Below are 57,671 nucleotides of genomic sequence, written 5' to 3'. Positions count from 1 at the left end.
CCCGTTCCAGGCCGACGACATCCAGCTCGCCTTCGACACCGGAAACAAGCCCGAGGACCTGCTCGCCGGCGACCGGCACTACGAGAAGTGCCTCACCTCGCTGTCCCACCTGTATGTAGCCACGCTGGCCAGCAGGACTTCCGACCACGCCGCCGCGGACTCGTTCCCCCAGCTGCACCGCCAGTGCGCGCCGGGCACCAACTACCAGACGTACTACCCCACCAACGCCGCCCTGCCGACCCCGCTCGGCCCGATGGACGCCTCTCCCACGGCCGGCACCGAGGGCCGGGTGCAGATCACCCGGGACGCGGTGGCCAAGACGACCATCTATGAGGTGGCCATCGCCTGGAGCCAACTGCCGGAGATCGCGGCCGAACTGCCGACCGCCGCCGGTCAGACCGCCACGATGACCTTCGCGTTCGCGGTGGGCGACGCGGGAACCAACGGGCACGGCCAGACCTTCTCGACCACCCAGTCCGAGGCTCCGCAGTCCGCCTGCTACAACTTCGCACCGTTCTGGGGCACCGGCTCCCAGGCCACCGGCGGGCGCGTCGACACCCTCTGGGGTCTCGGCCGCTGACGACCGATCTGAATCGTCGCGCGGCTTCAGACGCGCCGAGCCAGACGGTTCGAAAGACCCAGGGCGCCCGGCCGCACCGCCACCCCGGCCCGGCCGGGCGCCCCGCTCAACGCCACCCGCCAAAGCCCCACCCGCCCAGCCCCACCCGCCCAGCCCCACCCCGTCGAGGCAGACACCCTTCAAGGCAGACACACCGACCAAGGCAGACACACCTCTCAAGGCGAGGATTGCATTCCGTGGACACCGATGCCGGTACCGCATCCGCACCGCCGTGGGCCGGCTCCCCGGCCATCCGGATCACCGGCGTGCGGGCGGTGCTGACCGCCCCCGCCGACACCACCCTCGTGGTGGTGCGGGTGGACACCAGCGAGCCCGGCCTCTACGGCCTGGGCTGCGCGACCTTCACCCAGCGCGCGGCGGCGGTGGCCACCGTGGTGGACGAGTACCTGGCACCACAGCTGATCGGGCGGGATCCGGCGGACATCACCGATGTCGCCGGAGCCCTGCACGTCAGCGGGTACTGGCGCAGCGGGCCGGTGCTGAACAACGCACTGTCCGGAGTGGACATGGCGCTGTGGGACATCAAGGGCAAGCAGGCCGGCCTACCGGTCTGGCAGCTGCTGGGCGGCCGGTGCCGCACCGCCGTCCCGCTGTACGCGCACGCCTCCGGCCGCGACCCGGGGGAGACCGCCGACGAGGCGCGGCAGCTGATGGCCGACGGGTACCGGTACGTGCGGTGCCAGGTCGCCGTGCCGGGTGCCGGCACCTACGGCGCACCCAGCGCGGCGGCGGCCCCGGGCGCCCGCCCACCGCTGACCCCCGACGCGTGGGACCCGGCGGCGTACCGGCGCACGGTCCGGTCGCTGTTCACGCACCTGCGCGCCGAACTCGGCGACGAGGTCGAACTCATCCACGACGTGCACGAGCGGGTACACCCGACCGACGCCGTGGCGCTCGCCAAGGAGCTCGAACCGTTCGGCCTGTTCTACCTGGAGGACCCGGTGGCGCCGGAGGACCTCGACTGGCTCCGACGGCTGCGCGCCCAGTGCACCACCCCGATCGCCATCGGTGAACTGTTCACCAATCCCGCCGAGTACCGGCCGCTGCTGGCCGACGGCCTCGCCGACTTCATCCGCGTACACGTCTCGGCGATCGGCGGCATCACCCCAGCCTGGCGGCTGGCGAACGCCTGCGAGCTGTTCGGCATCCGGACCGCCTGGCACGGGCCCGGCGACGTCTCCCCCATCGGGCACGCGGCCAACCTGGCCCTGGACCTCGCGTGCCCCAACTTCGGCATCCAGGAGCAGCACCTGTTCGCACCGCGGCTGCGCGAGGTGTTTCCCGGCTGCCCCGAGATCCGCGACGGCCACCTGTGGCCGAGCGACCGACCCGGCCTCGGCGTCGACTTCGACGAAGGGCTGGCGCTGCGGTTCCCGCCGCGGCGTCTCGGCCACGCCTGGGCTCCGCCACGCCGGGCCGATGGCGCCCTGCAACGCCCCTAGCCACCTCTGCACCCCCAACTCAAAGGAGTACAACCGATGGATACCAGCACCAGCGCTCCACCGCCACGACGGCGGCGCAACGCGGTCAGGTCGGTGACGGCAATCGCCATCGCCGGCGCCTGCCTCGCCACCGGCCTGACCGCCTGCTCCAGCGACGGATCGGGCTCCGGCTCGAAGGTCACCCTCACCATCGGCGAGTGGACGAACCCGGGGGCCATCCAGTTCACCGAGAAGTTGAACGCCGCGTTCGAGAAGGCGCACCCCGGGGTGACCGTCAAGCTTCAGCAAGCCCCAACCGCCAACAACGCGTGGCAGCAGCTGACCAGCACCATGCTGCAGTCCAAGACGGTCGACGTGCTGGCGCAGTTCGCGCCCACCCAGCAGGGCTTCGCCCCGTCCTACACGAGCCTGCAGCCGGGCGGCATCGCCGCGCTGATCGCCGCCAACAAGGTGGTCGATCTCAAGGACCAGCCGTTCATGAAGAACTACGACACCACGGCGCAGCAGGCGGCCATCGGGTACAACGGCGGCATCTACGGTGTGATGGCGGCGGAGTATGTGTCGTCCGGCGCCATCTGGTACAAGAAGGACCTGCTGGCCAAGTACAACCTGCAGGTCCCCAGCACCTTCCAGGAGTTCCTGAACGACTGCGCGACGCTGAAGTCCAAGGGGATCACGCCCATCTTCGCCGCCGGCAAGGACGGCTTCCAGGGCGGCATCTGGCAGGGCATCATGAACCAGACCCTGATGGCGGACCACCCGGCGGCGGACTCGGTGAAGGTGTCCACCGACCGGGCCACCGCGTTCTGGCAGAAGACGCAGTCCTGGAACGACCCGGTCTACAAGACCATCTCGCAGGAGTACCAGCAGGCGGCGAAGTACCTGGAGCAGGGCGCGGCGGGTGTCGCGCAGGCAACGGCGCCGGGCGTCTGGGCCAGCCAGGCGGACAACTACCCGTTCCTGCTCGACGGCTCGTGGGACAGCGCGACCATCCAGCAGGCGAACCCGAAGCTGAACCTCGGCTTCTTCCAGATGCCCGGCACCAACAACGCGTCGGACAACCGGATGGTCGTCAAGCCCGACCTGAGCTGGGTGGTGCCGACCACGTCGGCCCACCAGGATCTGGCCATGCAGTGGCTGGCCTTCTTCTCGCAGCCGGACAACTACAAGCAGTGGCTACAGGCCACCGGATCGGTCTCCACCCAGCCTGCGCTGACGAGCACCGGACTGTCCTGGATGGACTGGCTGAACACCCATTCGAAGGACGCCTTCGAGCAGCTGACCGCTCCCTGGGTGCCGGCGGGCGCCTCTACCGATGCCGGCGGCCCCGACCTCTACAAGATGACGCCGATGGGCAAGGACAGCATCGACACCGTGCTCAAGCGCTCCGCCGACGCCTACCAGAAGGCCGTCAAGTAACCGGTCGCGGATCAGTCTGGCTCGGCGCGTCTGGCGCCGGGCCACGACCCGGACCAGTCGAATAGAAGGGAGGGCGGCGTGCCCCGCTGTTTGTTCGGGACACCCCGGACCCGACGGTTCATCCCCTGGGCGAGCATCGCGATTCCCGGGCTCGGGTGGCTGTTGTTCGGCCTGTACCCATCGCTCGCGACCATCGTCTACTCGTTCACGCAGTACTCCGGGCTGCCGGGCACGCCGCTCAACTTCTGCGGTCTGTGCAACTACACGAACGCGTTCACCGCACTGTCCTCCGAGGTGTGGAGCGCGATCCGGGTCTCCATCATCTACGTGGTGGGCGTGACCATCTTCCAGAACGCGATAGGCATCGGCCTGGCCCTGCTGCTCAACCGGCGGGGCCGCTCCTACGCGGTGTACCGGGCGCTGATCTTCATGCCACAGATCTTCTCGGTCGCCGTCGTGGGGGCCATCTTCTCGCTCATCTTCGACCCGTTCACCGGCCCGCTCGACAAGCTGCTGCACGGTGCCTTCGGGGTCACCAGCACGTTCCTGGGCTCCAACCAGCTGGCGCTGCCGCTGGTCATGCTCGTCAACGTGTGGATGTTCTCCGGGTACTCGATGCTCATCTACATCGCCGGGCTGCGCAACATTCCATCGGAGGTCTACGAGGCGGCCTCGCTGGACGGCGCCGGGCGCTTCCGGCTGTTCCGGAACATGACTTTCCCCCTGCTGGCGCCCGCGTTCACGGTGAACATGTTCCTGACCGTGGTGGGTTCGCTCGGCGAGTACGCACTGATCCTCGTGCTCAGCGGTGGCCAGCACGGCACCCAGACGTTGGGCATCTACATGTTCGCCTCCGCGTTCAACTCCGGCAGCGCCGAACTCGGGTACGGGTCGATGCTGGCGATGCTGCAGTTCTTCCTCACCCTCATCGTCGGCGGCGGCGTGCTGTGGACCCTGCGGCGACGGGAGGTGGCGCTGTGAGCAGCACGACCACCGGAACCCAGCCGGGGCCGTCCCTCGGCGGAGGCGAGCATCGATCCTCCGCATCCGCTGTGACCGATCGCGCCCGGGCCGAACCGGTTGTCCGGCGCCGGCCCACCGTCGCGCAACGGCTACGCGGCCTGCGCACCAACGTGGTGTGCCTGCTCATCTCGGTCGTGCTGTTCGCGCTGCCGCTGCTCTACCTGCTGTTGCAGGCGTTCAAGTCCTACCCGGACTTCCTGCAGCACCCGACCGGCCTGCCGCACGGGTGGACCTTCCAGAACTTCACCGACGCGTGGCAGCAGGGCAACTTCGGCCACGAGATGATCAACAGCCTGGTCTACGCGATCATCCCGGACGCCATCACCCTCGTGCTCGGCGTGTTCCTCGCCTTTCCCATCTCCCGCGGCTACTTCAAGCACTCCAACGCGCTCTACACGTTCTTCATCTTCTCCGGCTTCCTGCCCGGCGGCCTGATCCCGCTGTTCATCGAGGCCCGCTCGCTGCATCTGTACGACAGCATGCCCGGATATCTCGTGCTGACCAGCCTGTCGGGCGCCGGGTTCTTCTTCTTCGTCGGCTACATCAAGGGAATTCCCCGTGAGATCGACGAGGCAGCGGTGCTCGACGGATGCGGCTACATCCGGTTCATCTTCACCATCATCATTCCGCAGATGAAGCCGGCGCTGGCCACCTTCGGCATTTTCGGCTTCGTCTACTCGTGGAACAACCTCATCCTGCCGCTGGTGATGCTCACCAACGACGCGCTGTGGCCGGTCACCCGCGGCCTCTACTCGTTCTTCGGCGAGCACACCTCGAACTGGCCGCTGGTCGCCGCCGGCACGTTCATCGTGGCCGCGCCGATCCTGCTGCTGTTCATCCTGTTGCAGCGCTACCTCGTGCAGGGCGTCGCGGGCGGGGCCAGCTTCGGCACCCAGGGCATCGGCCCCCAGGACGCGGCGGGACCGGGCGCCGAACCTTCCCGCGCCGGCGAATGACGCAACGGGAACAGCGCGCCGGCCGGGCCACCGTATGGGAGCCCGGCCGGCTCGGCGTGACATTCCGGCTGGACGAACACCTCGGGCATCCCGAGTTCGCCTGGCCGCGCACGCTGCTGCACTGGCCGGTCCGGTGGCCGGTGCCGTGCGCGCCCGCGCGGCGCTTGCGCCTGGTCGACTGCGGCGGAGCCCCGGTGCCGTTCCAGCTGTCCCGGGTCCGCCTCGACGCCGACGGGCTGGTGCGCCGGGCGGTGGTGGCGTTCTTCGCCGGCCTCGCCCCCGGGCAGCACCACGAGTTCACCCTGAGCGACGACGAGTCGATCCCGTTCGCGCCCGTCGAGCGGCCGGTGACGGTGCTGCGGCGGGAGGACTCCACGGTGCTGGACGCCGGGCCGATCCGGGTGGCGCTGCCCGCCGCCCACCGGCCCGGCGGGCGGCCGGTGCCGGGCCCGATCCTCGCGCTGGACCGCGGCCGCGGCTGGGTGGGCGGCTCCGAGCTGTCGGGCCGGCACGCCCGGGTGGAGCGGGTCGACGTGCGCGAGGTGGAAGCCGGGCCCCTGGAGGCGGCGTACGAGGTCCGGTACCTGTTCGCCGGCGGCGGCCGGTACAGCGCGACCGTGCGCTGCGTGCAGGGGTACGACTTCGTCGAGCTGACCGAGTCCGTGAGCGGCGTCGGCGATCCCACGCTCTCCTGGGAGCTGCGCTGGGACGGGTTTCACCCCACCCACCGGTTCTCCTCGACCTGGCCGTACTCGCAGGATGCCGCCGACTACGCCGACCCCGGCTCGCCGGAGACCTACCGGTGGCCGGGCATCACCCAACCGCTGCTGGTCGCCGACAGCGGTGAGGACCCGGCCTTCTCCGGCCCCGGCCGGCCCGAGCGGCCCGAGGAGGAGTTCGCCTTCACCGTCGGGCCGTACGCACCCGCCTACGCCTGGGATGTGCGTCCGCACGCAACCTTCTGGGACGTGCGCTCCGGCGACGCCGCCGGGGTGTTCATCCGCGACCCGGCGCGCTGGGACGACCACCGGTACGCCTCCTGGGCCTCCGCCCGCGACCTGCAACTGCGGTTCCGGTACGCGGACGGGGTGCTGCATTGGCGGTGGCCGCTGCCGGGCGGCACCCGGCGCACCGGCATCGCCTGCTACGACCACGAACGCGACCGGGAGGTATTGCGGGCACACGAGCGGCACGCGCGGGAGCTTTCCGACCGGTACGGCATCGACCCCGACGCGGCCCGCCGCGCCACCCACTACCAGTCCACCCACGTGCGGTACCTGTACCAGTGGCACAGCACCCTGAACCTCGACCGGGTCAAGCACTGGGTGCTGAGCTACTGCGGGCGGCGCCCGGCCGGGCTGACCACGACCGGTCAGCTCCGCACCGGACGGCAACTGCTCATCGCGCTGTTCGCCGGCGAGGACGGTCCACGGCTGTCCGCGCACGGCGTGAACGAAGTCGCGGGCTACCTCAACATCGGCCAGCGGCCCCTGTACGACCGGCTGCTCGACGGCTACGACCGGCTGTGCGGCGAACTCGACACCGAGTCCGCCGCCCGAATCGACGCTCTGCTGCTGTTGACCGGGTACGTCTCCGCCGGCGAGGAGATCGGCCCGATGCGCCGGATGTTCGGCGGCCACCCCAACTTCATGTCCGACGGCAAGGCGGCACTGGCCTGCCTGGCCTGGCTGTACCCCGAGCACCCCGCCGCCGGCGACTGGCTCGACCAGTTCGAGACGTTCCTGCGACTGGTCGGTGTGCTCCACGCCCGCCCGGCGCTGCCCGACCGGCAGGCCCGGCCGGGCCGGTGGACCGAGAGCCTCGCCACCTACGTGTGGGCGTTCCTGCGCCCGGCCGCCCTCGGCAACGCGCTCGGCATGCGCACCGACGGCCACAACCGGGTCTGCACACCGCAGCTCGCGGCCGTCGGCGCCTGGCTGGTCGACGCGCTGACCGCGCCGGTCATGACCGGCCCGGTGCCGGACGACGATCCGGCTGGGTCCCCGCGTGGCGCGGCCCCCGGCGCGGCCACGGCCCCCGGCGCCCTGCGCATGCACCCGCCGCAGGGCGCGCACGCCAGCTGGCCGCGCCGCCCACCGATCGAGATGCGGCTGCTCGGGGACCAGTTGCGCCGCTACCGGCCGCTGGTCGCCGAGCACCTGCTGTGGGCCTGCGACGCCGCGGGGCACCGGCTCGACCAGCCGCGCGGCGCCGCCGACCCGTGGCGGGTCCTGCACCCGCCGGCCGGTGACCGGGGCACGAACCCCCGGCTGCGCAGCACCAAATACACCGGGTACGGCATCACGCTGCGCGCCGACGTCGACCGGCCGAGCGAGGTCTCGGTGCATCTCCAGCAGACCGACCCCGGCCCCAACTACCGGTGGGGCATCGCGGACGACAACGGCAGCGGGCACCTCTACTACTACGCCGGCGGCCGCGCCTACAGCGGCCACGGCCGGGAAGACGCCGGGGACCGGCGCGCGCCGAACGCCACCTTCGTCAGCTCGTGCGGTATCTGGCGGGACGGGGCGATCCGGTCGCTGGGCCCAGGCACGCTCGACCGTCCGCACTACGACCTGGACACCGCCCAGTACGCCGAGATCACGCCCGCGCCCGACAGCCCGGTCGCCGGCCACTACCTCGGCCGCAGCGTGATCCTGGTCGGCGGCGACTACCTCGTCGTCTACGACGCGGTGGCCGCCGGCCAGCGAATGGTCTGGACGTGGTGCACGCTGACCGAACCCACCGGCCACGACGCGAACAGCATCGACACGCTCACCGACCGGATGCCGTTCATCCACGTGGTGCGGGGCGTCCGCACCGACGGGACCGTGCTCGCCCCGCCACGGATCGACGGCGACTTCCGCACTCCGGTCTCGCGGGCCGTACGCCTGGAGGGTCCGCCCGAGTCTCCCACCGGCGGCACGCTCGCGATCGTCAGCCACCGTGACGACCTCACCGTCGCCCCGGCGGGCCAGACCCCCTGGGGCGCCCGGATCGCCACCCCGCACGGGGTGGACTACGTGTTCCGGCACGAGCCCGCCGGCTACCACGAGCCGGCCACCCTGGACGTCGCCGAGGACGGGTTACGCTTCCGCGGCACCGCCGGGGTGATCCGGCGCTGCCGGGACGGGCAGTGGCAGCTGGTGCTCTTCCACGGCACCGAGATCGGCACCAGCGATGTGTGCCTGCGCACGGATGACGAGGACCTGGGCATCAGCCTGCGGTACCGGGGCGGGGCGCACGAGTGCCACGGCGACTACCGCGCCCCGGCAGCCACCACGCTGACCCTCCGGGTGCGCGACGGCCTGCGCGGCGCGGCCTTCCATCTCGACGGCGCGCCCGTGCGGCCACTGCGGCACGCGCCCGAGGAGGTGACCGTGGCACTACCGGCGGGGCGGCACCGGTGGGAGCTGACCGCCGGCGCCCCGCGCCCGATCGCCGCCGAGGTGCTGCGCACCGCCAACGCCAGCGGCGCCGCCGAGGTGCATTTCACCACCGTACCGGCGGCCGAACGGTACCTGGTGCAGCTGTCCGAGGACGGCGGGGACACCTGGCGCACCGCCGCGACGGCACACACCAGCCCGTGCCGCCTCGACGGGCTGGCCAACGGCCGCAAGCTGCACGTGCGGGTGGTGGCCGCGAACGCCCGGCACCACGCGCCGCCCGGGGCGGACTATCCGCTGTACGTCGACGACCGGCCGCCCGCCCCACCCGACGGGCTGGCGCTGCGGCTGAGCCCGGACACCGTCGAGCTGACCTGGGGCGAGGTCCTGGGGGCGAGCGGGTACCGGGTGCTGCGCCGCCGCCGAGGCGAGACCGGGTACCGGACGCTGTTCTCCGGGCTGGCCTTCTCGTACGCCGACCGCGAGGCGCACGGCGTCATCGCCGCGCTCGACGACCCCGACCGCGAGGACTCTGACTGTGCGGATTCTGACTGTGCGGACTCCGACCGCGACGGCCCCGACCGCGGCGATGCCGAGGGGCCGGCGGTCACCGTCTACGAGTACGCGGTGGCGGCCGAGAACGGCAACGGAGTCGGCGCGCCCGGCGCACCGGTGCCGACCGACCCGCGCGGCTGGCGGCACTGGCGCCCGCCGATCCCGCTGGAGTTCCGCCGGCGGCACAGCTACCACGAGCCGCCCTACCTGCCCGGCCCGGCGCATCCCGACCGCTACGACGGCCAGCAGGCGCCGCCCGAACTTCCGCCGCTCGCCGAGTTCCTTTAGCCACCCCGAGGTGAGACGCCATGTCCGATCTCTCCCCCATCGAGGGGCCGCCAGGACGCGACCAGCGGATCCTGCTCACCGGCGCGGCCGGGCGCATCGGCACGGTGCTGCGCCGGGGGCTGGCCCGGCCGGGTCGGGTGCTGCGGCTGCTGGACATCGCGCCGCTGGCCGGCGCGGAACCGGGCGAGCGGGTCGAGTTCGCGCCCGCGTCCTTCACCGACCCCGAGGCCGTACGCGCCGCCTGTCGGGACGTCGACGCCGTGGTTCACTTCGGAGGGCGCAGCGGCGAGGCGCCGTGGGAGACCATCCGAGCCGTGAACATCGACGGTACGCAACGGGTCCTGCGGGCCGCGGTCGAGGCCGGCGTCGGGCGGGTGGTACTGGCCGGAAGCATCCACGCGGCCGGTTTCCGTACCCGCGACGAGGCCGTGGACGCGGCGCTGCCGGCGGACGGCTCGGCCCGCCCCGACACCTTCTACGGAGTGAGCAAGGCGGCCATCGAGGCACTGGGCAGCCTCTACCACTCCCGGTTCGGCATCGACGTGACCTGCCTGCGCCTCGGGGCGTTCCGGCCCCGTCCGGTGGTACCCGAGGATCTGGCGGCCTGGCTGTCGCCGGGCGACACGGTACGGCTGGTCGAGGCGTGCCTGCGGGTACGGCCGGCGGGCTTCCGCATCCTGTGGGGCATCTCCGCGAACACCCGCCGGTGGTGGTCGCTGGCCGAGTCGGAGGCGATCGGCTACCACCCCGAGGACGACGCCGAGCGGTACGCCGCCGAGATCCTGGCCGGGGCCGCGTTCGATTCCACCGAGCCCCGCAACCACCTGGCCGGCGGCCGGTTCTGCACCATGCCGCTCGGCTGACCTGCGCTGGGCCGAAGCGGCAGCTCGGACGGCTCGACCCGGGCGACTCGGGTCAGGCGGCGATGACGTCGTTTGGCGCCACCTCGCCGGCGCGGGCCGCGAGCTGGGTCAGGCGCTCCGCCGAGCCGGTGCCCGGCACCGGGGCGAGGACGACCAGACGCTGGCCGGGGTCGTCTGGCAGCAGGGTCATCTCGCTGATCAGGCTCAGCCGGCCGGCGGTGGGATGGTCGTACTCGCGCCGGCGCCACCCTCCCCGGGTGGCTCCGGCATCGGCCCACAGCCGGGCGAAGTCCGGACTGGTGGCGGTGAGCTCGGCGACGAGGGCGCGCAGGGTCGCGTCGTACGGCCGTTGGACGGCCTGCCTGCGCAGGTCGTCGACCACATCGCGGGCGCTGTTCTCCCAGTCGACGAGAGTCCGGCGCAGGTACCGGCTGGTGATGACGTGCCGCGCCCAGTTCAGCGGCGACCGCGACCCTTCGCCGGCGGCGTCGGGGTCGCTGAAAAGCCGCCAGGCCACGGCATTCCAGGCGAGCACGTCGTTCCACCGCCCCAGCACGAAGGCCGGGATGTGTCCGAGGGCATCGAGCAGCACCCGGATCTCCGACCGTACCCGTTCGCGGAAGGAATCGGCCGGGCCGCCGGTATCCCCGTCCGGGCCGGCATCCCCGTGCGGCTCGGCATCCCCGGGCGGCTCGGCATCCCCGGGCGGGCCGGCCACCTCGCCGGGCGGGTATGGCGGGTTGGACGGCTCCTGGCGCTCCGGTGCCGGTCTCGGCTCGGCCGTGCCGCCGAACACCACCTGGTTGACGCTGAACCAGACGGTCTCGATCGCCGACTGCACCTTCGCCACCAGCTTCGGGTCGTCGGCGAGGATCGCCTGCTGAAGCTCACGCAGCTCCGGACCGGGCTCCAGACCCAGCTCGTCGACCAGCACCTGCCGGGCGCGGCGGAACGCCTGCAACGCCTCGGCGCGCCGCCCGCACCGGTACAGCGCCAACATGTGCAGCGCGCGCAGACGTTCCCGCAGCGGCTGCTCCTCCACCAGCCGGTCGAGTTCGTCGATCACCACACCGGGATACCCGATCCGCAGCCGCGCCTCCAGGCTCTCCTCAAGCGCCGCGAGGCGCCACTGCGCCAGGCGGCCCGCCTCCGCGGCAACTCCGGGCGTTGCCGGAACGTCGCCGAACGCCGGCCCACGCCACAGCCGCAGCCCATCGCGGTAGTAACCGACCGCCCGGTCCGGGCGGCCGGCGGCCAGCGCCTGGCGCCCGGACCAGACGAGCTGCTCGAACACCCGCGCATCCAGGTCGGCGTCGCCGACCGTCAGTTCATACCCTCGCCCTCGGGTCGCCAGCGCTCCCGGCGCGCCGGTGTGCAACAGGCGGCGCAACCGGCCCACGTAGACCTGTACCGTCCCCACGGCCCCGGGCGGCGGCGCCGCGCCCCACAGCTCGTCCACCAGCCATTCGGTGGTGATTACGCGATCCGCCTCCGCCAGCAGGAGCGCCAGCAGGACCCGCTGCCGCGACGCGGGCACCGTCGACCAGTTCTGCCCATTCCACAGCTGCAACGGGCCGAGTACCCGGAATCGCATACCGCTCCTCACCCAGCCCCGGCGCCGGTCACGCCCGCCCGCACCGCCCGACCTGTGCGTGCGTCAGCCAGGAACCGATCGATTCGCCCGAATCCGCGACCCCCATCGCGCGGCTGTCCGCCAATCGCCTGCTCCTCGTCCGGATGGTCGCCAGCGAACGGCCAATAAGCGACAACCCATCGCTGGCATAATACAACCATTGTCGTTTCCACGAGACCGTCCTGCCGAGAAGGTCCGATAAGGCCCCTTTTCAAGGAATGCGGGTGCGGCCGATCACGGATCGATCGCCCGGCAACCTCGGACCACGACGCCGGAACCGCGCGGGAGGGTTACGGAACCGGCTCCAGACGGGCCACATCCCGCCGTTTCCGCAGCTCCAGAGGAGCGAATCGGCCGGCCACCTGATCCAGACCCGTAAATGTGAGGAAGCCGCGTCTGCCCAGTTCACGGGGCACGGCCGGCCCCGACACGCCCCAACGGTGCAGGAATATGAGCGCGGCGACGCCGTCCTGTACCGCTTTGCCGCTCGTCCGACGCGCGATCGCCGCCTCCCGGACGGTCGCGCGCCATTGTGGCCACGACGGATGGTCTTTCAACTTCGCTATGGCAAGCGCCCGCCAATCCCGACATATGTTCGCCGGCCATACCCGAAAAACGATGCGACCCACCTGTTCAGCTATTGACAACCGACATTCTTCTGCGGAAAGCAGGGCGGTGAAACGGTGCGGAATCTGATCGGTGCCGCTCATCCCCATAAGGCTCATCATGTACTCATTTATGGATCCCCGACCCGCGGCCATCTCAGTCATCAGCTCGGTGAGCACCGCGTCGTGCACGTCGGGATAGCCGTCGTCATAGAGCCGCGCGGCATGCAGCACGTCCACGTCGGAGATCCAGTCGCCGGATTCGTCCTGCTCGGCCGAGCCCCAGTAGGTCACCCAGTCTCGCAAATAGTTGGTGCGCCACCGCGGCGGGTCGTGCCGGCCGTCGCCGGTCGGCCCGCCGTCCGGCCGCACCGCCGGCGCCACGGCCCGGGGTGCGGCCGGCGCCACGGCCCGGGACGCAGCCGGCGCCACGGCCCGGGACGCGGCCGGCTCCGCGGCCCCGGGTGCGGTCCCCCGGGATCCGGCCCGTAGCCGCGTGGCCCGCTCGATCGCCAGGACGGCGTCCTGCGCCTTGAGGTCGCATGCCCGCCGGCCGCAGTACTCCGCCAGCGCCGGGATCTCGGCCAGATCCTCGGCGCAGCACCGTCCGGTGACGGCGGCCGTCAGTCGCGGCCACGTCCGCTCGAAGAACACCAGCTCCCGGGCCGCCGACACCAGCGCCGCCACGGTCGACGCGCGGGCCACTCCGTCGCTGACCGCCAGCCCGCCGCCGTGGCGCAGGTTCACCAGGGCGAGAGAGTCGGCCCGGTAGCCACGCTCGGCCGGGCTGTGCTTCACCGCGACCTCGTCGTCGCCGACGATCTCGCCGTCCTTGTACATCTGGTAGACCCGGCCCACCCCGATCATCCCGTGGTCGGAGAGCTCCGCGGCCCGCAGCGCACCCATGCTGGCGGCGCCCACCACCACCACGCCGGCCTGGATGAGGGTCATGATCTCCTTGTGCCGGACGGCGAGCCGGTCCCGGTAGTAGCCATCGATCAGGACGATGACATCGCCGGGCCGCGGCCTCGCCTGTACCAGCATGCCGTTCTCCACCGGCGGCCGGATCTCGGCGTCGGGTGCGATCCGCAGCACCTCGTCGGCTCCCAGCGTGGGTCCGATGTAGACCAACAGTCGACTCGTCATGCCAGACCCTCATTCAGGCGAGCGCCGGGCACGATCACCCGGGCGACCGAAAGACCGATCTCCGGCTGCCCCAGGTCGAGGATCAAGGGCGGCGCGGGGTAGGCGGCGACACACCGCCGGTTGACCTCCACCAGGTCCTCCAGCAGGCTCTCGTGGGAGGTGGACGCGCGCAGCGACGCGGGCAACGGCTGGCACTGGTGCTGCCGGTCGGCGAGCCGGGGCGCCTGCGTCATCTCCGAGACGGGGTCGTAGTCGCGGCGCACCATGTCGTCTCGCGCCCCGGAGATGAGGGTGAGCCTCGACTGCGCCGCCTCGGTCAGCGCGCGGGTCGTCGCGATCTCCGTCTTGAGATGGCAGCCGTAGCCTCCGGCGATGATCTGATAATCCCCGGATACCACCCGGACCAGCACGCATGGCATCCCGGTCGGACTCGGTACCCAGTGCGCGTCGACCGCCACCTCCGCCGCCTCGAAGCGGTCGAGCAATTCGTTGACCGGGTCCGAGTCGAGCTCGCGCGGGTCGAAACGCGGGCACCTGTCCAGCGGCTGCGGCCCACGAGCCAACGCGTCCCGCTCGACGACCTCGTACAGCGCGTGCAATACCGCCTCGACAAAGGTGTTCCCGCTCGCGAGTCCGTTCGACGTCTCCTGGAAGATCCTCGGCCGCCACCCCATCGGATCGGTGAAGTCGAGGTTCACCAGCCGGTACGGGACCGGGACCGGGCGGCCGTCCGGAAGCTGGGTTGCCGTCACCCACTCCAACGGCAACCCGTCGTGCAGCAGGTGGTTCTCCTCCAGCGGGAGGTCCGTGTAGGGGTCGTAGGTCAGCGCGGGCCGGAGCTTGGCGATGGTCTCGACGAAGCGGTCGAGCACGGCATTCTCCGCATGCCAGAGTTCGGTCGACTCCATCAGCGCCGACACGCTGGCCAGCGCGTCGGAAAGGCCCTTTCCCTGGGACACGGTCAGCGTCCGCGACGTGGGTCTGATCGCCTGATAGGTGGGGATGCCGACGGTGTCCAGGTGGGTCACGTCGGCCAGCCGGGTGACCCCGACCAGCTTCGCGCACCGCAGGGCGTTGGCAAGGCTCACCTCGACCGGCCGTGCCCGGTCGGTCCCGGGCATGACGACCTTCGCCCGGTCCTCGGCGGTGACCCGGCCGGCGACACCGCCGAGGGGCATCCCCGCCGGCGCCTGCGGCGACGGGGCGATCGAGTGCGTCATGGCGTCTCCCGGATTGGGTGTGGTCCGTTGGCGGGGAGTGCTCGGTGCTACATCCCGCTCGCGCGGCGGAGCAGTGCCGTGCTGGCCGCGAAGTAGCTGACCGGAGCGAGAACCACGAGCACGAGAAGCGAGGGCCAGGCCGTACCGAGGCCGAAGGCGACCGAATCCCGCATGGCCGTCACCCCGTAGGTGACCGGATTGATCGTCGAGAGCCAGCGGAGCACGAGCGGCATGTCGTCCCTGGAGTAGAGCGACGGGCTGCTGAACAGGAGGACGGGCAGGGAGGTGTTGGTGATGATGTTGAACAGCTGAAAGTCCCGGATGGCCAGTGCGACGACGAGGTACATCGCGTTGAAGGCCGCGGCGGTGACCACCAGCGTCAGGGCGAGCGCCGCCCAGTTCGCCAGCCCGAGATCCACCCGCAGCACGAGCGCGGCGACCACCAGGGCGACGACCGTCTGCAGCAGCACGACGCCGATCCCGACGGTTATCTTTCCGATGAGGTACCGCGAGCGGCGCAGCGGGTACGACCACAGCTCGGTGGCGATGCCGCTCAGCTCCTCCTGGAACAGCGCCAATCCGGACACCAGCGCGGCGCTCAACGTCGCCGACATCAGCACCATGGGCAACAGGAACACGTCGTACGACAGCCGGGTGCCCCGGTAGTCGATGTTGTGCACGAGGTTGCTCAGTGACGTGTTCATGAGCAGGAGGTACACCAGGGTCGGCATCAGCGAGAGCACGAAGTTCACCCGATTGCGGGTGAGCAGCGTGAACTCCCGCAGGATCGTCGCGCGCAGGTCCGTGCCCGGGTCGACCTCCCGGGCCGCGCCCGGCGGGTGCGCGAAGCTAAGCCTGGACACTCATCCGCTCCTCATTCTGCGTGAGTCTCATGAAGACATCCTCGAGCGAGTCGGTCTCCACCGAGATGCGACTCAGGTCGATCCCCGCGTCGCGGCAGTACTCGGTCAGGCCCGGGACGAGGGCGTACGCGTCGCCATCCGGTCCGGGGCGCACGCTGACGTCCAGCCCGTCCCGCTCCGCCACCCGCCCGACCGACCCGGACCAGGTCACGAGCTGGGCGGCCTGCGACTCCTCCCGCGCGGTGACCACAACGTGCGCGGAACCGAACTCGTCCACCAGTTCCCGGGGCCGGCCAAACCTGATCACCCGGCCCTGGTTGAGCACCAGCACCCGGTCGCAGTTGCGTTCCAGCTCGTCGATGTCGTGGCTGGCCCACAGCACCGTGACTCGATACTTCTCCCGCAGCCACTCGACGAGGTCCCAGATCATGTGCCGGCCCGCCACGTCCAGCGCGGCGGACGGCTCGTCCAGAATCAGCAACTGCGGCACGGCCAGCAGCGTGCGGGCCAGTTGGAGCCGCTGCCGCTGGCCGCCGGAGAGCTGGAAGGCGAGCTGCCCCAGGGCGTCCTTCAGTCCCAGGAACTCGGTCAGCTCGGCGACCCAGGGCCACACGTCCCGCCACGCGACGCCGCGGAAGCGCGCCGCGATGCGCAGGCACTCGATGCTCGGCAGCATCATGTCCAGCGGCGAGCCCTGGTGCATGGCCGCGGTCCGCGCCTTCGCCGCCATCGGCTGCCGCACCGGATCGAACCCGAAGACGGCCACGGAGCCGGCGCTCGGCTGCGAGACGCCGCAGATCATCCGGATCAGGGTGCTCTTCCCGGCGCCGTTGGGTCCCAGCAGGCCGACGACCTCCTCGGCCGCGATGGCGACGTTCAGGTCATCGATGGCCGGCTTCGGCGCCTTGGGATACTGCTTCGTCAGTCCCCTCGCCAGTATGGCGTCCTTCATCTGCCTTCTCCCCTACGGAAGCCACCACCATCTGCTGACCGGCCAGCGCCCGGAGAAAGTCCTCGACGTCCATCGCGATCTCCTGGTACGCCTCCCGGCTGCCGCCGGCGAGCCGTTGGGTCAGCTCCTCCGCGATGGCCGTGGTGTCCTTGCCGCCGGCCATCAGGCACCAGATCGCGGAGCCGGTCGGGTTGAGGGTCTGGAACGCTCCGCTCTCGACGTTGTAGAGCCGGACGCTGTCCTCGCCCGCCCACACGACATCCGCCGAGACCCGCCAAGCCGTCGAACTCATGCGCCCGCCTCGCTTCGCTCACCGGCCGCATGAGACACGGCCACCCTGTAACTCCGATGAGCTCGCTGACGCTCACTCATGCGCTCACCCCCACTACGGGGAGCAGCCGGCGCTGCCGCACCAGATCCGCCTTGGGAATCACCGGACTTTCGTTGCGCCAGTCCTCGTACACCGGATGCACGCTGCCGTCGGCCGGGCGGATCGGCACGAAGGCTCCGGGGTCATCGACCACGCTCCGGTCGACGCCGAGGGACTTCCAGATCGTCGAGATCTGGGTGTGCCGAAGGATGCGACAGAAGTGGCGCGAATTCTTCCTCAGGTCGCCCGATCGCGCCATGTGGAAGGCGCGGCACCCGCCACCGCACGCACCCCTGATGTAGCAGCGGTGGCAGTCGGTATGCACGGACCCGTCGAAGATGTTGCTGTCGCGCAGTTCCTTCATGGACGGCGCCTCAAAGATTTCCGCCAGCGAGGCGTGGCGGACATTGCCGGCGAGATCGGCCGGGCTCGTCACGAGCTTGCACGGATACACATTGCCGAGCGAGTTGACGTAGATCTCGTGCCCGCCCATCCCGCAGTTACCTCGGATGTTGCACGGCTTGACGGCGGCCTTCGAGTCGTCGATCAGGTGCTTCGCGTACGGGCTGGACCACACGAAGTCGTCGGTCTTCAGGTACTCGGCCCACTCGAACGACAGGTCGTCGTACTTGGCCCGGCCGAGGTCGCTGTGCTGCTGCACGCGGATGTGGCGGATCCGGAACCGTTCACCGAGGCTGGCCAACTCCTCCATGTAGTCCACGTTCTCGGCGGTGATCACGTGGTTGATGATGGGCGCCACGCCCACCTCGTTGAGCAGGCCCAGACCCTTGATGGACTTGGCGAAGGTACCCCGCCCCCGAGTCGGCTCGTGCCGTTCGGCGGTGCCGCCGTCCATGCTGATGGTCACCCTGTCGAACAGTTCGGCCATGATGCGGGCGGTCTCGATCCTGCGGATCAGGGTGCCGTTGGTAATGATGTTCGTACGCAGGCCGCGCTCCTTGGCGCGCCGCACCGCGTCGAACAGATCGCGCCGCATCATCGGCTCGCCACCGGTGAAGACCATCGTCTCCGCCCCCGCGTCGGCGACCTGGTCGACCAGCCTGAGAGTCTCCTCGGGAGTCAACTCGCCGGGCAGCTTCTTCTCGGAGGAGGCATAGCAGTACGGGCAGCGAAGGTTGCAGCCCTCGGTGATCGCGTAGTAGACGATGTTGAGGTCGACCTTCATGTTCTGGTAGCGGGGCCGCCAACCCGGCAGGTACACCATGTAGTTGAGGACAAGGTGAGCCAGGTCCCTGTCGAGGTCCCGGGCCGACCGGTACGGCCCGTCCGGGGACACCGAGGGGGCCACTCCCCTCGCCAGGCTGGACAGCAGGTCGTCCTGCCGCGGTGAGAGCAACGCCCAGGAGGCCATGCTCGAGTTCATGGCCAACCGGTGGGTGGCCGTCCTGAACACCACTATGTCGTCCTGGGGAACGTCCAATTTCCCAAGCTGATCCACAATCCGCATATCGCGCGCCTCCTGTGGGCGGGAAAGCAGAGAAAGTTGGTAGGGAAAGCAGAACTGCCTTCCCTACCGTCCGACCACTAACTGCGCTTGCGACACTCCCTTTCGGTGCCGGCGTCGCTCAGGCGCCGCCGCCACCACCGCCGCCGCTGCACAGGCAGGCACAGGAGCCCTGCACGGGCTGGCTCATGCCCTCGACCTCGGCGTCGATGGTCTGGGCGGCGGGCCGGTCCCAACCCATCGCGCGGGTCATCGCCAGCGCGAGGTTGCCGTTGTCGACACTCTGGCCCTGCACGTCGGCCGACTGAAGCACCTCGATGTTCCGCTTCACCGCAACGAACGCCTCGACCTGCGGCCTGGTCAGCGTGGCGAGCACGTCCGCGGTCGGCCCAGACACGTCATCGCCGCACAGGCCATTACGCTTGAGCTCATCGATGGGACTGAACACGTCTGCCATCTGACGCTCCCTTCCTGGTGTCGGTCAGATCTCCGTGTGTTCAATTCTCTTGAGACGCTTCAAATAGCCGCAACCCACGATCGTGGGGTCTTGCCCGCAAACGTGAGAATGAATCAGTCGCCGTAGGGTCTCCGGTCGAGCAGATCCACCGACGCCGCGAGGAGCGTGAGCGCCAGCGGATCGACGGTCGCCGTCGACATCCGGTTCGACCACCGGGACAGCAACGCGTCCATGCCGGCCGCGGGCACCTGCGACCGTTCCCGCGAGCGCAGCAGCGTCAGGCCCAGAGCCGCCTGAGTGGCCAGCAGGCCCAGCAGTTCCATGTCGTCCAGCTCCCGGCCCGGACCCGCGCTCCCAGCGGTGTAGCGGTCCAGTACTTCCAGCACGCCGGTGCACTCGTTGTCGGCGATCAGCGGGGCGGCCATGACGTTGCTGGGCATGTACCCCGTCGACTTGGCCGCGTCGCTGGCGAACTGGTCGGTCTCCGCCACATCGTCGGCGATGACCGGTTGGCAGCTCGCGACGACCCAACCGGCGATGCCCGTGCCGGCGGGAAATCGTTGACCGACAAGGCTTTGCTCTCCCGCCCCGGCCACCGCCGCGAAGATCAGCTCACCGGTCTCCGGGTTCACCATGAACACCGACGAGGCGGCCGCGGCGTACACGTGGCGTGCTACCTCCACAATGGACTGTAGCAGTCGGCGTTCGGTAACCCCGCCGAGAAGTTCGTGCGACATGAACGATGCCTCCTTCATGGGACGCGGCCGAAATTGGCGGCGCAGTGGTACAGCACGCTTTTGAGCTGGAACGGGGTCAGCCACGGATGTTTGCTGAGGGTCAGAGCGCCGATGCCGGTGATGTGCGGTGCCGCGAAGCTGTTTCCAGTGCTGCGCACCACGCCCCCGCCGGGCCGCGCGACGAGCACCCGCGCGCCGCGGGCGTGGAAGTCGACCGGCGGTGCCGGGTTGTAGAAGTAGGTCAGGGGGTCGTCCTGGTCGTGGCTGGCCACCGAAATCACCGAGGAGAAGTTCCACGGGTAGCTCTCCACCGGGAGGTTGTGCGCGGACACCACGAGCACGCAGCGGCGGAAGTAGGCGCGATCGGCCAGTTCGCTCAGGCGCAGCCGCAGCTCGGGCCGGGTCGTGGAGAGGCTCATGTTGATGATGTCGAACCCGTGCTCGATGGCGTACTCCAGGCCGGCGATGAGTGCGGCCCCGGTGCCGGACTTGCCATCGGTGAGCACCCGCATCGACGACACCTCCGCCTCGGGCGCGATGGCGCGGATGATGCCGGCGCAGGCGGTACCGTGGCCCGCCAGGTCCCGCGGCTCGCAGGGCTCGATCCTGGGCCAGCCACGGTCGTCCGCGACGACCTGCCACGACTGCGCGACCGGCGCCACGAGGGCATGGGATCCGTCGATCCCGCTGTCCACGACGCACACCCGTACCCCGCCGCCGTCCGCGCCCTCCCAGGCCCACCGCGCGTCAATCTCCGGAAACGCGCTGACCTCGAAGCTCTCGTCCTTGGCCATCGCGGCCCGCACACTCCACGCCGGCAGCCCCGGGAAGTGGGCGCGACGCTCCCTGCGCCAGGGCAGCGGGGCCGTCACGACCGCTCCCGGATTCCGCTGCCCGGCAGCGACGCCCCCACCGCGGCGTAGCTGTCCGCGGCGGCCTGCGCCATCCGGCGCGCACGATCGCCATCGCCGGCGCGCCGGTGTGCGAGCGCCAGGTCGGTGAGGACATCCCCGCGCAGGCACGGGTCATCGGTGCGCGCCAACAGCCGCAACACCTCGTCGGCCTCATCGTCGGGCGGCTGGCCGGACTCGGCGACGACCCTGGCCGCCGCCGCCGCGGCGACGAGCCGGCCGTGGAGGTCCATCGCGGCGGCCTGATCACGCAGGGCACCGATCTCCACCACCGCACGGTCGTCACAGCGCCACCGCACCCGCTCCCGCACCGCCAACGCCCGCACCGCCAGCGCGGCCGGCCGGTGGCCGGCATCCTCCAGCCCCTGGGCCGCCGACCGGTAATGGCGCTCGGCCCGTTCGTGCTCGCCGGCCACCGCCGCCACCGCCCCGTAGCCCTGCTCCACGAGCACCGCCGCCATCGTCAATCGCAGGTCCATCACGGACTGGTGGGCCTGCGCCAGCGCCTCGGCGGCCGCGTCGAGCCGTCCCGCCAGTGCCAGCAACCGCGCCTGCGCGACGAGCACAGGTACCAACAGGCACCGGTCGCCCGCGAACCGAGTCGCCACCTCACCGCAGAAGGCGAGCTTCTGCGGTATCGGGGTCGGAGACCACTGCCCGACCTCGCAGAGCGCCGCGAGCAGGCGATCCCGCTCGTACCCGTCGTTCATCTCCTCGGCGCGGCGCAGGGCGGCGCGCGCGGATTGCTCCGCGGCCAGGAAGCGGCCCTGGGCCAGGTACCGCAGCATGTGCAGTTGGTCGAGCCGGCACCAGCTCAGCTGGTCGGCCTCCTCGTGCCGCAGGTCTTCGGTCAGCTCCGCCACCGACACCTCGCCGTCCTGCCCGGAGCGGACCGCCAGCAGACCGAGCTGGATCCGGCAGGCGACACCGGCGCGCGAACCGGGTGATTCCTCGATGACCCGTTCTACGGCCGCCCGCGCGCCCGCCAGGTCGCCCCCGAGCAGCAGCGCGTCGCTCAGCCGGACGGCGACCAGGGCGTGTGCGGCCTCGTTCGCGCCCGGCGGGACGTCCTGGGCCCGCCGGAGCAGGCCGATCGCGGCGGGCAGGTTGCGCCGTCGCAGGGCCGTGGTGCCGTCGGACAGCAGCGCGCTGGTGGCGCGCTGGGCCAGTTCGGGCAGTTCCGGATCGTCGGGCGCGAGCACGCGCAGCAGGTGCACCGCGGCTTCAAGGTGGAAGGCGCGGTTCACCGGCTGCCGCGCGAGCTCGCGGTGCCAGTCGAGTCGCTGTCGCTTGTCCAGCCGGCCGTACACCACGTCGTGCACCGGCTGCTGCGCGAAGCGGTACTCGCCCGGTCGGGCGCAGGCGATGAGATTGCGCCGCACCAGGTCGTCGAGGACGCCCTCGGCGGATTCCACGGCCATCGTCGCCAGCTGCTCGCGCGTGAAGGTCGTACCGATGACCGACGCCACCTCCAGGACGCGGGTGGCCGCCGGCGGTAGGCGGTCGACCATGGCGCCGACCAGCGCGGTGATCGAGGGCGGGACGTCGCCGAGAGAGTAGCCCAGCGCCAGCGTCTCCACCATCAGCTCCGCGAACAGCGGGTTGCCCGCACAGTCGTCCACGATCCGGTCGACCACGTCCATGTCGTGCGCGACCACCTCGGCCGGCTGGCCACGCGCCATCAGCGATCCGACCAGGTCGAGGGTGTGAGGTCGGCCTAGCGGTCCGATGTGGACAGTCTGCCAGTCCGGGCCGTCGTTCGGGTTGCGAGGCGGAAGCTCCCGAAGCTCCTGCCTGGCCACACAGATCATCAGCACCGGATGGTCGAGCAGGCGGTCGGCCAGATCGGCGATGATGCCGAGCAGGGCGGGTTCGGCCCACTGCAGGTCCTCCCAGACCAGGGCCAGCGGGTCGGTCGCCGCACACGCCAGCAGCTCCCGTACCGCCCACGAGATCTCCTCGGTGCCCGGCCCGGACGCCTCGCCATCCGCGGTGGTTGGAGTCCGCAGCTGGGCGAGCACCTCCAGCACGCGACCGCCGCGGATGGTGGCGGCCTGCCGCGCCACATCGGCGTGGCTGAGCAGCGCGTCCAGCATCTGCCCCAGCGGACCGTAGCTGCCGGTGGCGGCGAACGACTGGCAGGCGCCGGAGATGAGAAGCGGCGTGGGCGTCTCGCCGAGCAGGCGCTCGACGGCCTCGTGCACCAGGCCGGTCTTGCCGATGCCGGGCGGCCCGAGCACCATGAGCGCCTGCGCGCGCCCAGTGCTCGTCACGGCCCTATACGCCTCGACCAGACCCGTACGCTCCGCCTCCCGGTCGACGAAGGGGACGCCGGTGCGTACCGGTGCCGACGCGTCCGCCAGCTCGACCGCCCGCCACACCGGCACCGGCTCGCGCTTGCCCTTCAGCTTCATGGGCGGCATCGGCGCGACCACGGCGTGCGACCGCACCAGGCGCACCATGACCTCATTGAGCAGGATCTCGTCGCGCTGGGCCGCGGACTGCAGCCGCGCGGCCAGGTTGACGACGTCGCCCACGATGCGCACGCCGGCGTGGGCGGAGCGGGTGACGAGCGCCTCCCCCGCCGCGATGCCGCAGTGCACTCCCGGACCCGCCGGATCCAGCCCGCTGACCGCCAGGCGCGAGACCTCCGAGCGGGTCTGGAGTGCGGCCCGCAGCGCCCGCAGGCCATCGTCCTCGCCCGACCACTCCGCCCCGAAGACCGCCATGATCGCGTCGCCGATGAACTTCTCGACGATCCCGCCGTGCCGATCCACCGCGGTCACGCAGATGTCGTAATAGCGTTCGAGAAACTGCTGCAGGGGTTCCGCATCCAGTCGTTCGGCCAGCGACGTCCACCCGACGAGGTCGATAAACAACACCGCGACGAGTCGGCGGCTCACAGGAGCTTCAACTCCTGCCCTTCCACCTCGGCCTGGGCCGCCCTCAACCGTTGCTGGACCGACAGCAGCACCTGCACCTCATGCTCGGTCAAGGACGCGACCACCTCGCGCTGGCCCTCGCTGAGCAGGTCAATCGGCTGACCCGCCTCCTTGAGCGCCTCCAGAGCGTCGAACGACGACATCCCGCTCACCTCCATTTCCTCGCAGGATCCGCGACCGCCGGGCGTCACCGCCGACACCAACCGCGCGGCGGCGCTGCTCATCCCGGCATGCGACGCAGCCACGGCGGTCATCGGTGGCCAGGCGTGCGTCGAGAGATATCCGTGCACGTAGAAGTAGGCCACCAGTTCGGCCCGGTTCTTGCATTGAAAGCGCTCGAGCAGGATGCTGATGCGCTCGCCGATCGTGTGGGGGCTGAGGTGCATTTCGCGCGCCGCCAGACTGGTCGTGTTCCCCCGTGCCAATGTGGCCACGAGAGCCAGCTCGCCGGCCGATATCAGCCCGTTCGCGTCAATGGTCATTGATACATCCTCTTGCCGGGAAACATGCCTGAACCGGATGCCAGTACCGGCGGGCGCGCGGGGCGGTCGGTCATCCGGCCGGTGCGCTGACGACGCGGACATGCAGCTCGCGGAGCATGGCCGCGGCCATGAAGGTGACCCCGTCCCATCTGGCCTTCTGCTCGAACCAGAGCCAATCTCCATCCGTGTTGACCTCCAGGAACACCGGCTCACCGGACGCCGTCATGAGCAGGTCGAACGCCCCGAACGTCAGGCGCCACCGCGCGGCGAGCGTCCGGACGACCTCCTCGACGCCTGCCGGGCAGGCCGCCCAACTGACCCGGACCCGATCCGGGGCGGTCCAGATGCTGGCCGGGCTCGGCTTGTCGACGGCGAAGGCGCAGACCCCGCCGTTGAGGTAGTAGACCCGGTACTCCTGGACGTGTTCGACGTACTCCTGAACGAGGACCGGCACCCGGCCGTCCGCCCATTCGGGCAGGTCGCCCGCTGGGTCGACGACCTGCGCGAAATATCCGTCGGTCGGATCGCGCGACGGTCCGGGAAAATGCGGGCCGAGCGCCTTGACCACGAGCCTCGCCGCCGAGTCGCGGCCGGCGCCGGTCGCCACAACCGTGCGCGGGGTCGCAACGCCCAGCCGCGCCGCGTCGCGCAGCGCCGCCACGTGTCCGGGCTCCCGTCCGGGAATCGCCACCGCCGCCAGCGCGGCGATCTGGGTCAGGAAGTTCGACCAGGACTCGACGCACAGCGACCGGGCCGCGGACCGCCCGGCCACGCTCGCCGAGATGGCGTGGGGGGACGCGTGGCGCACCCAGGCGACCGTCGGGCGTACCCGCCGGCCATCGACGTCCAGCACTCCGCCCGCCGGTTCGATCGAGGCGCGCAGTGACGGCAGGTCTTGGCCCGCGATCCGGACGGTGGGGGTGCCCAACGCCCCCACCAGCACACTCTCGATGGCGATCAGCTCCCGGCAGGCGCTGCTGTCCACCAGCACGACAGCGAGCGCCGCCGCGTCGCGGGTCACGGCCGCCCCGGCCACCAGCGCCGGCCGGCGACTACGGTCCGCCGTACGTCACCGTGCAGGGCACCGGTACTGTGACGGACGGACGGGGCCGGAGGTCCAGCCCGTGACCCGCACCGACGGTCCACCGAATTGGACACCGCACCTCCCTTGCTCGTGCCTTCCGGCCAGGCACGGACCGGGCGGGCACCATTGTGCGAGTCCCCCGTCACAACGCGTCGATTTATCTAAATGTTCTTACGGGTTGCCGACACGGCGCCGACACCCCGCCAACATCCCGCCAACGCGGCGCCGACGCCGCGCCAACGCCGCAGGCCCGACCCCGCCTCGTGGGCGGACCGGTCACCGAACGCCCCGATCCCCCCGGCGTGCCGGCCTCCGATCCCCGCCGCCGATCCCCGCCGCCGATCCCGGGGGCCACCACCGGGCGGTCCCCGGGGCACCACCGGGCGGTCTCGGGCGGATGGAGCCACTGTCTACGATCGAGTCTGTTTTCAGCCGAACCCCGGCGACTCCGCCCGCAACACCATCGACCGGGTAGAGCGGGCCCGCCGCGCACCTTGCCGATCCGGATGCTCACGCCCACGAGAGGGAACTCATGACGCAGACCGCGCCAGCGCCCGCGAAGGCCCCGACGACCCAGACGAAGCACCCGTGGCGGGCGACCGCCCGGACCGTCTTCGCCGGTGTCGTCGGCGCCCTGACGCTGCTGCCCGAGGTCGCCGCCGCCGCGCACATCGGTACCGTGCCGACCGTGGTCCAGATCCTGGCCGTCACCGGCGCCATCACGCGCGTTCTCGCGCTGCCCGGTGTCGAGGCGTGGCTCGGCCGGTACGTGCCGTGGCTCGCCGCCGCCCCGAACCAGCCGGTCGCCGCGCCGAGCCAACCGGCCAGCACCCCGAGCCAGCCGGCCAGCAAGTAGGCCCGCCGGGCGTCGCGCGGCGGCCCGGGCCGCGTGACGCCCCGGCACGTCGTACCGGCCCACCTCCGCCGAACCGGCATAAGCACCGGCAAGCCGGCGAAAGGGGCCGAGCCGGCCAGTTCGGGGCGGCGCGGACTTGCGGTAGCCGGCTACCGTCGTCGATCGAGAGGTCCGGCGACGGGAGGATCCGATGGCCGACCCACTGCAGCCGACGCTCATGACGAAGCTGCGCGCCACGCTGGCCGGTGAGCGCGACGCGGTACTGCTCGAGGCCCTGCGGGGCGCCGGCCGGGCCGCCTACGACGAGCTGCTGGCCGCCGAGGCGCTGCACGAGGAGCTGACCGCCGCCGGCACTCCACTGTGGAACGCGCCCGTGGCGGCCAGCAGCCAGCTTCTCGCCGCGTGGAACGCCTTCGTGTTGCAGACCCTCGGCGAGGCATTTCTCGACGCCGACTACACCGCCAATCCCGGAACCATCGGCTACGTTCCGAAGGTCACCTTCGACCAGGCCTCCGGGTGGCTCTCCGCGGTCGAACCCTGGGTCTCCCGTGCCCGGCAGGCCCGGGTCAACCCGGACTACGACATCGGCACCGAGCTCGCGCTGCCGGCCGGGCTGCCGGCCTGGGCCCGGGTCGAACCCTGCCCGCCCGAACACCTCGCCGCGCTGCTGGCCGCGATCCCACCGGTACGCGAGCACATCGACGTCGCCCTGCACACCCTGCGTCATGCCGGGGTGCCGGCGCAGCACCAGCAGGCGGTCAACCGGCTCAACCAGCTGGCCGCGGAGGCCGCCGCGGCCGCGGACTACGCGGTGAGCCTGCGCACCGCGCGCCATCACCGCGAACTCCACGAGCTCATCGAGAACAACCTGAAAAACGCCCTGGAGCTGTGGTTCCACGTCGGCCAGCTCGCCGCCATGCCGCGGCTGCTGACCCACTACCAGGCGCTGCGTCCGGCGCCCCGACCGGCGCTGGCAACGCTGCCCGGCGGGTCCAGGTTCGACCCATGGTGCCTGACCGACCGCGCCACGGTGGGCCGGTGGCAGGGCGACCGCCGAGCCAAGCAGGCCATCACCGAGATGTGGCAGTACGATCCGGACCCCGCCGCCACACTGACCCTCAAGGCACAGATCGACGCCGCGCTCGCCGACGGGGACATCGCGCCCTACCGCACCCGTGGCGGAAGCACCTGCTTCTTCGAGTGCCCGTGGTCGTCGCTGTACGAGGTCCGCCGCCCGATCCTGCTCGACGGACACTCGCTCAAGGTTCTGCAGCAGTTCGCGCTGCGGGCCGCCGCCGACAACGTACCCCGCGGCGGCGCGTTCCAGCGCGGCATCGTCATCGGACCGTTCCAGCGGACCACCGAGGTCGAGTACTGCGACCCCGACGGTCTGCACTGACGCTTCCTGTGGCGCGGTTGGCGGGGCGCGGTCACCCCGACCGGGTGACCGCGCCCGCCGCGTCCGGTTACTTCACATGCACCTTCCCGGTCGCGGTGTACCCCGACCCGATGCCGGTGGCGGTCAGCGGGACCTGACCGGTGGGCGTGCCAGCCGGTACCGTCTGGTCGATGCTGACCCTGCCGTGGGCGTCGGCGACGGCGGAGCCGAGCGGAGCACCGCCGAGGGTGAGCGTGACGCTCTCCCCGGCCCGGAACCCGGTGGCCGTGACCGGCAGCGCCGCGCCCACCCTCACCGGTACCCCGGTGGTCTTGATCTTGCCGGGGTGGGCGAGGGCGGTGAACTCGGCGCACGCGTTGCCCTGGGTGCCCACCGGCGGCGCCAGCGGGCCGCCGCCGGTCAGCCCATCGTCCTCCCGGACGGTGATGGTGCCGAAGTCGCCGGTGCCGAGCACGGCGTTGGTGGTGTCACCCACCGCCACCTTGTACGAGGTCGTCGCCGTCGCCGACGGTGTGGTGTTGCCCAGCGTGGGCACCGTGACGGTCTGGCAGGTCTGGCCCGGCTCGAAGGTGACCTGCCGCATCGCCAGGCCGACCCCGGTGGTGGTCGAACCGATCACCGACAGGTAGGCGCTGACCGGCGTGCTGGACTTCCCGGACAGGTACACCGCGACCTGGGCGGTGCCCGGCCCGCCGCCCTCCTCGATCGCCGTGGAGGCCACGTTCACGGTCGGGCGCTCGTGCACCCGCGGGGTACCCATGGCCGGCGTGTCGAAGACCAGATCCTGCAGGTACTCGCCACCGCTTGCGGTCCCGTCGGCCCCGACGCCGGCGGTGAACCGGATCGACGCGAGGTGGTGCGTGTCGAGCCCGGCCTTGGCGAGGGTGGCGGTCGGTACGTGCGCCTGCTGGAGTACCAGCTTGTGCAGGAGCGTCGACGTGCTGCCCGGCATCCGCCGCACGGTCCACGGGTTGAGGTCCGACAGCGGCGAACTCCAGGCGTGGCCCCGGGTGTCCGTCACGGTCAGGGTCAGCCCGGTGCCGGTGGCGACGCTTTCGTCCGGAGAGGCGTTGACGACCAGCTCACGGTACTTCGAAACGTCGCGTTGGCCGGACGTCAGGGCCACGGTGAGCGCTCCGGTGCCGTCGGTCCAGGTCAGGTGGGTCAGCTGGTTCAGCGGGACGTTCGGCTGGTAGTTGGCCGGTGTCCAGTAGGGCTGCGCCTGGCTGGTCAGCCCGACCGCCGTGCTGGTGCAGGTCGGCAGCGCCGGTGGAAGCGTGCGGCCGTACTTGCTCGCGCACACCGCCGCGGTGGCGGTGCCACTGGTCGTGATCTGCTTGCTCGTGGCGGCGAAATCGGCGATGTCCGCGCGGTCCGCGGCCGGCTGCTGCGCCACCGTCCGCACGTCCGCGAAGGAGGCCACCGAGGACGGCTCCACGCCCGACCCGTCGAACATCGACTGGAACTCCTTGTGCCCGCCGAGGGTGAGTTCGAAGAAGCCGGTGAGGTATTCGGTGCCGACGGCGTACTGCTGCGCCGCGCTGAGCCGGATGTTGTCCGGCGACGCCTTCGCCGGGTCGCTCGTGCCGCAGACGGAGTCGTCACTGGCGGACCAGTCGTCGGAGGCACCGGGGTAGGGCGGGGTCCACGAGCTGTTGTAGAAGTCGTGGTCGGTGCCCATCACCCAGATGTCGGAGCGCGCCACGTCGTCGCTGAACGCCTCTCGCGAGTCGGCGTAGAAGTGTTGCCCCTGCTGGTCGGAGACGTCGCCGTCGCAGTAGGGCAGCAGCGTCGTGGTGATGACATCGGGCAGCGTCGCGCGGGTGAAGTCGATGGGCGCGAGCGCGAAGATGGACTTGATGTCGAAGGGGTGCGCGAGTCCCTCGTTGAGGTTGCCGGCGGTGACCGCGCCCTCGCCGCCGCGCGAGTGGCCCATCACGCCGATGTCACTGAAGTCCATCGTGCCCTTCAGGTTCGCGGCGCGCAGCGTCGTCGCCGTGGGGTGGGTGGCCTGCCCGGCCGCCAGCGCCTGGTCGAGGGTGACGTCGGCGTCGGTGGTGGCGTCGTGATAGACGACCGGCTTGCCGGCGTTGGCCTTCTGGAGCATCGTCAGCGAGTCCAGGATCAGCTGGCCGCGGGCCACCGCACCGGCGTCGGCGCCGAAGCTGCCGTCGAAGGCGTTGATGGAGTTCGCGGAGATGGACACCACGGTGTATCCGGCCGCGGCCAGCGCGTCGCCGGCGCCGTCGTATCCCGCGTAGCTCAGGATCGGCGCGGTGCCGGCCGGGCAGGGCCAGCCGCTGGTGCCGCGCAGCGTGGTGAGGTTGTAGCAGCTGCTGTGGCGGCCGTGCAGGAAGACCACCAGCGGGTGCTCGCCCTTGCCGGCAGGCAGGTAGACGCGGCCTTCCAGCTCGCCGCGGTGGCCGCCGAGATTGGCCAGCGGGATCGACGCGGTGCCGAAGTTGTAGTCGGCGACGGTGTAGGCGCCGGTGCTGTGCGCGAGCGGGTCGGGACCGGCGGGCGGTGCGGTGGTGGCGGGTGGCGCGGTGGCGGCCGGGGATGCCGCCGCCCGCGCCGCCTTCGCCGCCGGCGGGTTCGCGGTGCCGGCATCGCCCGACGCCCATCGCCACGTGACGGCGTCGGCCCGCGCGACCGCGGGGTCCGCCGTGGCGATGCTCAGGGTGGTGCCGTCCGGGGACTCCTGAGCCAGACCGAGGTCGGACCCGTTGACGACCAGTTCGGGGGCATCGTTCTTGACGGGCAGCGGTGCGTCGAGGTTCAGCGACACGACGTACCCGCCGGCGGCGGCGGTGACGGACCAGTCGGAGCCGGAGGCGACCACGCCGTCGGGGGCGGGGGCCGCGCTCGCGGTACCGCCCAGTGCCGCGGTGAGGGCGAGGGCGAGCGCTGCCGTCCCGACGACGGCTCTCGGGCGACGAAGCGCCCGGCGGACAGATTGTTGCACGCGGAATCTCCTGGATCGGGGGAAGGACCGCAGGGGCGTCGGACGCGCGGGACCGGGACACACCAGGATGCCGGGGCCAGCGGGTCTCTCGACCCTCCTGGAAGTGAATCTTGCAGATCCGTCGTTCCGCATGAATGGACGAAACAGCATTGGAGTCGACGTTTCACGCGGCCGAAACGCGCGAGACCGGGATTCTTGGGTTCCGTCCGGGTTGATCCGGCACCGTGCGACTTAAATTCGATCATGGGCTTTACGCCCGGTTTGCCGGTACCGGCGGACGGTGCGGTAGGCGCTACGATCGCCGGAGGTTACTCGCAGGCACCGGTATCGATGAAAAGATTCGAGGGGCGGCCCAGATGAGCAGTGACCGAGCATGGACTCCGGCCGATCCGCTGTCGCGCATCGACACGACCGTCGCGCACCCCGCCCGCAGATACGACTACCTGCTCGGCGGCACCGCCAACTTCCCCGCCGACCGGGAGTCCGGCGACCGGATCCTCGCCGCGTTCCCCACCGCGCGCGTCGCCGTCCTCGAAAACCGCCGCTTCCTGTCCCGCGCCGTCACCCACCTGGCGCGGGAGGTCGGCATCCGCCAGTTACTCGACCTCGGCAGCGGCATCCCGACCAGTCCCAACACGCACGAGGTCGCCCAGGGCATCGCGCCGGCCAGCCGGATCGTCTACGTCGACAACGACCCCATCGTGTCGGCGCACTCCCGCGCCCTGCTCAGCGGCGCCCCCGAGGGCTCCACCGCCTACCTCGAGGCCGACCTGCACGAGCCCGAGCAAATCCTGACCCATCCGGAACTGCGCCGCACCCTGGACCTGTCCCAGCCGGTCGCCCTGATGCTGCTCAGCGTCCTACACTTCGTGCCCGACTCCGACGACCCACCCGGTCTCGTCACGACGCTGCTCGACGCGCTCGCGCCCGGCAGCTACCTGGTCATGACCCACGTCACCCACGACTTCATGCCGCCGGAGCGGGTCAACGCCAACAGCCGGATCGCGGCGGCGGAGGCGATCTACCCGCGGTCCAGGCCGCAGTTCGAGGTCTTCTTCGACGGTCTCGAACTCGTGGAGCCCGGCATCGTCCCGCCGTCGCAGTGGCGGGACGACGCCGAATCGCGGCCTCGACCGGACGTCAGGCAGATCGGTGGCTACGCCGCCGTCGCCCGGACACCCTGAGATCGCAGAACACCCGCGGATCGCGCGCGCCGCGCCGGGCCGGGCGCCGGCCGGCACTCGGGCACCGGCCGGGAGGTCGCTGACGCCGGGGCGCGGGCGGGAGGCTGTTGACGCCCGGGCGCGGGCGGTTGTTAGGCGAAGACCTCGCTGAGGAAGCCGGTGAGCCGCTGCCAGCTGCGGGCGTCGGCCTTGGCCCGGTAGGCGGGCCCCGCCTCGGGCAGCGTGAAGGCGTGCGGGGCACCCGAGTACGAGATGATCTCGAAGTCGACGTCGGCGGCCCGCAGCTCGTTCTCGAACGCGATGACGGCCTCGTCCGGAACCACCGGGTCGGCGGCGCCCGTCATGATCAGCAGCGGGGTGCGGATGGCCGAGGCGTCGCTCGGATCGTGCGCGATGAGTCCGCCGTGGAACGAGGCGGTGCCCCGCAGGTTCGCACCGGTACGCGCGAACTCCAGCGCCCCGGAGCCGCCGAAGCAGTATCCGATGACCGCGATGCGGTCGGGGTCGACGCGCGGATCGGCCACCAACCGGTCGTACCCGGCCTGCATCCGCGCCCGGAACAGCGACAGGTTGCCGTAGTACTTCCCGGCCTCGGCCGCCGGCTCCTGCTCACCGGTCGGGCGGATCCCCGCGCCGTAGATGTCCGCGGCGAACGCGGCGTAGCCGAGGCGGGCGAGCATCTGGGAACGCACCTTCGGGTACTCCCGCAGGCCGGTCCAGTCGTGCACGACCAGCACCCCGGGCTTGCGCTCCGCGATCGCCGCATCGTGGGCGAAATAGCCCTCCAGCGCGAGGCCCTCGTGCTGGTAGTCGACGGCCTCCGCTTCGATGCGCGCGCCGTCGCGGGCGGGTACCGAGTCGAGCAGGGCCTGGTGTGCAGTGGAAAAGGTTGTCACGCCCGGATCGTATCTCGCGATTTTCACCGGCCGGGCGCCGGCGGGACTGCCCCTACGCCGCCACGCACAGATCGGAGAGCCGGGTGGTAACGCCCTACGGTGGCGGTTACTCGGCGGGCGCCGGGGGACGCGGCCGGGCGATGGCGAACGCGAAGCGGAGTTCTTGAACGGCACCCGGCCGTTCGGTGAACGCCAACTTGCGTCGGTACGGCGCGCCGGGCCGCCAACGCGACTTGGTGCATCATGGTCGCGTGACGGGGGTTCGGGAGCGCCCGACGGTGCGGGTCCGGGTGGGCGAGCGGGTCGATGGCGCGCTGGCGTCGGTGCTGGAGCGCCTGCCACCCCGCCTGCGCCGGGTCCTGCCCCGGGAGTTGGTCGGGTTCGCGATCCTCGGCGGGTTCACGTTCCTCATCGATCTCGGGCTGCTCAGCGCGCTACACGCGTGGACCGGCCTGCCGGAGGCGGCCGAGGTGAGCATCGCGTACCTGAGCGCGTTCGCGCTCAACTTCGTCCTCAACCGCACCCTGAACTTCCGCTCCCACGCGCCCATGGGCGGCCAGGCGCTGCGCTACCTGCTGGTGCTCGGCTGCGACTACGGGCTGACGCTGGGCGTCACCACCGGCCTGAGCGGCCTCGGCCTGGACTTCCGGCTGGCCCGGCTGACCGCCGCCGGCTGCGTGGCCGTGTTCACGTACACCGCCGCCCGCCGGTGGGTATTCGGCCGCCGCTGACCCACCGCCGCGCGGTTGCGGTCGCGGTTGCTTTGCGGGACACGGAACGGGAGACCTGGCGCGGTGTGGCTAGCAGGATGCGCATCAAATGGTCATTGAATGATGGCGGCGGAGAAGGTTTTCCAGGAGGTCGACGACAAGTTCCGGTCTGCTGCAGAACGGCGAGTGGCTTGTCGCCCAGCTCAGGGTCGTCCCGCAGCGGGTTGCGAGCCGCTGTTGCAGGGCCGGGTCGATGGCGCGGTCGGCGGTACACACGACATAGGTGGAGGCGACCGTGCGCCACGCCGCCCGTTGTGGGAGAGCTGTGTCGGCGGCCAGGCAGCCGCGATGGAGTCGCGGGACGGCCACGTCCACGCCTGCCCGCCGGAGCCGCCGAGCAACCTGGTCGAAGTGGCGTGGCTGGTGCCACAGGCCATGGACCAGCACTACCGTGCTCGCGCGATCAGTGGCCTTGCTCGACGTCGCCATGCGTTCACACGTACCAGATGGCGCCGACGAGATGGTACGAGAGGTGAGGTGAACCCGGCCCGCGTCGGCCCATCGCCGGCCCGGGCACGTCAGGACGTGGGAACCGCCTCGACCGGCCACGCTCCGCGCCGCATGAGGTCGAGGATCAGCGCGCCGATGTTCCAAGCGTCGTCGGCCCCGTTGTGGTGGCGCCCCTCCAGCGGCAGCCCGACGTACCGCAGCGCGTCGGCCATTCCCATCCGCCGCACCGAATGTGCCTCGGCGAACAACGCCTTGGCGTTGACGTGCACGGCACCGAACGGGTACCGGGCCCCGGACGGGGCGCACTGGCGCTCGAACTGCCTGCGATCGTAGTCGCCCCAACTCGCCCAGGGCCGGCCGCGCGACCGGTGTCGCCGCACGAGGATCTCGAGCGCCTGGCGGAAGTCGACGCCGCCGTCGACCTCGGCCTGGGTGATGCCGGTCAGCTCGGTGCAGAAGGCGCTCACCCGCGAGCGGGTCGGGCGCACGATGATGCGGGCCCGCTCGACGCGCTCGCGGGCCTGAACGTCGACGACACACAGGCCGATCTCAATGATCTCGCTGACCTGGCCGGCCGGCGGCTCGCCCCGCCAACAGGTGGCTTCCAGGTCCACCGCGTTGAGAAAACGCCCGTACCGCTCGGCAGCCATGCTCGCGACGGTACGGACGATCCGGGCGCGGCGCACGCCCATTTCCGGCGTGTACCGCGCCCGGCGGGCACCGCTGATCCGACCTCGGCTCCGGTCCCCCTCCACCCGCCCCCCGGTCTGCCGTCCGGTGGGCGGAGTGGGCGGGGCGGGCTTAGCGCCGTCCCTGCATCGCGGGGGCCGGTTGGAGGAAGTCCATCAGCGCCTCGTTGCATTCCTTCGCGTGGGTCCACGGGATCCCGTGCGGCGCACCGGCCAGCTCGATCAGTTTGCTGCCCTGCAGCATCGGGGCGAGGCGCTTCCCGGTCACCGGGAACGGCAGCACCTCGTCCTTCTCGCCCTGGATGATGAGCACCGGCACGTCGATGCGGGGCAGGTCTCCCCTGAAGTCGGTCAGCCAGGCGTCGACGGAGTTGTGCATGGCGACGGCGGACGACTTCGCGGCGATCTGCCAGTGCCCCTTGAACGCGTCTTCGCTGACCCGCTTGCCCTTGTTGTCGTCGAAGCTGAAGAACTTCGTCACGAACGTGGTGACGAACTGGTACCGATCCTCGATGACGGCCTGCTTGAAGCCGTCGAACAGGCTCTGCTCCAAACCCTCCGGGTTGTCGGAGGTCTTCAGCAGGAACGGCGCCAGCGGAGACATCACCACCGCGCGGTCTACCCGGTCCGACCCGTAGGCGCCCAGGTACCGGACCACCTCACCGGTGCCCATCGAGTGGCCGACCAGGATCGCGTTGCGCAGATCGAGGTCGTTCATCAGGGCGCTGAGGTCGGAGGCGAAAGTGTCGTAGTCATACCCCGTGACCGGTTGGCTGGAGTTTCCGAACCCTCGCCGGTCGTAGGTGATGACGCGGTAGCCGGCGGCCAGCAGCGGGGTCAGCTGCTTCTCCCAGGTCGAGCCGCCGTACGGGTAGCCGGCGATCAGCACGATCGGTTGTCCGGCGCCGTGGTCCTCGTAGTACAGGTCGACGGGTGCCGAGTTCTCCGAGCTGACGGTCAGGTAGGGCATCCGAACCTCCTCAGGGTCGCTACCCATGCCGTTCCCGACAACCGGACCCCTACTCCCCCCGATCGAGTGACTCGGCACGAGGCTCCAGCGCTCGGGCGACGGCGCCGCGTGATGGGTTTTCGACGGGCGGTGCCGGTTGACCGCTTCGGACGGGAATGGCTGTGACAGGGCCGGCCCGGAGCGGTTTTGTCGGTAGCCGCGGCTACAGTGTCGCCGTCGTGAGGATCGAGGAGGGTGCAGTGGCGGGTGGGCAGACCGACAACACGGCGATCGAGGCGGACGGCGAGACTTTCGTCTTCCCGGCCGCGTGGCGCCGATACGTTCTGCCGCGCCGGGGTGGCATACCCGGACCGGTGCTGCGCCCCGACGCCGCCGGCGCCGACGAGCTCGTGCGGGTGGCGAAGGCCACCATCGAGACCCGCGTCGAGCATCCGGCCAGCGATCCCGCGCTCGTCGCCGCCGCGCGGGCCTACCTCGCCGACCCGGCGACCGGGCCGGCCGAAGGGGCCGGCGTGGTGGGCGGCCTGGTCACCTGTCACCTCGCCTGGGGCAAATACGATGTGCTGTCGAGGCTGGCCGACGCCTGGGTGGCGACCCGCGGCGTCGTCTTCGCGGCCCAGGCCGCCGTGTACCTGGCCGGCCTGGATTACGGCGGTCACTCGCAGAACGGCCACCAGACCGAGCCGAACCTGACCCGCGAGACCGGCCGTGGGTGGGGCTACTTCCCGCAGTGGCTTGCCGTCGGCGCGAGGGTGCGGGCCTACCTCGCCGCCGCCGGCGACGACGAATACGCTGCGGCGATCACCACGCTCACCGACCTGCGTTCGCAGTCGCTGGAATGGCGCGCGGCCACCTCGTTCCTGCTGCCCACCGAGCGGTCGTGGGTGGACGTCGACTGCGCGGCGATGGCCGCCAGCGGCGACCGCTACGTGGCGCACCTGCTGTGGTGTTCGGCGACCACGGGCGAGCAACTCGCCCTGCTCGCGCCGGCCATCGACGCCTGGGGGTTGGCGGGAGACCTCACGGCGCTGGCGACCGTGGTCGAGGGAGCCGGGCCGGCGGTCACGCCGCTGCTGCTGGACTGGTTCGACAGCGGATACACCGACGCCGACCGGCAGCAGCGCATCGTCGACACGATCGCGCAGTTCCCGACCGATGAGGCGGTCACGAGTCTGATCGCCCGCCTGGGCCGCAAGTACGTCGCCCTGGCCGCCCTGGAGGCGGCCCGGCGCTTCCCCCGGCGCGCGTTGCGCCTGCTCGCCGCCGACGGCGGGCGCGCCGCCGGCGACCTGCTGCGCGTTCACGTGCTGACCCACCAGGAACTCGCCGAGGGTGAACTGGACAACCTCGCGCCGGCCGCGCGGGGCCGGGTGACGGCCGTCCTCGCCGAACGGTTGGCGGTCCCCGAGGCGCCGGCTGAGGCCCTGCCCTCCGTCCTGGTCACGCCGCCCTGGACCGTGAAGCGGAAGGCCGACAAGCCGATCGTCGTGGCCGGGCTCGAATTCACCGGCGAACCGGTGCTGGCCTGGGCGCCTGGCGAGCGGGAGAGGTGGGAGGCCAGGGAGGTGCCGCCGCGCGCCAACTGGTGGAGCCTCGGCATGTCCGTCGAGGCCGCCGCCGACCGGTACGCGGCGGGCGAGCTGGCGCCACACCTCCAGGTGACCCTCATGCTGACCGGGCCGGTCGAGGTGATTCGATCGCTGCTGCCGGACTGGCGACCCGAGCGGACCTGGGACGCCGAGGACTGGCTGCCCCCGATGGTGGTCCGCTACGGGCTGGCCGCGCTGCCGGCGGCCGTGCACCTGGCCGATAAGCGGCCCACGAACTGCACCGAGTTCCTGCTGCCGTTCGCCAGCGCGCGGATCGCCTCGCACATGGCCGACGTGCTGGCCCGGCTCAAGTCGATGCGCGCGACGGCCGTGGCCTGGTTCGACCGGCACCCGGCCTACGCCGCCCGGGCGCTGACCCCGGTGGCGCTGGGCAAGGCCGGCACGGCCCGCCGGAGGGCGGAGGAGTCGCTGCGGGTCATCGCGATCCGGCATCGCGACGAGGTCCTGACGGCCGCCGCCGACTACGGCCCGCGGGCACTGGCGGGGGTGGAGGCCCTGCTGGGGGTCGACCCGCTGGACATGCTGCCGGCCCGCATCCCGGAGCTGCCCGCGTGGGCGGAGCCCAGCCTGCTGCCCCGGATCCTGCTGCGGGACCGGTCGTCGGCGCTGGGCGACCAGGCGACCCGGCACCTGTGCACCATGCTGGCCATCTCCAAGCCCGACGGGGTCTACGCCGGGGTGCCGCTGGTCATCGAGGCGTGCGACCGCCGGTCGTTGGCCGCCTTCTCGTGGGCGCTGCTACAACAGTGGCAGACGGTCGGCGCGCCGGCCAAGGAGGCGTGGCCGCTGCACGCGCTGCGCTGGCTCGGCGACGACGACACCGTACGGCAGCTGTCGCAGGTGATCCGGGCGTGGCCCGGGGAGGGCGGTCACGCCCGGGCTCAGCTCGGCCTCGACGTCCTCGCCGACATCGGCTCCGACCTGGCGCTGATGCACCTGAGCCGGATCGCGCAGAAGTCCTCGTTCCGGGCGTTGAAGGAGCGGGCGGGTGAGAAGGTCGCCGAGGTGGCCGCCGGCCTGGGCCTGACCGCCGAGCAGCTCGCCGACCGGCTGGTGCCCGACCTCGGACTGGACGTGAACGGTTCGCTGACCCTGGACTACGGTCCCCGCCGGTTCGTGGTCGGGTTCGACGAGCAGCTCAAGCCCTACGTGGCCGACGAAACCGGTGCGCGCCGCAAGGTCCTGCCCAAGCCGGGTGCCCGCGACGACCCGCGGGCGGCACCGGCGGCCTACGAGCGGTTCAAGGGTCTGAAGAAGGAGGTGCGCGCGATCGCCGACGAACAGATCCGGCGGTTGGAGGCCGCGATGGTCGCCCAGCGGCGGTGGTCGGCGGACGACTTCAATGCCTACTTCCTGCACCACCCGCTGCTGTGGCACATCGTGCGCCGGCTGGTCTGGACGGCGACGGTCGGCGAGCATGCCGCCGTCGCGTTCCGGGTCGCGGAGGACCGCACCCTCGCCGACGTCGAGGACGACGGGTACGACCTGCCGGTGGCGGCCACCATCGGGCTGGCCCACCCGCTGCACCTCGGCGAGCAGGTCGCCGCCTGGTCGGAGACCTTCGCCGACTACGAGATCCTGCAGCCGTTTCCGCAGCTCGGCCGGGCGGTGCACCGGCTGACGGACGCCGAGCGGGAGGCCACCGAGCTGACCCGGTTCGACGGCCTCAAGATATCCACGACGACCGTCCTCGGACTGGAGCGGCGTGGCTGGCGGCGCGGCGATCCGCAGGATGGCGGCGTCCAGTGCTGGATGTGGCGGGCCACCCCGGCGGGCCGGGCCATCGTGCTCGACCTCGACCCAGGCATCGCGATCGGCGCGCTGGACGTTTTCCCCGACCAGCGAATCAAGTCAATCTGGATCAACGGCAGCCCGTTCGGGACGTGGCGGCCGCCCACGCTCAGCCGGCGGTTCGACGAGTTGGACGCGGTGACCGCCTCGGAGATGCTGCGCGACCTGATGGAGGTGCTGGCGCGATGACCCCGAAGCAAGCAAGCCCGGAGCAAGCCAGCCCGGAGCAAGCCAGCCCGGAGCAATCCAGCCCGGAGCAATCCAGCCCGACATCGGCGAGCCCGAAGCAGAGGGGCGCGAGACCGGCGAGGCCGAAGCCCGCGAACCCGGCCCCCGCGAACCCGGCCTCCGCGAACCCGGCCTCCGCAAGCCTCGAGTCGGCGAGCCCGGCGGGCGGTTCGACGGTGCAGCGGCCGCCGGCCGAGGTCCGTTACGCCGACGAACTGGCCCGGCTGCGGGAGACCGACCGAGGCGAGCGGCCGCCGGGCTGGGCGCTGAGCCTGCAGGCGGCGCGCACGTTCATCACCGGCGACCCGGCGGCCGGCATCAGCCGCAAGTTCGTCGGTGACCCGTCGTTGATCGACCGGTCGCTGGTGACGCTGGCCACCAGCCGCGGCCTGATGCTGGTCGGCGAGCCCGGCACGGCCAAGTCGCTGCTGTCGGAGCTGCTGGCCGCGGCGGTCAGCGGCGACTCCACGCTGGTCATCCAGGGCGGCGCGGCCACCACAGAGGATCAGATCAAATACTCGTGGAACTACGCGCTGCTGGTGGCCGAGGGCCCGACGCCCCGGTCGCTGGTCTCCGCCCCGCTGCTGCGCGGCATGGCCGAGGGCCGGGTGGTGCGGTTCGAGGAGATCACGCGCTGCCCGCTGGAGGTGCAGGACTGCCTGCTGTCACCGCTGTCGGACCGGGTGCTGGCCATCCCGGAGCTGCCCGGCGACGACGGGCTCGTCTTCGCCCGCGACGGGTTCACCGTCATCGCCACGGCGAACACCCGCGACCGCGGCGTCAACGAGATGAGCGCGGCGCTGAAACGGCGGTTCAACTTCGAGACCGTGTTCCCGATCCCGGATCTGGCCACCGAGCTGGACCTGGTCCAGACGCAGGCGACCGAGCTGCTGCTGCGCTCCGGCGTCCGGGTGCCGCCGCGCCGCGACGTGCTGGAGGTTCTGGTCACCACGTTCCGCGAGCTGCGCGACGGCGTCACCGAGCGCGGCGACAGCATGGAACGGCTGTCCGCCGTGATGAGCACCGCCGAGGCGGTGTCGGTGGCGCACGCGGTCGGGCTGCGGGGCTGGTTCCTGCGCGGGGAGGCAGGCGACGCGGGCGACATCGTGGCCTGCCTGGCCGGCACCGCGGCCAAGGACAACGCCGACGACCTGGCCCGGCTGCGCCACTACCTGCAGCAGCAGGCCCGGGCCCGGCCGGGGGCGCAGTGGCAGGCGCTGCACGCCGCCCGGAACCTGCTGCCCGGCTGATGGCCACCGCCCCATCGCCGGCCGCGGCGCCGCCCACCCCGGCGCCACCAATCCCACCGCCGCCCACCCCGGCACCCGCCACCTCGCCGCCGATCGGACCGCCGCCGGTCGGACCGCCGCCGGTCGGACCGTCCGCGGCCAGCCCGGCGCCGGTCACCATCGTGGGGGTCCGGCATCACAGCCCCGCCTGCGCCCGGCTCGTCGCCGACACCATCGACGCGCTGCGCCCCGCGCACGTGCTGGTGGAGGGCCCCGCCGACCTGAACGACCGGATGGACGAGCTGCTGCTGGGCCACGCCCTGCCGGTGGCCGTGTTCACCTCGTACCGGGACGGGGAGCGCACCCACGCGTCGTGGAGCCCGCTGTGCGCGTACTCGCCGGAATGGGTGGCGCTGGAGAGCGGCCGGGCGGCCGGCGCCCAGGTGCGGTTCGTCGACCTGCCGGCGTGGCATCCGGCGTTCGCGCGGCGGGAAAACCGGTACGCCGACGCCGAGGAGCGCTACCACGAGGCGACCGTGCGGCTGTGCGCGGCCTTCGGCATGGACAACGCCGACACGCTGTGGGATCACCTGGTGGAGGCCGCTCCGGTCGAAGGGCTCGGCGAGCGGCTGGACGTGTACTTCGAGATGCTGCGCGGCGACGCCGACGCCTCCGCGTCCGACCTGGAGCGCGAGGCGTACATGGCCGGCTGGATCCGGGCCGCGGCCGCTCGCCGCGACGGCCCGGTCCTCGTGGTGTGCGGGGGCTTCCACCGACCGGCGCTCCAACGACTGTGCGCCGAGCCCACCGACCCGGCGCCGCCGGGCGAGCCCATCGACCCGGCGCCGCCGGGCGAACCCACCGACCCGGCGTGGCCCGAGGTGCCGTGGCCGCCGGCGGACGCGACCGGGACGAGCTACCTGGTGCCGTACTCCTTCAAGCGGCTGGACGCCTTCCACGGGTACCAGTCCGGCATGCCCTCGCCCGAGTTCTACCAGCGGGTCTGGGAGGGCGGACCCGTCGACGCCGCGCGCGGACTCACCGAGGCGGTGGTGCTGCGCCTGCGCCAGCGGGGCCAGCCGGTCTCCACGGCCGACCTGATAGCGGCCCGGACCATGGCCGAGGGCCTGGCCCGGGTCCGCGGGCACTCCTGGCCGGCCCGTGCCGACGTCCTCGACGGCCTCGTCTCGGCCCTGGTCGGCGAGGCGATGGAGGTGCCGCTGCCGTGGGCACACCGCGGCCGGCTGGCGGCCGGCACCCACCCGGTCGTGGTCGAGATGGTCGCGGCGCTCGCCGGTGACCGGGTGGGCCGGTTGCACCCGGACACGCCGCTGCCGCCGCTGGTCGGTCAGGCGATGACCGAACTGGCCCGGCTCGGCCTGGACGCGGACGGCTCCCGCACCGTCGAGCTGACCGACGACACCGACCGGGAACGCAGCCGGACCATGCACCGGCTGCGCGTGCTGGGCGTGCCCGGGTTCATCCGCGACGGCGGTCCCCGCCCGGGCGCCGATCCGGCGCTGACGGAGCGGTGGCGCCTGTCGGCCCACGACGATCGGCTGGTGGCGCTGATCGAGGCCGGGGCGTACGGGCCCACCCTCGCCGAGGCCGCCGCCGCGATCCTGGTGGAGCGCGCCGGCCTCGCGGCCGGCCACCCGGGCGCGGTCGCCGATGTCCTGTTCGACGCCGCCCTGTGCGGCATCATCGGGCTGGCCGACCGGATCGTGGCGACGCTGCGCCGCGGCATCGGCACCATCGCCGACCTGGGCGACCTCGGCCGCGTGCTGGCCGTGGCGCTGGGCCTGTGGCGGCACGACCGGCTGTTCGACGCCGCCCGCAGCCCGGTCCTGGGCGCGGTCATCGCGGAGGGGGTCACCCGCGGGCTGTGGCTGGCCGAGGGCGTACACGGCGGGCCCGCGCCGGCCGACCCCAACCGGCTCACCGCCATCGTGGCGATCCGTGACGCCGTGCGCCACGCCGGATCGCCGCTGCGCCTGGACCCGGATGCCGTACTGGCCGTCATGGGCCGGATCGCCGCCGACGCCACGGCCCCGCCCGACCTGCGGGGCGCCGCCTTCGGCGTCGGCTGGTCCCTGGGCTCGTCCGCCGACGCCGGGCGGGCCGTGCGCGGCGCGAGCGGGCCGGCGACGCTGGGCGACTGGTTGGCCGGGCTGTTCAGCGTCGCCCGTGAGGAGGCGATCGCCGACGACGGCCTGCTCGAAATCCTGGACGGGTTGGTCGGCGCGATGACCGAGACCGACTTCCTGGTGGGGCTGCCCGCGCTGCGCCAGGCGTTCGCCTACTTCCCGCCCCGGGAGCGGCAGGCCATCGCCGAGGCGATGCTGGCCCGCCGCGGGATCAACGTTCCGGCCCGGGGCCTGCTGCGGCTGGGCTCCGACCCGATGCGACTGGCACGGGCGCGGGAGCTCGACGCGTACGTCGACGACCTGCTGACCCGCGAAGGGCTGGTGACTCCCGGGTGACCACACCGCCGGAACCGCTCGACCCGAACCTGGAGCGCTGGCGCCTCATCCTGGGTGAGGCGGGCGACGCCTGCCGCAACGGTCACGCGCTCCGCCAGGACGCGGCGGGCCGCGACTCGGCCCTCGACTGGCTCTACGGCCGCGACGAGGACCTGGCTCGCCGCGACGTGCGCACCCGGACCGGCGGCGACGGGCCGTCCCAGCTCACCACGGTGGACTGGCTTAACCAGATCACGAAGCTGTTCCCGAAGGAGACGATCGAGCGGCTGGAACGGGACGCCGTCGAGCGGTACAACATCCCGGACGTGCTGACCGACCCGGACGTGCTCGGCCGGATCGAGCCCAACCCCACCCTGCTGGGGGCCGTACTGCGCACGAAACACCTGATGAACCCGGAGGTGCTCGCGCTGGCGCGGCGGATAGTGGCCGCGGTGGTGCGGGAGTTGATGGACCGGTTGGAGGTCACCGTCCGGCAGTCTTTCACCGGGACCCGGTCCCGGCGGCCCAGCCGGTTCCGGCAGGCCCGCAACTTCGACGTGCGCCGCACCATCCGGGCCAACCTCGGCCACTACCAGCCCGAACAGCGCCGGCTGCTGATCGAGGAGGCGTACTTCTTCGGCCGCACCCGCCGGCAGCTGCAGCCGTGGCAGTTCATCCTGCTCGTCGACCAGTCCGGCTCCATGGTGAGTTCGGTCATCCACTCCGCCGTCACCGCAGCCTGCCTGTGGGGCCTGCCCGGGATCCGCACCCACCTGGTCGCGTTCGACACCGACGTCGTCGACCTGACCTCCGACGTTGACGACCCGGTGGAGCTTCTGCTCAAGGTGCAGCTCGGCGGCGGCACCGACATCGCCCGCGCGGTGACCTACGGCGCGAGCCTCATCGACAACCCACGCCGGACGATCGTCGCGGTCGTCACCGACTTCTACGAGGGGGCCAGCCCGTCGGCGCTCGTGCACGCGGTACGGCGGCTGGTCGAGCAGGGCAGCCACGTGCTCGGGCTCGCGGCGCTCGACGAGGAGGCGAACCCGTCGTACGACCGGCAGACCGCCCAGTTGCTGGCCGACGTGGGCGCGCACGTGGGCGCCATGACCCCCGCGCACCTGGCCGAGTTCATCGCCGAGACGGTGAGCCGATGAGGACAGTGAGCCGATGAGAGCCGACCTGATGGCGCTGACCACCGACGCGCTGGCGGCGCTGACCAACCGGGGTCTGGTCAAGCGGGCCGCGAAGGGCATCGACGCCGGGGACGTACCCGCGATCGTCACCGACGCCGACGGCACGGTCCGGGCCGAGTTCTCCGACGGGGTGCGCACCAGCCTGCCGCCCGGCGGCTTCGAGGCCGCCGACTGCGGCTGCGACGCGGTGGGGCACTGCCGGCACGCCGTCGCGCTGGTGCTGGCGTACCAGGCCACCGCGCAAGCCACCGCGCAGGCCACCGCGCAAGCCACCGCGCAGGCCACCGCGGGCGCCCCCGAGGTCGGCGGCCCGGTCGCGTGGTCGCCGGGGGACTTCACCGACGCCCAGCTCGAGGCCACCGTCGGTCCCCGGGCTCTCGCGGCCGCCCGGCGCACCGCCCGCGCCGGCTACGTCGCCACGGTCCACCGCCCCACGGCCGCCGACCCCGCCCCCCGCGTCGACCTTCCCTCCTGCACCATCCGGTTCCTGGTCCCCCACGATCTCGGCTACATCCACAGCGACGCGGCTCGCGGGGCCACCGAGGCGGCGGTCGTGCTGGCGGTCTGGGCGTTCCGCGCGGCCGACGCCAGGGACCCGTCCGCCCAGCGGGTACGCGTCGAGATCAGCACCGCGGCGCAGGCGCCGCCGACCGCGCTGGCGGCCGCGGCCGACCTGGCGAACGAGCTGCTGCTGGAGGGCGCGGTGCACGCCACCGGCCTGCTGCCGGCCGTCGCCGCGCGGGCCCGTGCGCTCGACGCCGCACGGCTGCGGTGGCCGCTGCTGGCCGTCGACGACCTCGCCGATCAGCTCTCGGCGTACGCGGGGCGCAGCGCCCGCTACCGCGCCGAGCAGTTCGCCGAACTGCTCGCCGAGGTCCATGCCAGGCACCGGGCCACGGCCGGCGGGGCGGCCAGCTCGGGTGTGCTCGGCACCGACGAGCCATCGGAGACTCCGCTGCGCACCGTGCGGCTGACCGGCCTCGGCTGCCGGGTCGGCCTGGCGGGTCCGGAGCGCACCGCCGACGTCTTCCTCGCCGACCCGGCCACCGCGACCGTGCTCGTGCTGCGCCACCGGTGGACGGTCGCCGAGGGCGAGCCCACGCTGGCCCCGGCCGCCCGCCGGGTCGCCGGAGCCACCATCGCGGCGTTGGCCGCGGGGCACGTGGTGACCGAGTCCGCCGTACGCACCGCCAGCCGCCGGGTACGCCTCCCGGCCGGGCGCCTGTCCGGCAACAGCGTCCTGCCCTCGCGGGGGGACTGGGACGAGCTGCCGCCCGGCATCCTGGCCAAGGACCTGGCCACCCTCTCCACCGAGCTCGATCGCCTGCCACCCCGCCTGATCCGCCCCCGCGTCGACGCGGAGTCCGTGCGGGTCCTTCCGGTGGCGCGGCTGCTGTCCCTACGGTATTCGCCCGGCGACCAGCGCCTCGACGCGGTGGTCGCCGATACCGCGGGCGGCACCGCCACGGTCTCGTCCGTCTACTCGTCGGCGAGCCCGGGCGCCCTGGACGCCCTGGCCGACGCCCTGCCGGACGCGCGCTACGTCTCCGGTGTGGTGCGCCGGGGCCGCGGCGGGCTCGTGCTCGCCCCGCTCGCGGTGGTTCGCGGCCAGGACGTGGTAGTACCCGACCTGGCGACCGGGACCGGCACCTTCCAGACCGACGGCGCCGGTGGGGCCGCCGCCGACGACGATCTGGGTCTGGCGCTCGACGACGCCCTGGGCCTGCTCGCCGAGTTGGCCCATCGCGGCGGTCGCTACCTGCCACCGACCTACGCCGACCGGCTCCGCGGTTGCGCCGCCACGCTGACAACGATCGGCCTGGGGCACTGCGGGCGCGCGCTGGAGCACCTCGCCGGGGCCTGCGACAGCGAGGATCGGCTGGTCGACGCCTGGGTGGATGCCCAGATCAGGCTACTGGTGACCGCCGACAACCGCTGACCGACCGCCTTCGGGCTCGGGCGGCCGAGGTCCTCACGAACGCGGCGCCGGGAAGGTGAGCAGGCGTACGGCGATGGGGCGCGTTTCGGCCTTGTTGTCCCGTGCCGGCTGGGCATACCGGTTGAGGAGCGCGATGTAGTCCTCGAAGAACGCGTCGAAGTCCGCCGCCGTGACATCGATCGATCCGCGCGAGAAGCGCATCGCGTCCACCCACGGCCCCAGGTCGTCGCGCTCCAACTGGAACCGGGCGAACAGTTCCAGGTCGGCGGCGAGGGTGAGGCGGTTCATCTCGTCGAGGACCGCTCTCATCTCGTCCGACTGTTGGCTGGCCGGGGCGAACCGCAGGTCCATCTCGACGGCACGCCACCACCGTTCGCGACCGTGCCCCTGCTCCGGCACCTCCGCCACGGAAGCCGTGCTGCGCCAGTTCACGGAGGTGGTAGCTGGTGGCGCCGGTGTTCAGCCCCAACTCGCGGGCGAGCATGGCGGAGGTGGCGGGCCCGTTGGCCTGAGGGCGGTCACGCCCAGATCGAGGACCTGGCCCAGATCGAGGACCTGGGCCAGGTCGACCACGCGGGTACGGCAATGGCGTCGCTGCCGCTGATCCGCGCGTGGTTCGGTCAACTGGCCGGCTGACGAACCGGAACCTCGCGAGGGCTCTGGCCGCACCCCGGCACGGGCCGGGGCCCTCGCACCCCGCTTCACCGCTGCCTCAGTCGCCGATCGTCACGTCAACCGGGCCGACCCGCAGCGTGCCGTCGTTCAGCGGTCGGCACCGCACGCCGCCCTTGCCGCGCAGCGCGCGCCAGGCCCCCGGGCCGATGGCCGCGTCCATCCAGGCGCACGGGTTCGCCCGCCGACCGACCCGCAGCCGCACCGGACCGTCGCCCGAGTCCAGCGCCAACACCCGGCCCACGAGTTCGTCGACGGGGATGCCGGAGACGAGAATGTTGCGCCTGACCTGAAGCAGACCCGCGCCCGGCGGTAGCGACTCCCGCGCGATCACCGTGACGCTGGCATCACGGTGGGCGGGCTTGCCGAAGTACCGGTCGCCGACGATGCCGAGCCCCTCCCGGATCTGGATCCGCTCGACCAGTTCGCCGGGCGGGGCCGGTGCCGGACCGTCGGCGGGCCGGCCCTCGTAGCGATGCACGGGCGAGGCCAGCAATTCGACGATGTCGGGCACGGGTTCGAGTCTACGAAGACTGCCGCCGCCGCACCCGGAATAGGCTACAAAGGTCGATGTAATCATGAGTCAATGAGATCCGCAAGTGTCAGGCGTTCGTCTTACCAGCGGTCGGCACTCGACAGGTGTAGAAAGCCACGGCGCCCGAGATGGCTTTAGGATCACCGGGGTCGCTCCTATAGGCGATAGCGTTTCGCGTGGCCGTCACCGCCGTCGATGGCGAGCCACCGCACGACCATGCTCCTATGTGGACAGACGTGAGTGTCCGCCACTGGCACCGCTTGCCTGGCCAGAACCCTTGTCACGCAAGGAATTCATGCCGTAGCCGCGTCCGCCGGGCCGAGCGGATCCGACGCGTGCCCGTTGACACCGGGGGCAAACCTAGGCACGATCATCGTGCAGCCCTGGTGATTCCTAAATGTCGATCGGTCGATTCTGAATGCGACGACCGACGATAGAAAGGTCGACGCGTGAGACCTGGGTCTCTTCCACTCCTCTCATTCTCTCGTTCCTCGGGCGCCGGCGGCACAGACCGCGGCGCGGCGGGCCGTTTCCGGCGGTTGGGCGCCATCGCGGCGGCCGGCCCGCTCAGCCTGGTCACGGCCGTCGCCGCCGTCGCGGCCGGGGTGGCCTCGCCCGCCTCGGCCGCGCCAGACGCGGCGGCCGCGCCGGTCTACGACTCCGCCGCATCGGGCGGAGCGGTCATCGTGGTGTTGAAAGACCAGCACTCCGACCTGAACCTGCGCACCCAAGGCACCGAGCGCCGTGCCGCGGCGCTGCGCGACCAGGCCCCGCTGGTGGCCGACATCCGCTCCCACGGCGGCACCGACATCAGCCAACTGGTCAGCGTCAACGCGATCGCCGCGCACCTCTCCGCCGACGAGGTGGGGCGACTGCGCGACGACCCGGCGGTCTCGCAGATCGTCCCGGACGCCACTACCCCACTGGCTGACCAGTCGGCGCCGCAGGCCGCCGCACAACCCTCGGCGGCGTCGGTGAAGAAGCCGACACCCGCGGCCTGCCCTACCATCCCCGGTGAGCCGGGCAAGCCGGCACAAGAACCCGAGGCGATGGCCGACATCCACGCCTCGACCGGCAACCCGCACTCGGCGGAGATGGCCAACTCCATCGCCACGGGCAAGGGCGTCGTGGTCGCCATCAACGGGATGAACAAGCTGGCCGGCAACCCCGACTTCCAGCGGGCCGACGGCTCGCACGTGGTCATCAACGCGCCGGACTACACCGTCGACGCCAGCAACGACGAGGCCTACGGCGACGCCTCCTCGGTGGCCGCGCAGGGCAACGTCGTGTTCAGCTACGCGGGGGCGCTGCCGAACTCGAACGTACCGGCCAACTGCACCTTCACCATCAAGGGCGACGCCCCGGATGCCTCCCTTGTGGACGCCTCGCAGATCGACACCCCGCCGAGCTCCAACCTGCTGCTGGCCGAATCGCAGATCGTCGCCAACATCGACAACTCGGTCATCTCGCAGCACGCGGACGTCATCTCCGAGTCCTACGGCGGGGCGGAGGCACGCGTCCCGACCGTCGCGCACGTCGCCAACGACGCCGCCGTCGCCGCGGGCGTCACGGTGGTGGTCTCCTCCGGTGACAGCGGTAGCTCCGGCACGATGAACCCCATCTCGGCCGACCCGAACGTCATCGCCGCGGGCGCGGTGGACAACTTCCGCCTGGTGGCCATGGCGCACGGGTACTCCAGCTACGTGAGCAACAACATCGCCGCCATCTCCTCCGGCGGTACGGCGCCGACCAACAAGATGGTCGACCTGGTGGCACCGGGCTACTTCGGTGAGGCGGACTGCTCCGTGTCCTGCCCCGCCGGGTACCCGACCGAGTCGATGCGTGGCACCAGCGAATCGGCACCGCTGATCGCCGGCGCGGCCGCCGACGTGATCCAGGCGTACCGGGAGACCCACGCCGGCGCGAGCCCCACCCCGGCGCAGATCAAGCAGATCCTCACCGGCACCGCCACCGACCTCGGCGCCCCGGCCGACCAGCAGGGCTCGGGCCTGCTGAACATCTACGCGGCCGTCAAGGCGGCGCAGGTGATGCCGGGCGCGACCAAGGGCAGCGGGCACCCCACCCCGGCGGGCGGTGCCAGCCTGGTCTCCGGCACCTCGCAGCTGGACCTCACCGGCAACGGCGGGAAGCTCAACAACACCTCGGTGCGGCTCTACAACACCGGCAGCACCCCGGCCCTGGTCGGCGGCGTCTACCGCGAACTCGGCGCACCGAAGCAGATCGGGCGCACGGTCACCGAGAACATCAGCGCCCCGGACCCGGCCCTGCCGGTGCCGGCCGAGGGGGCTCAGGCGGCGGCGCCCATCCAGTTCAAGGTCCCGGCCGGTCTGGACCGGCTCGACGCGGACATGATCTGGCCCGACCCCACCAACGGCAACATCATCTGCTTCGCCCTGTTCGACCCCCAGGGGCGCCTCGAGCAGCTCTCGTACGACGACGGGTCGGCCGGGCGCAACGGCGCCATCGGCTCGGTCTCCAACGACCAGCACGCCGAGGTGACCAAGCCGCAGCCGGGCACCTGGACGGCGAAGGTCCTGTGGTCGGGCAAGGACGTCGACCTGGCGGTGGCACCGGCGGTGCCGGGCAGCTACACCGGGCCCATGTCGTTCCGGATCTCCGGCCAGAACTGGAGCTACTCCCCCGCGACGCTGCTGCCGACGCTGATCGGGGCGCACTCGAGCGCCACGGTTCCGCTGCACGTGTTCATGCCGAAGGCCCCCGGCGACCACCCCGAGTCGGTGCAGTTCACGGCCACCAACGGTGCGGTTGCCTCGCTGCCGGTGGCCCGCCGCACTCTGATTCCATCCAGCGGCGGCGCGTTCAACACGCTGATCACCTCGGCGGTGGGCCGCGCCGTGGGCCAGGTCAGCACCTACGACCTGGTGGTACCGGCCGGCACGTCGGCGCTTGACATCGACTTCCACACCGCCGATGCCAGCCCGGACAACAAGTACACGTTCTACCTGATCGATCCCAGCGGCGCGGTGGTCACCACCGACACCACGCCGAAGACGGTCGACGGTCAGCCGGTCGCCACCGCGCAACTCGCCACGACCGATCCGGTGCCGGGCACCTGGGAAATCGACGTGATGCTCAACCTCACCATGAGCGGTAAGGAATTCACCCAGACCGTCTATGGCGACGCGCACCTGACGCGCTGAGCAGGCCGGCACGCCGAGCGTCCCCCGCGCTCGGCGTGCCGCCATTTCCGATCCGTACCTTCGTCGCGCGTGCGCGCGAAAACCTCGTATGTCCACGGGCCCCGCACGGCCCGGGTTCGCCGGTCCTTTCAGCAAGGCAAGACGCATCGGCACCCCGCATCAGCAACCCCTCAGCAACAAGCCGCGTTCATCGGTGAATTGTCATAGCAACCGTCACATCGGTGTCAGAGTAAGGAGGAGAGGTGTTCGGTCACCGCTACTTAGGGGCGGGCCGGCTCTCGCGACGCTACCCAGCCATCGTTCCGCTGGGTGTGGTTGGCGTCCTGGCCGCACTGTTCATGTCCGCACCCGCGCAACATTCGCAGCAGAACCAGAAAACGACGGTGGCGGCCGTCAACAGCAAGGGGGGCAGCATCCCCTCGCCCAAGCAGTACTTCGGATTCGACATGGGCGCCACGGGAGAGCTACAGACCTGGGATCAGGCGACCGACTATCTGCGCCTGATCGGCGACCGGTCGAACCTCGTGACGTACACGAACTTCGCCAAGACGTCGCTGGGTAATGACTACCCGTACGTTCTGGTGAGTTCGGCGAAGAACCTGGGCAACATCAAGCAGATCATGGCTGACAACGCCAAACTGTCGGATCCGCGGGGCCTGTCCGCCAAGCAGGCGCAGGACCTCGCGAAGAAGACCGTCCCGGTCGTCTACGTCGAAGGGACAATCCATTCGACCGAAGAGGTCGGCACGCCGTCGATCATCAACGCGATCTACCGGCTGGCGACGGAGAAGTCCGACTTCACCAACCGGGTGCTGAACAACACGGTCATGCTCTTCGTGCCGTCGCAGAACCCGGACGGGCAGATGCTCGTCAACGACTACTTCAACCAGACCGCGGACACCAGCTACAGCCGCATTTACCCGGACCTGTACAGCCACTACGCCGGTCACGACGACAACCGCGACTGGTACCAGTTCAACCTTCCCGAATCCCGGGCCCGGGAGCAGCTGTTCGAGATGTACCACCCGGTGTATCAGGAGCTCATCCACCAGGACGCGTCCAACGCGCCGCGCCTGTACACCGCACCGTACGAAGAGCCGCTGGGCAACGAGATCGACCCGAACACCATCGAGACCGCCGGCAAGCTCGGGCTGAGCCAGGCGGAGGCGATGACCGCCGTCGGTGACACCGGCGTCGGGCACGGCAACTCCTACGGTGTCTTCTGGACGGCCGACGTGGCCGACCGCGATTCGTACACCGGCTCGTCGATCCTGATCAACGAGATCGCCCAGCTGAACAACCTCGTGTACCCGGTCACCAGTACGAACGGGAAGCCGTTGGCGTGCGGTCCGATCAGCGACCAGGCCAACAGCATGGACTGCCCGAACCCGTACAACTCCACGACCTGGACGTTCGAGCAGGCCGTGAAGTACACGGATGACGCCATCTACGGCGCGGTCGATGAGGTCGCGAAGGACCCGCAGACCTACCTGTACAACAACCTGTACACGGTGGCCAGCGACGCCATGACCTGGACCGGCGGCCCCTACGCCTACGTTGTCCCGGCCAACCAGCGCGACCCGTACGCCGTGTACCAGTTGCTGAGCACCCTGGACTTCAGCAAGGTCGAAATCAACCAGGCGACCGCGGCCTTCTCGGCGAACGGGAAGACCTACCCGGCGGGCTCCTGGGTCATCAAGGTGCAGCAGCCGCTGGGACGCTACGCCAGCGAGATCCTCAACGTCGACCAGTATCCCGATGTGCGGGCCTGCTCGACGTGTCCGCTCATCTTCCCGTACAGCGAGATGACCGACAACCTGCCCATGGAGCTGGGCGTGACCGTCGACTCGGTGAAGACCGCGTTCGACGCGCCGCTCAAGCTGCTGCACGGCATCGCCCCGGCCAAGGTGACCATGCCGCCGGCCCCGGCGACGCACGGCGCGTACCTGGTCGACCCGAACTCGTACGGGATCGCCTCGTTCCTGTCGGCACTGCAGTCGGCGAACCTGCAGACCTTCCGCACGGCCGCGCAGTTCACCTCGGCCGGGCACACCTTCGCCCCGGGCACCATCGTGATTCCGCCGTCCGGGCAGGCGCGTAGCGTCCTGCAGAAGGCCGCCGCCGCGACCGGTATCCCGGTCTACGCCAGCAACCAGACGCCGCAGGTGCAGGGTTTCGCGCTCAAGCCGGGCACCAAGGTCGGGCTGATCCGCGGCCTGAACCAGCAGCCGGGCGGCTGGCTGGAGTACATGATGGACGAGTACCACGTGAACTGGCAGGCCGTCACGCACGACGACTACGCCGACCTCGGCCAGTTCGACACCATCATCCTCGGCGACGGGGTCTCGCAGAACACCATCCAGAACGGCCTGAACACCGCCAACTACCCGCCCGACTGGGCGTGGGCCGCTGGCGCGGGCGCGACCGGGTGGAGCGAACTGCACGACTGGGTCACCGGCGGCGGCAACCTGATCGCCCTGGGCAGCGCATCGACCACCGCCCAGCAGCTGCTCGGGCTGCCCATGCAGAACGTCCGGACCTCGGCGGTGAACGTGCCCGGCTCGGACCTGCGGGCCACCTACGACCCGACCGTACCGGCGGCCTGGGGCATGCCGCAGCAGTGGCCGGTCTGGTACGACAACAACCCGGCCTGGAAGATCACCGACACCACCAACGCGCAGGTCGCGTCGTCGTACCCGAACGACTCCTCGACGCTGCTGGCCAGCGGCTATGAGTCGGGCTCGGACGCGTTGAAGGGCGCGTCGAACATCGCGACCTTCAAGGTCGGCAACGGGCAGGCGACGATCGCCGGTACCGACCTGAACTTCCGCGCCTGGACGAAGGTCGACTGGCTGGTGGTAGCGAACATGATCTACCAGGGCCCGTCCAAGCCGGTCAGCGCGACGCAGATGGTCTCGCAGCCGTCGTTCGCCACGCTGTCCGCTCACTAGTACCGCAAGCACGCCACTGAAGGGCCAGGGGGCCTGCCGACGCTGGTCGGCAGGCCCCCTCGCCGTGAGCCGCGCGGTGCGCGTGACCCGGGACGGTCGCGCGCCATGCGCCGGCCCGGGGATGGATCTTCCTATCGGAAAACTTCCGGGACCGAATCTCGTCCGCGGAGCCGGCCGCGCGGACCCTCGGCGCCGCCGACGCTCGCCCGAACCGCACCGTGACGCCGGATCGGCAGGTACCGCGAATCGGGTCCGGCGCCGCGACCCGCGCGCCCGCGGTACCCGTCGCTCGGGGCCGGGCACCGATCGCGGCAGAAACTTCCGGAAGAGTATTGACGCACGCCGCTGTCTTGCTCGACCCTTTGGACATGCATCGACATCCGTGACTGTCGATCTCGGTCGTCGCGTGCGTCACCCCACCCGGAAGGGAGAGCACTAGTGATCATTCGCTCGGGCCGCTCAAGAATCCGCTCGGCGGTCGTCGTGCTGGTGGCCGCGGCGACGCTCTCGGTCGCCGCGGCGGTAACGATGGTGACCGCCGAGGCCGCCGCGCCCGCGCCGATCGGGGTGGAGGACGAGGGCGCCGGTTGTCCGGTATCGCTGCCCGGTTCGTTGACCTCCAACGCCAAGCTCCCCGATCCGTTCAAGAAGCTGGACGGCACCCGCATCACGGCCAAGTCCCAGTGGCCGTGCCGGCGGGAGGAGATCGTGCAGCAGGCCGAGCGCTACGTGTACGGCGCCAAGCCGGCCAAGCCGGCGAGTGTCACCGGAACCGTATCGCGCACGAGCATCACGGTGAACGTCTCGGACAACGGCAGGAGCGCCAGCTTCTCCGCGAGCGTCAGCCTGCCCAGCGGCAACGGCCCGTTCCCGGCCGTGGTGGTGTTCGCGGGACTGGGCGCGGACACGGCCACCATCCAGGGTGCCGGGGTGGGAATCATCAATTACAACCCGCTGACGGTCGGTGCCGAGGGCACACCCCGCAACAACAAGCAGGGCGCGTTCTACAGCCTCTACGGCTCGTCCAGCAGCACGGGTCTGCTGATGGCCTGGGCCTGGGGAGTCAGCCGGATCATCGATGTCATCCAGCAGTCGGGTGGGAGCATCCTCAAGGCCGACGCGTTGGGTGTCACGGGCTGTTCGCGGTACGGCAAGGGCGCCTTCGTCACCGGCGCGTTCGACGAGCGGATAGCGTTGACCATGCCGGTCGAGTCGGGTAGCGCCGGCGCTCCGATTTTCCGCGGGATCGTCGGGGAGTCTGGGGCCCAGCCGCTGAGCAGTGCCTACTCGGAGCAGCCGTGGCTGGGGGACGCGTTCAGCTCGTTCACGGGTAACCCGAACACGCTGCCGGTGGACACGCACGAGATGGTGGCGATGGTGGCGCCGCGCGGGCTGTTCCTGATGGAGAACCCGCACATCGACTGGTTGGCCGCCCGGTCGGGCAGCGTCGCGGCGCTGGCCGGGGCGGAGGTGTACAAGGCGCTGGGTGCGGGAGACAACATCAGTTACTGGTCCGACGTCCAGGACGGTACGCACTGCGCGGTACGGCCCGAGTGGAAGACCCCACTGCAGCAGAACCTCCAGAAGTTCCTGCTCAGGACGGGCAACGCGGCCGGTGTGATCCGGGTGTCCAGCCTGAAGTCCGGCAACCTGGCCGACTGGCGGGACTGGCAGACCCCGACGCTGACCGACAGCGGACCGACCACCCCGTCGCCGTCGAGCCCCCCGCCGACCTCAGCCCCGCCGACCTCACCGCCACCGACCTCGGCACCGCCGACCTCCCAGCCGCCCACGTCCGAGCCACCGACCTCGCCACCCCCGGCGGGCGCCTGCACCGCGACGTACCGCGCCGTCAACTCGTGGCCCGGTGGTTGGCAGGGTGAGGTCACGGTGCATGCCGGCTCGTCGGCCATCAACGGCTGGACCGTGCGATGGACGCTGGCCAACGGCCAGGCCATCAGCCAGCTCTGGAACGGCACGCTGACCACCAGCGGCTCGGCGGTCACCGTGAAGAGCCTGTCCTACAACGGCGCGCTCGGCGCCGGCGCCTCGACCACGTTCGGCATGACCGGCACCGGCAACGCGGCGACGCCGGCGCCGACCTGCACCAGTCCCTGACCGCGGCATCCGCGATCGAACCGGGGGCCTGGTTGCCCAGGCCCCCGGTTCGATCCGTCAGCGATGAGCCCGTTCAGTGCGACCAGCAGACGATGAAGTGGGTCTGGCCGCCGTCGTCGTAACCGGCCGCCGAACTGGTGAGGTATCCGGCCTTCTCCTCGGTGGCGGTATCGCTGACCGCCTGGGTCGCCGACAGTCCGCTGTGCTCCTCGAACTGCACGGCGGGCGACGAGGCGAACAGCGCGACGAACTTGACGGCGCCGTTCTGCGTGTACGCGTTCAGGTAGGCCGGGGCCAACCCGGCCTTGAGCTCCTGCTTGAACAGCGTGTTGTAGTCCGTGGGCGACAGGGTGCTCTTCAGCTCCCAACTGCCCAGGCCCCGCTTGACCAGCAGGCCGGTGTAGGACAGCGCGCCGCTCACGGAGACCACCGACACGTTGGCCGGCAGGTACCCGGCCGCCGTCTCCTTGTCCAGCATGGTCTGGTAGTTGGTCGCGGTGTACCCGTGGAACGCGAAGGAGGCCGGGCCGGAGGACTTGGACCACAGCCCCGCGTACCGGACCTGCCCACCGTTGAGGTAGCTCTCCACCGACACGAGGCGGTAGCCCTGGCTCTTCAGGCTGTCGAACCTGCTCTGGTAGCCGCTGGCCGACATCTCGATGTACTGGTACCACCCGACCCCGTCGGCGGGGCGGAACACCGCGTTGACGTAGGCGGCCGAGCCGACGTCGTAGCCGTCCAGGTACACCGGCCGGTACCCTGCGGCCATCGCCTCGTCGAGCAGCGCGGGATAGCCCGAGATCGGCACGCCGTACCGGACCACCTCTTTCTGCCCGCGCGGAATCGGGGCCGCGGTGGGCCCGGAGGTCGAGGTCGCCTTGCCGCCGCCGGTCGCCGTGCCGCTGGTCACCTTGGCGGCGGCGTGGGTCGCGCCCGGCGCCGCCGTGCTCGACCCGGTCGCGGCGACCGACTTGGCCGGCGACGGGGCTGTCGACGGGTCGTCCACCCCCACACCCAGTCCCTCGCCCGTGCCGTACGCCCCGGCGGCGAGCGTCGGGGCGTCCGACGGCTTGGCGGCGTGCGCTCCGCAGCCGGCCAACGTCACCATCGCGATCAGTCCTGCCGCCGCCGCGCGAACAAGGCGCATGAACCCTCCCCTGAAACGATCATCCGGCAGCCGACGATACAACCCGCGTCAAACCGGCACGACCGGTGCGTGTCGCCACGGACCAGCGCGGGCGATCCCCGGGGAGGTTGGGGACATCAACGACGAGCCACGCGGGTCACGACCGCGACGCGACCGCCGCCCCGGCCGCCACCAGCGCCGCCGCCGCCTCCCGGGGGCTGCGCGTCGTGACCAGCCCCTCCCCGACGAGCACCGCGTCCGCACCGGCCGCCGCGTAGCGCAGCAGGTCGTCCGCCCCCCTGACGCCGGACTCGGCCACCTTCACCGCCGCGTCGGGAATGCGCGGGGCGAGCCGCTCGAACACCGACCGGTCGACCTCGAGGGTGCGCAGGTTGCGCGCGTTGACGCCGATCACCCGCGCCCCGGCGTCGACCGCCCGGTCGAGCTCCTCCTCGTCGTGGACCTCGACCAACGCCGTCATCCGCAACTCGTCCTCGACCAGCGTCCGCAGGCCGCGCAGCAGATCCTGCGGAAGCGCCGCGACGATCAGCAGCACCAGGTCGGCGCCGTACGCCCGAGCCTCCAGCACCTGGTACTCGGAGAAGACGAAGTCCTTGCGCAGCACGGGTACGTCGACGGCCGCCCGCACCGCCACCAGATCCGCGAGCGAACCGCCGAAGCGCCGCTCCTCGGTGAGCACGCTGACGCAGCTCACCCCGCCGGCCGCGTAGTCGGCCGCCAGCCGCGCGGGATCCGGGATGTCCGCCAGTTCGCCCTTCGACGGTGACCGTCGCTTGACCTCGGCGATCACCGACACCCCCGGGGCGCTGAACGCGCCGAACGCGTCCCGCGCCGGCGCCGCCTCCACCGCGCGCGCCGTGATCGCGCCGAGACCCACCTCCGCCTGCCGGCGGGCCACGTCCTCCCGGACACCCACCAGGATCTGATCCAGAACGCTTTCCATCTCTCTCACCCTCTTCTCCCCCGCGAAGCATCGGCTCCCCGGAAACA

General features: G+C 71.3%; 40 protein-coding genes (1 of these 40 cut by a window edge). 19 read left to right on the top strand and 21 right to left on the bottom strand.

What is annotated here, in order from left to right:
• The 7 genes from ABEA87_RS29565 to ABEA87_RS29535 all read left to right on the top strand — a co-directional run.
• Nucleotides 1-580 carry the final stretch of a hypothetical protein gene (locus ABEA87_RS29565; RefSeq protein ID WP_345635142.1) on the top strand. It extends 2,288 nt beyond the left edge of the window, so 580 of the gene's 2,868 nt are visible here — the last part of the coding sequence; its start codon lies off the left edge, out of view; it ends in the stop codon at nt 578-580.
• Nucleotides 581-816: 236 nt separating this feature from the next.
• Complete coding sequence (locus tag ABEA87_RS29560; protein WP_345635141.1) at nt 817-2,082, top strand: enolase C-terminal domain-like protein; 1,266 nt, start codon at nt 817-819, stop codon at nt 2,080-2,082.
• A 36-nt stretch (nt 2,083-2,118) separates the two neighbouring features.
• Nucleotides 2,119-3,501: an ABC transporter substrate-binding protein gene (locus tag ABEA87_RS29555; protein ID WP_345635140.1), complete on the top strand. Its 1,383-nt coding sequence runs from the start codon at nt 2,119-2,121 to the stop codon at nt 3,499-3,501.
• Nucleotides 3,502-3,579: 78 nt separating this feature from the next.
• Nucleotides 3,580-4,482, top strand: a complete 903-nt coding sequence (locus tag ABEA87_RS29550) for a carbohydrate ABC transporter permease (protein WP_345635138.1) — start codon at nt 3,580-3,582, stop codon at nt 4,480-4,482.
• On the top strand, nt 4,479-5,480 hold the full coding sequence (locus ABEA87_RS29545) for a carbohydrate ABC transporter permease (RefSeq protein ID WP_345635137.1): 1,002 nt from the start codon (nt 4,479-4,481) through the stop codon (nt 5,478-5,480). The genes ABEA87_RS29550 and ABEA87_RS29545 overlap by 4 nt, the downstream gene beginning before the upstream one ends.
• The gene (locus ABEA87_RS29540) at nt 5,477-9,709 is read left to right on the top strand and encodes a hypothetical protein (RefSeq protein WP_345635135.1); all 4,233 of its coding nucleotides are present in this window, start codon (nt 5,477-5,479) and stop codon (nt 9,707-9,709) included. Before ABEA87_RS29545 ends, ABEA87_RS29540 begins: the two co-directional genes overlap by 4 nt.
• Before the next feature lie 20 nt (nt 9,710-9,729).
• Nucleotides 9,730-10,572: an NAD-dependent epimerase/dehydratase family protein gene (locus tag ABEA87_RS29535; RefSeq protein WP_345635133.1), complete on the top strand. Its 843-nt coding sequence runs from the start codon at nt 9,730-9,732 to the stop codon at nt 10,570-10,572.
• 52 nt (nt 10,573-10,624) lie between these two features.
• On the opposite strand, the gene ABEA87_RS29530 is transcribed toward ABEA87_RS29535, so the two are convergent.
• The 13 genes from ABEA87_RS29530 to ABEA87_RS29470 all read right to left on the bottom strand — a co-directional run bounded on the left by ABEA87_RS29530 (nt 10,625) and on the right by ABEA87_RS29470 (nt 25,376).
• On the bottom strand, nt 10,625-12,166 hold the full coding sequence (locus tag ABEA87_RS29530) for a BTAD domain-containing putative transcriptional regulator (protein WP_345635132.1): 1,542 nt from the start codon (nt 12,164-12,166) through the stop codon (nt 10,625-10,627).
• Nucleotides 12,167-12,495: 329 nt separating this feature from the next.
• Complete coding sequence (locus ABEA87_RS29525; RefSeq protein WP_345635131.1) at nt 12,496-13,956, bottom strand: TfuA-like protein; 1,461 nt, start codon at nt 13,954-13,956, stop codon at nt 12,496-12,498.
• On the bottom strand, nt 13,953-15,176 hold the full coding sequence (locus ABEA87_RS29520) for a YcaO-like family protein (RefSeq protein WP_345635129.1): 1,224 nt from the start codon (nt 15,174-15,176) through the stop codon (nt 13,953-13,955). Before ABEA87_RS29520 ends, ABEA87_RS29525 begins: the two co-directional genes overlap by 4 nt.
• Before the next feature lie 47 nt (nt 15,177-15,223).
• Nucleotides 15,224-16,039 (bottom strand): ABC transporter permease, encoded by an 816-nt coding sequence (locus tag ABEA87_RS29515; RefSeq protein ID WP_345635128.1) that lies wholly within the window; start codon nt 16,037-16,039, stop codon nt 15,224-15,226.
• A complete protein-coding gene (locus ABEA87_RS29510; protein WP_345635126.1) occupies nt 16,026-16,991 on the bottom strand; it encodes an ABC transporter ATP-binding protein in 966 nt (321 codons plus the stop codon). Before ABEA87_RS29510 ends, ABEA87_RS29515 begins: the two co-directional genes overlap by 14 nt.
• On the bottom strand, nt 16,921-17,283 hold the full coding sequence (locus tag ABEA87_RS29505) for a PqqD family protein (RefSeq protein WP_345635124.1): 363 nt from the start codon (nt 17,281-17,283) through the stop codon (nt 16,921-16,923). The genes ABEA87_RS29510 and ABEA87_RS29505 overlap by 71 nt, the downstream gene beginning before the upstream one ends.
• Nucleotides 17,284-17,359: 76 nt before the next feature.
• Complete coding sequence (stsB, locus tag ABEA87_RS29500) at nt 17,360-18,829, bottom strand: StsB family radical SAM/SPASM domain sactipeptide maturase (protein WP_345635121.1); 1,470 nt, start codon at nt 18,827-18,829, stop codon at nt 17,360-17,362.
• A 118-nt stretch (nt 18,830-18,947) separates the two neighbouring features.
• Nucleotides 18,948-19,283 (bottom strand): hypothetical protein, encoded by a 336-nt coding sequence (locus ABEA87_RS29495; protein WP_345635120.1) that lies wholly within the window; start codon nt 19,281-19,283, stop codon nt 18,948-18,950.
• Nucleotides 19,284-19,396: 113 nt separating this feature from the next.
• On the bottom strand, nt 19,397-20,020 hold the full coding sequence (locus tag ABEA87_RS29490; protein WP_345635118.1) for a GAF domain-containing protein: 624 nt from the start codon (nt 20,018-20,020) through the stop codon (nt 19,397-19,399).
• Nucleotides 20,021-20,034: 14 nt separating this feature from the next.
• Nucleotides 20,035-20,892, bottom strand: coding sequence for a S8 family serine peptidase (locus ABEA87_RS29485; protein ID WP_345635116.1), 858 nt, complete (start codon nt 20,890-20,892; stop codon nt 20,035-20,037).
• A complete protein-coding gene (locus ABEA87_RS29480) occupies nt 20,889-23,834 on the bottom strand; it encodes an AAA family ATPase (RefSeq protein ID WP_345635115.1) in 2,946 nt (981 codons plus the stop codon). The genes ABEA87_RS29485 and ABEA87_RS29480 overlap by 4 nt, the downstream gene beginning before the upstream one ends.
• Entirely contained in the window at nt 23,831-24,355 is a 525-nt protein-coding gene (locus ABEA87_RS29475; protein WP_345635114.1) for an aroma-sacti cluster domain-containing protein, read from the bottom strand. Before ABEA87_RS29475 ends, ABEA87_RS29480 begins: the two co-directional genes overlap by 4 nt.
• Before the next feature lie 70 nt (nt 24,356-24,425).
• Nucleotides 24,426-25,376: a hypothetical protein gene (locus tag ABEA87_RS29470; protein ID WP_345635113.1), complete on the bottom strand. Its 951-nt coding sequence runs from the start codon at nt 25,374-25,376 to the stop codon at nt 24,426-24,428.
• Between the two features lie 595 nt (nt 25,377-25,971).
• On the opposite strand from ABEA87_RS29470, the gene ABEA87_RS29465 reads away from it, so the two are divergent.
• Both ABEA87_RS29465 and ABEA87_RS29460 read left to right on the top strand, forming a co-directional pair.
• Nucleotides 25,972-26,295 carry a hypothetical protein gene (locus ABEA87_RS29465; protein ID WP_345635111.1) on the top strand — a complete coding sequence of 108 codons (324 nt, stop codon included), beginning with the start codon at nt 25,972-25,974 and terminating at the stop codon, nt 26,293-26,295.
• A 190-nt stretch (nt 26,296-26,485) separates the two neighbouring features.
• Nucleotides 26,486-27,694, top strand: a complete 1,209-nt coding sequence (locus tag ABEA87_RS29460; protein ID WP_345635109.1) for a hypothetical protein — start codon at nt 26,486-26,488, stop codon at nt 27,692-27,694.
• Between the two features lie 67 nt (nt 27,695-27,761).
• On the opposite strand, the gene ABEA87_RS29455 is transcribed toward ABEA87_RS29460, so the two are convergent.
• The gene (locus tag ABEA87_RS29455; RefSeq protein WP_345635107.1) at nt 27,762-30,659 is read right to left on the bottom strand and encodes an alpha/beta hydrolase; all 2,898 of its coding nucleotides are present in this window, start codon (nt 30,657-30,659) and stop codon (nt 27,762-27,764) included.
• A gap of 356 nt (nt 30,660-31,015) precedes the next feature.
• Here ABEA87_RS29455 and ABEA87_RS29450 point away from each other — a divergent pair, with 356 nt between their 5' ends.
• Nucleotides 31,016-31,843: an SAM-dependent methyltransferase gene (locus tag ABEA87_RS29450; RefSeq protein ID WP_345635105.1), complete on the top strand. Its 828-nt coding sequence runs from the start codon at nt 31,016-31,018 to the stop codon at nt 31,841-31,843.
• Nucleotides 31,844-31,974: 131 nt separating this feature from the next.
• On the opposite strand, the gene ABEA87_RS29445 is transcribed toward ABEA87_RS29450, so the two are convergent.
• Nucleotides 31,975-32,739 carry a dienelactone hydrolase family protein gene (locus ABEA87_RS29445; protein ID WP_345635103.1) on the bottom strand — a complete coding sequence of 255 codons (765 nt, stop codon included), beginning with the start codon at nt 32,737-32,739 and terminating at the stop codon, nt 31,975-31,977.
• A gap of 251 nt (nt 32,740-32,990) precedes the next feature.
• Here ABEA87_RS29445 and ABEA87_RS29440 point away from each other — a divergent pair, with 251 nt between their 5' ends.
• Nucleotides 32,991-33,470: a GtrA family protein gene (locus tag ABEA87_RS29440; protein WP_345635101.1), complete on the top strand. Its 480-nt coding sequence runs from the start codon at nt 32,991-32,993 to the stop codon at nt 33,468-33,470.
• A gap of 557 nt (nt 33,471-34,027) precedes the next feature.
• On the opposite strand, the gene ABEA87_RS29435 is transcribed toward ABEA87_RS29440, so the two are convergent.
• On the bottom strand, nt 34,028-34,609 hold the full coding sequence (locus ABEA87_RS29435; protein ID WP_345635099.1) for a 3'-5' exonuclease: 582 nt from the start codon (nt 34,607-34,609) through the stop codon (nt 34,028-34,030).
• 151 nt (nt 34,610-34,760) lie between these two features.
• Nucleotides 34,761-35,618: an alpha/beta fold hydrolase gene (locus tag ABEA87_RS29430; RefSeq protein ID WP_345635097.1), complete on the bottom strand. Its 858-nt coding sequence runs from the start codon at nt 35,616-35,618 to the stop codon at nt 34,761-34,763.
• A 218-nt stretch (nt 35,619-35,836) separates the two neighbouring features.
• Here ABEA87_RS29430 and ABEA87_RS29425 point away from each other — a divergent pair, with 218 nt between their 5' ends.
• The 5 genes from ABEA87_RS29425 (at nt 35,837) to ABEA87_RS29405 (ending at nt 46,076) form a co-directional block, all read left to right on the top strand.
• Complete coding sequence (locus ABEA87_RS29425; protein ID WP_345635095.1) at nt 35,837-39,208, top strand: DUF4132 domain-containing protein; 3,372 nt, start codon at nt 35,837-35,839, stop codon at nt 39,206-39,208.
• Between the two features lie 215 nt (nt 39,209-39,423).
• Nucleotides 39,424-40,497 carry an ATP-binding protein gene (locus tag ABEA87_RS29420; RefSeq protein ID WP_345635093.1) on the top strand — a complete coding sequence of 358 codons (1,074 nt, stop codon included), beginning with the start codon at nt 39,424-39,426 and terminating at the stop codon, nt 40,495-40,497.
• Complete coding sequence (locus ABEA87_RS29415) at nt 40,497-42,959, top strand: DUF5682 family protein (RefSeq protein WP_345635091.1); 2,463 nt, start codon at nt 40,497-40,499, stop codon at nt 42,957-42,959. The genes ABEA87_RS29420 and ABEA87_RS29415 overlap by 1 nt, the downstream gene beginning before the upstream one ends.
• Nucleotides 42,956-44,098: a VWA domain-containing protein gene (locus ABEA87_RS29410; protein ID WP_345635090.1), complete on the top strand. Its 1,143-nt coding sequence runs from the start codon at nt 42,956-42,958 to the stop codon at nt 44,096-44,098. The genes ABEA87_RS29415 and ABEA87_RS29410 overlap by 4 nt, the downstream gene beginning before the upstream one ends.
• A gap of 13 nt (nt 44,099-44,111) precedes the next feature.
• On the top strand, nt 44,112-46,076 hold the full coding sequence (locus ABEA87_RS29405; protein ID WP_345635088.1) for a hypothetical protein: 1,965 nt from the start codon (nt 44,112-44,114) through the stop codon (nt 46,074-46,076).
• 33 nt (nt 46,077-46,109) lie between these two features.
• Here ABEA87_RS29405 and ABEA87_RS29400 read toward each other — a convergent pair whose 3' ends face one another.
• Complete coding sequence (locus ABEA87_RS29400; protein WP_345635087.1) at nt 46,110-46,508, bottom strand: hypothetical protein; 399 nt, start codon at nt 46,506-46,508, stop codon at nt 46,110-46,112.
• A 280-nt stretch (nt 46,509-46,788) separates the two neighbouring features.
• The gene (locus tag ABEA87_RS29395) at nt 46,789-47,262 is read right to left on the bottom strand and encodes a molybdenum cofactor biosysynthesis protein (protein WP_345635086.1); all 474 of its coding nucleotides are present in this window, start codon (nt 47,260-47,262) and stop codon (nt 46,789-46,791) included.
• A gap of 560 nt (nt 47,263-47,822) precedes the next feature.
• On the opposite strand from ABEA87_RS29395, the gene ABEA87_RS29390 reads away from it, so the two are divergent.
• From ABEA87_RS29390 to ABEA87_RS29380, 3 genes are all read left to right on the top strand, one after another.
• Nucleotides 47,823-50,465, top strand: a complete 2,643-nt coding sequence (locus tag ABEA87_RS29390; RefSeq protein WP_345635084.1) for a S8 family serine peptidase — start codon at nt 47,823-47,825, stop codon at nt 50,463-50,465.
• A gap of 311 nt (nt 50,466-50,776) precedes the next feature.
• Entirely contained in the window at nt 50,777-53,416 is a 2,640-nt protein-coding gene (locus ABEA87_RS29385) for a M14 family zinc carboxypeptidase (RefSeq protein ID WP_345635082.1), read from the top strand.
• 438 nt (nt 53,417-53,854) lie between these two features.
• Nucleotides 53,855-55,534: a glucuronyl esterase domain-containing protein gene (locus ABEA87_RS29380; protein WP_345635080.1), complete on the top strand. Its 1,680-nt coding sequence runs from the start codon at nt 53,855-53,857 to the stop codon at nt 55,532-55,534.
• Nucleotides 55,535-55,607: 73 nt separating this feature from the next.
• Here the strand turns inward: ABEA87_RS29380 and ABEA87_RS29375 are convergent, their stop codons facing one another.
• Nucleotides 55,608-56,681, bottom strand: coding sequence for a hypothetical protein (locus tag ABEA87_RS29375; RefSeq protein ID WP_345635078.1), 1,074 nt, complete (start codon nt 56,679-56,681; stop codon nt 55,608-55,610).
• A 136-nt stretch (nt 56,682-56,817) separates the two neighbouring features.
• The gene (gene trpC / locus ABEA87_RS29370) at nt 56,818-57,624 is read right to left on the bottom strand and encodes an indole-3-glycerol phosphate synthase TrpC (protein ID WP_345635076.1); all 807 of its coding nucleotides are present in this window, start codon (nt 57,622-57,624) and stop codon (nt 56,818-56,820) included.
• Nucleotides 57,625-57,671 lie beyond the last annotated feature (47 nt).

Source organism: Rugosimonospora acidiphila, assembly GCF_039543385.1.
GTDB lineage: Bacteria > Actinomycetota > Actinomycetes > Mycobacteriales > Micromonosporaceae > Rugosimonospora > Rugosimonospora acidiphila.
The sequence above is the reverse complement of the archived record's forward strand: the minus strand, read 5'-3'. Positions and strand labels throughout refer to the sequence as shown.

Excerpts from the sequence above, each read along its gene's own strand:
- ABEA87_RS29555 (WP_345635140.1), top strand. The coding sequence starts at position 2,119 with ATGGATACCAGCACCAGCGCTCCACCGCCACGACGGCGGCGCAACGCG.
- ABEA87_RS29540 (WP_345635135.1), top strand. The coding sequence starts at position 5,477 with ATGACGCAACGGGAACAGCGCGCCGGCCGGGCCACCGTATGGGAGCCC.
- ABEA87_RS29535 (WP_345635133.1), top strand. The coding sequence starts at position 9,730 with ATGTCCGATCTCTCCCCCATCGAGGGGCCGCCAGGACGCGACCAGCGG.
- ABEA87_RS29530 (WP_345635132.1), bottom strand. The coding sequence starts at position 12,166 with ATGCGATTCCGGGTACTCGGCCCGTTGCAGCTGTGGAATGGGCAGAAC.
- ABEA87_RS29525 (WP_345635131.1), bottom strand. The coding sequence starts at position 13,956 with ATGACGAGTCGACTGTTGGTCTACATCGGACCCACGCTGGGAGCCGAC.
- ABEA87_RS29520 (WP_345635129.1), bottom strand. The coding sequence starts at position 15,176 with ATGACGCACTCGATCGCCCCGTCGCCGCAGGCGCCGGCGGGGATGCCC.
- ABEA87_RS29510 (WP_345635126.1), bottom strand. The coding sequence starts at position 16,991 with ATGAAGGACGCCATACTGGCGAGGGGACTGACGAAGCAGTATCCCAAG.
- ABEA87_RS29505 (WP_345635124.1), bottom strand. The coding sequence starts at position 17,283 with ATGAGTTCGACGGCTTGGCGGGTCTCGGCGGATGTCGTGTGGGCGGGC.
- stsB (WP_345635121.1), bottom strand. The coding sequence starts at position 18,829 with ATGCGGATTGTGGATCAGCTTGGGAAATTGGACGTTCCCCAGGACGAC.
- ABEA87_RS29495 (WP_345635120.1), bottom strand. The coding sequence starts at position 19,283 with ATGGCAGACGTGTTCAGTCCCATCGATGAGCTCAAGCGTAATGGCCTG.
- ABEA87_RS29490 (WP_345635118.1), bottom strand. The coding sequence starts at position 20,020 with ATGTCGCACGAACTTCTCGGCGGGGTTACCGAACGCCGACTGCTACAG.
- ABEA87_RS29475 (WP_345635114.1), bottom strand. The coding sequence starts at position 24,355 with ATGACCATTGACGCGAACGGGCTGATATCGGCCGGCGAGCTGGCTCTC.
- ABEA87_RS29465 (WP_345635111.1), top strand. The coding sequence starts at position 25,972 with ATGACGCAGACCGCGCCAGCGCCCGCGAAGGCCCCGACGACCCAGACG.
- ABEA87_RS29460 (WP_345635109.1), top strand. The coding sequence starts at position 26,486 with ATGGCCGACCCACTGCAGCCGACGCTCATGACGAAGCTGCGCGCCACG.
- ABEA87_RS29450 (WP_345635105.1), top strand. The coding sequence starts at position 31,016 with ATGAGCAGTGACCGAGCATGGACTCCGGCCGATCCGCTGTCGCGCATC.
- ABEA87_RS29435 (WP_345635099.1), bottom strand. The coding sequence starts at position 34,609 with ATGGCTGCCGAGCGGTACGGGCGTTTTCTCAACGCGGTGGACCTGGAA.
- ABEA87_RS29430 (WP_345635097.1), bottom strand. The coding sequence starts at position 35,618 with ATGCCCTACCTGACCGTCAGCTCGGAGAACTCGGCACCCGTCGACCTG.
- ABEA87_RS29415 (WP_345635091.1), top strand. The coding sequence starts at position 40,497 with ATGGCCACCGCCCCATCGCCGGCCGCGGCGCCGCCCACCCCGGCGCCA.
- ABEA87_RS29405 (WP_345635088.1), top strand. The coding sequence starts at position 44,112 with ATGAGAGCCGACCTGATGGCGCTGACCACCGACGCGCTGGCGGCGCTG.
- ABEA87_RS29375 (WP_345635078.1), bottom strand. The coding sequence starts at position 56,681 with ATGCGCCTTGTTCGCGCGGCGGCGGCAGGACTGATCGCGATGGTGACG.
- trpC (WP_345635076.1), bottom strand. The coding sequence starts at position 57,624 with ATGGAAAGCGTTCTGGATCAGATCCTGGTGGGTGTCCGGGAGGACGTG.